At 47.3% G+C, this 57671-nt stretch carries 55 protein-coding genes (2 of these 55 running past the window's edge); 23 read left to right on the top strand and 32 right to left on the bottom strand.

Annotation, left to right across the window (positions count from 1 at the left end):
* From Q7R76_05830 to Q7R76_05805, 6 genes are all read right to left on the bottom strand, one after another.
* A protein-coding gene (locus Q7R76_05830; protein MDO8643067.1) for a hypothetical protein crosses the window boundary here: on the bottom strand, positions 1-3515 show its 5' portion. Its footprint begins 346 nt before the window's first position; the window shows 3515 of its 3861 coding nt (coding positions 1-3515); it begins with the start codon at positions 3513-3515; its stop codon lies off the left edge, out of view.
* A 163-nt stretch (positions 3516-3678) separates the two neighbouring features.
* Positions 3679-4584 (bottom strand): PfkB family carbohydrate kinase, encoded by a 906-nt coding sequence (locus tag Q7R76_05825; GenBank protein MDO8643066.1) that lies wholly within the window; start codon positions 4582-4584, stop codon positions 3679-3681.
* A 25-nt stretch (positions 4585-4609) separates the two neighbouring features.
* The gene (locus Q7R76_05820) at positions 4610-5830 is read right to left on the bottom strand and encodes a serine/threonine-protein kinase (GenBank protein MDO8643065.1); all 1221 of its coding nucleotides are present in this window, start codon (positions 5828-5830) and stop codon (positions 4610-4612) included.
* Between the two features lie 43 nt (positions 5831-5873).
* Positions 5874-6857 carry a phospholipase D-like domain-containing protein gene (locus Q7R76_05815; protein MDO8643064.1) on the bottom strand — a complete coding sequence of 328 codons (984 nt, stop codon included), beginning with the start codon at positions 6855-6857 and terminating at the stop codon, positions 5874-5876.
* Positions 6858-6879: 22 nt separating this feature from the next.
* On the bottom strand, positions 6880-7488 hold the full coding sequence (locus Q7R76_05810) for a hypothetical protein (protein MDO8643063.1): 609 nt from the start codon (positions 7486-7488) through the stop codon (positions 6880-6882).
* A 386-nt stretch (positions 7489-7874) separates the two neighbouring features.
* Entirely contained in the window at positions 7875-9704 is a 1830-nt protein-coding gene (locus Q7R76_05805; GenBank protein ID MDO8643062.1) for a S16 family serine protease, read from the bottom strand.
* A gap of 96 nt (positions 9705-9800) precedes the next feature.
* On the opposite strand from Q7R76_05805, the gene Q7R76_05800 reads away from it, so the two are divergent.
* A complete protein-coding gene (locus tag Q7R76_05800; protein MDO8643061.1) occupies positions 9801-10118 on the top strand; it encodes a hypothetical protein in 318 nt (105 codons plus the stop codon).
* On the opposite strand, the gene Q7R76_05795 is transcribed toward Q7R76_05800, so the two are convergent.
* The gene (locus Q7R76_05795) at positions 10102-10239 is read right to left on the bottom strand and encodes a hypothetical protein (GenBank protein MDO8643060.1); all 138 of its coding nucleotides are present in this window, start codon (positions 10237-10239) and stop codon (positions 10102-10104) included. The genes Q7R76_05800 and Q7R76_05795 overlap by 17 nt on opposite strands.
* A 95-nt stretch (positions 10240-10334) precedes the next feature.
* On the opposite strand from Q7R76_05795, the gene Q7R76_05790 reads away from it, so the two are divergent.
* Positions 10335-10700: a LysM peptidoglycan-binding domain-containing protein gene (locus Q7R76_05790; GenBank protein MDO8643059.1), complete on the top strand. Its 366-nt coding sequence runs from the start codon at positions 10335-10337 to the stop codon at positions 10698-10700.
* Between the two features lie 42 nt (positions 10701-10742).
* Here Q7R76_05790 and infB read toward each other — a convergent pair whose 3' ends face one another.
* Positions 10743-12509 (bottom strand): translation initiation factor IF-2, encoded by a 1767-nt coding sequence (infB, locus tag Q7R76_05785; GenBank protein ID MDO8643058.1) that lies wholly within the window; start codon positions 12507-12509, stop codon positions 10743-10745.
* Positions 12510-12561: 52 nt separating this feature from the next.
* On the opposite strand from infB, the gene Q7R76_05780 reads away from it, so the two are divergent.
* Positions 12562-12966 (top strand): hypothetical protein, encoded by a 405-nt coding sequence (locus Q7R76_05780; GenBank protein MDO8643057.1) that lies wholly within the window; start codon positions 12562-12564, stop codon positions 12964-12966.
* A 6-nt stretch (positions 12967-12972) separates the two neighbouring features.
* Here Q7R76_05780 and Q7R76_05775 read toward each other — a convergent pair whose 3' ends face one another.
* Positions 12973-13575, bottom strand: a complete 603-nt coding sequence (locus tag Q7R76_05775; protein ID MDO8643056.1) for a hypothetical protein — start codon at positions 13573-13575, stop codon at positions 12973-12975.
* A 196-nt stretch (positions 13576-13771) separates the two neighbouring features.
* On the opposite strand from Q7R76_05775, the gene Q7R76_05770 reads away from it, so the two are divergent.
* Entirely contained in the window at positions 13772-15088 is a 1317-nt protein-coding gene (locus tag Q7R76_05770; protein MDO8643055.1) for an AAA family ATPase, read from the top strand.
* A gap of 218 nt (positions 15089-15306) precedes the next feature.
* Here the strand turns inward: Q7R76_05770 and Q7R76_05765 are convergent, their stop codons facing one another.
* From Q7R76_05765 to Q7R76_05750, 4 genes are all read right to left on the bottom strand, one after another.
* Positions 15307-16278: a hypothetical protein gene (locus Q7R76_05765; GenBank protein MDO8643054.1), complete on the bottom strand. Its 972-nt coding sequence runs from the start codon at positions 16276-16278 to the stop codon at positions 15307-15309.
* Between the two features lie 87 nt (positions 16279-16365).
* Entirely contained in the window at positions 16366-17034 is a 669-nt protein-coding gene (locus Q7R76_05760; GenBank protein ID MDO8643053.1) for a hypothetical protein, read from the bottom strand.
* 73 nt (positions 17035-17107) lie between these two features.
* Positions 17108-22027 (bottom strand): hypothetical protein, encoded by a 4920-nt coding sequence (locus Q7R76_05755; GenBank protein ID MDO8643052.1) that lies wholly within the window; start codon positions 22025-22027, stop codon positions 17108-17110.
* Positions 22024-22542: a hypothetical protein gene (locus Q7R76_05750; GenBank protein ID MDO8643051.1), complete on the bottom strand. Its 519-nt coding sequence runs from the start codon at positions 22540-22542 to the stop codon at positions 22024-22026. The genes Q7R76_05755 and Q7R76_05750 overlap by 4 nt, the downstream gene beginning before the upstream one ends.
* A 173-nt stretch (positions 22543-22715) precedes the next feature.
* Here Q7R76_05750 and Q7R76_05745 point away from each other — a divergent pair, with 173 nt between their 5' ends.
* Together Q7R76_05745 and Q7R76_05740 are read left to right on the top strand one after the other, a co-directional pair.
* Positions 22716-24266: an ATP-binding protein gene (locus tag Q7R76_05745; protein MDO8643050.1), complete on the top strand. Its 1551-nt coding sequence runs from the start codon at positions 22716-22718 to the stop codon at positions 24264-24266.
* 4 nt (positions 24267-24270) lie between these two features.
* Positions 24271-25542: an exonuclease SbcCD subunit D gene (locus Q7R76_05740; GenBank protein ID MDO8643049.1), complete on the top strand. Its 1272-nt coding sequence runs from the start codon at positions 24271-24273 to the stop codon at positions 25540-25542.
* A 12-nt stretch (positions 25543-25554) separates the two neighbouring features.
* On the opposite strand, the gene Q7R76_05735 is transcribed toward Q7R76_05740, so the two are convergent.
* Entirely contained in the window at positions 25555-26007 is a 453-nt protein-coding gene (locus tag Q7R76_05735) for a hypothetical protein (protein MDO8643048.1), read from the bottom strand.
* Positions 26004-26537, bottom strand: coding sequence for a nucleotidyltransferase domain-containing protein (locus tag Q7R76_05730; GenBank protein ID MDO8643047.1), 534 nt, complete (start codon positions 26535-26537; stop codon positions 26004-26006). The genes Q7R76_05735 and Q7R76_05730 overlap by 4 nt, the downstream gene beginning before the upstream one ends.
* Positions 26538-26660: 123 nt before the next feature.
* On the opposite strand from Q7R76_05730, the gene Q7R76_05725 reads away from it, so the two are divergent.
* Both Q7R76_05725 and Q7R76_05720 read left to right on the top strand, forming a co-directional pair.
* On the top strand, positions 26661-28292 hold the full coding sequence (locus Q7R76_05725; GenBank protein MDO8643046.1) for a hypothetical protein: 1632 nt from the start codon (positions 26661-26663) through the stop codon (positions 28290-28292).
* A gap of 228 nt (positions 28293-28520) precedes the next feature.
* On the top strand, positions 28521-29534 hold the full coding sequence (locus tag Q7R76_05720) for a transglycosylase SLT domain-containing protein (protein MDO8643045.1): 1014 nt from the start codon (positions 28521-28523) through the stop codon (positions 29532-29534).
* A gap of 21 nt (positions 29535-29555) precedes the next feature.
* Here the strand turns inward: Q7R76_05720 and Q7R76_05715 are convergent, their stop codons facing one another.
* From Q7R76_05715 to Q7R76_05705, 3 genes are read right to left on the bottom strand one after another with little or no spacing between them, the layout of a single operon-like run.
* Entirely contained in the window at positions 29556-30161 is a 606-nt protein-coding gene (locus tag Q7R76_05715) for a hypothetical protein (GenBank protein ID MDO8643044.1), read from the bottom strand.
* Between the two features lie 10 nt (positions 30162-30171).
* Complete coding sequence (locus Q7R76_05710) at positions 30172-30765, bottom strand: hypothetical protein (GenBank protein ID MDO8643043.1); 594 nt, start codon at positions 30763-30765, stop codon at positions 30172-30174.
* 60 nt (positions 30766-30825) lie between these two features.
* Positions 30826-31437, bottom strand: a complete 612-nt coding sequence (locus Q7R76_05705) for a hypothetical protein (GenBank protein ID MDO8643042.1) — start codon at positions 31435-31437, stop codon at positions 30826-30828.
* Between the two features lie 82 nt (positions 31438-31519).
* On the opposite strand from Q7R76_05705, the gene Q7R76_05700 reads away from it, so the two are divergent.
* On the top strand, positions 31520-32101 hold the full coding sequence (locus Q7R76_05700) for a hypothetical protein (GenBank protein ID MDO8643041.1): 582 nt from the start codon (positions 31520-31522) through the stop codon (positions 32099-32101).
* 66 nt (positions 32102-32167) lie between these two features.
* Positions 32168-33940, top strand: a complete 1773-nt coding sequence (gene aspS, locus Q7R76_05695; protein MDO8643040.1) for an aspartate--tRNA ligase — start codon at positions 32168-32170, stop codon at positions 33938-33940.
* A gap of 208 nt (positions 33941-34148) precedes the next feature.
* Here aspS and Q7R76_05690 read toward each other — a convergent pair whose 3' ends face one another.
* Positions 34149-34658 (bottom strand): SET domain-containing protein-lysine N-methyltransferase, encoded by a 510-nt coding sequence (locus Q7R76_05690; protein ID MDO8643039.1) that lies wholly within the window; start codon positions 34656-34658, stop codon positions 34149-34151.
* Between the two features lie 275 nt (positions 34659-34933).
* Here Q7R76_05690 and Q7R76_05685 point away from each other — a divergent pair, with 275 nt between their 5' ends.
* Positions 34934-35062 (top strand): hypothetical protein, encoded by a 129-nt coding sequence (locus Q7R76_05685; GenBank protein MDO8643038.1) that lies wholly within the window; start codon positions 34934-34936, stop codon positions 35060-35062.
* 24 nt (positions 35063-35086) lie between these two features.
* Here the strand turns inward: Q7R76_05685 and Q7R76_05680 are convergent, their stop codons facing one another.
* On the bottom strand, positions 35087-36022 hold the full coding sequence (locus tag Q7R76_05680; protein MDO8643037.1) for an ATP-grasp domain-containing protein: 936 nt from the start codon (positions 36020-36022) through the stop codon (positions 35087-35089).
* A gap of 146 nt (positions 36023-36168) precedes the next feature.
* Here Q7R76_05680 and gatC point away from each other — a divergent pair, with 146 nt between their 5' ends.
* Genes gatC through gatB form a run of 4 tightly spaced genes read left to right on the top strand, consistent with a single transcriptional unit; the run spans position 36169 to position 39934 of the window.
* A complete protein-coding gene (gene gatC, locus Q7R76_05675; GenBank protein MDO8643036.1) occupies positions 36169-36456 on the top strand; it encodes an Asp-tRNA(Asn)/Glu-tRNA(Gln) amidotransferase subunit GatC in 288 nt (95 codons plus the stop codon).
* Between the two features lie 9 nt (positions 36457-36465).
* Positions 36466-37038 carry a peptidylprolyl isomerase gene (locus Q7R76_05670; protein MDO8643035.1) on the top strand — a complete coding sequence of 191 codons (573 nt, stop codon included), beginning with the start codon at positions 36466-36468 and terminating at the stop codon, positions 37036-37038.
* Positions 37035-38477 (top strand): amidase family protein, encoded by a 1443-nt coding sequence (locus Q7R76_05665; protein ID MDO8643034.1) that lies wholly within the window; start codon positions 37035-37037, stop codon positions 38475-38477. The genes Q7R76_05670 and Q7R76_05665 overlap by 4 nt, the downstream gene beginning before the upstream one ends.
* 5 nt (positions 38478-38482) lie before the next feature.
* Positions 38483-39934: an Asp-tRNA(Asn)/Glu-tRNA(Gln) amidotransferase subunit GatB gene (gene gatB / locus Q7R76_05660; GenBank protein ID MDO8643033.1), complete on the top strand. Its 1452-nt coding sequence runs from the start codon at positions 38483-38485 to the stop codon at positions 39932-39934.
* Here gatB and Q7R76_05655 read toward each other — a convergent pair.
* On the bottom strand, positions 39900-40907 hold the full coding sequence (locus tag Q7R76_05655) for a hypothetical protein (GenBank protein MDO8643032.1): 1008 nt from the start codon (positions 40905-40907) through the stop codon (positions 39900-39902). The genes gatB and Q7R76_05655 overlap by 35 nt on opposite strands.
* A 134-nt stretch (positions 40908-41041) precedes the next feature.
* On the opposite strand from Q7R76_05655, the gene lgt reads away from it, so the two are divergent.
* Entirely contained in the window at positions 41042-41788 is a 747-nt protein-coding gene (lgt, locus tag Q7R76_05650; GenBank protein ID MDO8643031.1) for a prolipoprotein diacylglyceryl transferase, read from the top strand.
* A 28-nt stretch (positions 41789-41816) separates the two neighbouring features.
* Here lgt and Q7R76_05645 read toward each other — a convergent pair whose 3' ends face one another.
* Together Q7R76_05645 and Q7R76_05640 are read right to left on the bottom strand one after the other, a co-directional pair.
* Positions 41817-42683: a hypothetical protein gene (locus Q7R76_05645; GenBank protein ID MDO8643030.1), complete on the bottom strand. Its 867-nt coding sequence runs from the start codon at positions 42681-42683 to the stop codon at positions 41817-41819.
* Positions 42684-42774: 91 nt separating this feature from the next.
* Complete coding sequence (locus Q7R76_05640; GenBank protein MDO8643029.1) at positions 42775-43290, bottom strand: hypothetical protein; 516 nt, start codon at positions 43288-43290, stop codon at positions 42775-42777.
* A 142-nt stretch (positions 43291-43432) separates the two neighbouring features.
* Here Q7R76_05640 and Q7R76_05635 point away from each other — a divergent pair, with 142 nt between their 5' ends.
* A complete protein-coding gene (locus Q7R76_05635; protein ID MDO8643028.1) occupies positions 43433-45727 on the top strand; it encodes a type II/IV secretion system ATPase subunit in 2295 nt (764 codons plus the stop codon).
* A gap of 81 nt (positions 45728-45808) precedes the next feature.
* Here the strand turns inward: Q7R76_05635 and Q7R76_05630 are convergent, their stop codons facing one another.
* Positions 45809-46201 (bottom strand): hypothetical protein, encoded by a 393-nt coding sequence (locus tag Q7R76_05630; GenBank protein MDO8643027.1) that lies wholly within the window; start codon positions 46199-46201, stop codon positions 45809-45811.
* Between the two features lie 2 nt (positions 46202-46203).
* Positions 46204-46728, bottom strand: a complete 525-nt coding sequence (locus tag Q7R76_05625; protein ID MDO8643026.1) for a nucleotidyltransferase domain-containing protein — start codon at positions 46726-46728, stop codon at positions 46204-46206.
* A gap of 179 nt (positions 46729-46907) precedes the next feature.
* Between Q7R76_05625 and Q7R76_05620 the strand changes: the two genes are divergently transcribed.
* Positions 46908-47432, top strand: a complete 525-nt coding sequence (locus Q7R76_05620; GenBank protein ID MDO8643025.1) for a hypothetical protein — start codon at positions 46908-46910, stop codon at positions 47430-47432.
* Between the two features lie 10 nt (positions 47433-47442).
* On the opposite strand, the gene Q7R76_05615 is transcribed toward Q7R76_05620, so the two are convergent.
* The gene (locus Q7R76_05615) at positions 47443-47919 is read right to left on the bottom strand and encodes a hypothetical protein (GenBank protein MDO8643024.1); all 477 of its coding nucleotides are present in this window, start codon (positions 47917-47919) and stop codon (positions 47443-47445) included.
* 365 nt (positions 47920-48284) lie between these two features.
* Here Q7R76_05615 and Q7R76_05610 point away from each other — a divergent pair, with 365 nt between their 5' ends.
* Entirely contained in the window at positions 48285-50567 is a 2283-nt protein-coding gene (locus tag Q7R76_05610; GenBank protein MDO8643023.1) for a hypothetical protein, read from the top strand.
* Between the two features lie 18 nt (positions 50568-50585).
* Here the strand turns inward: Q7R76_05610 and Q7R76_05605 are convergent, their stop codons facing one another.
* Positions 50586-50876 (bottom strand): hypothetical protein, encoded by a 291-nt coding sequence (locus tag Q7R76_05605; protein ID MDO8643022.1) that lies wholly within the window; start codon positions 50874-50876, stop codon positions 50586-50588.
* 41 nt (positions 50877-50917) lie between these two features.
* Complete coding sequence (locus tag Q7R76_05600) at positions 50918-51223, bottom strand: hypothetical protein (protein ID MDO8643021.1); 306 nt, start codon at positions 51221-51223, stop codon at positions 50918-50920.
* Positions 51224-51521: 298 nt separating this feature from the next.
* On the opposite strand from Q7R76_05600, the gene Q7R76_05595 reads away from it, so the two are divergent.
* Together Q7R76_05595 and Q7R76_05590 are read left to right on the top strand one after the other, a co-directional pair.
* Positions 51522-52187: an LAGLIDADG family homing endonuclease gene (locus Q7R76_05595; protein ID MDO8643020.1), complete on the top strand. Its 666-nt coding sequence runs from the start codon at positions 51522-51524 to the stop codon at positions 52185-52187.
* Between the two features lie 12 nt (positions 52188-52199).
* Complete coding sequence (locus Q7R76_05590) at positions 52200-52712, top strand: class I SAM-dependent methyltransferase (protein ID MDO8643019.1); 513 nt, start codon at positions 52200-52202, stop codon at positions 52710-52712.
* 4 nt (positions 52713-52716) lie between these two features.
* Here the strand turns inward: Q7R76_05590 and Q7R76_05585 are convergent, their stop codons facing one another.
* A complete protein-coding gene (locus Q7R76_05585; protein MDO8643018.1) occupies positions 52717-53094 on the bottom strand; it encodes an SOSS complex subunit B family protein in 378 nt (125 codons plus the stop codon).
* Between the two features lie 97 nt (positions 53095-53191).
* Here Q7R76_05585 and Q7R76_05580 point away from each other — a divergent pair, with 97 nt between their 5' ends.
* Positions 53192-53677 (top strand): hypothetical protein, encoded by a 486-nt coding sequence (locus Q7R76_05580; protein ID MDO8643017.1) that lies wholly within the window; start codon positions 53192-53194, stop codon positions 53675-53677.
* Here the strand turns inward: Q7R76_05580 and Q7R76_05575 are convergent.
* The 3 genes from Q7R76_05575 to Q7R76_05565 are packed head-to-tail and all read right to left on the bottom strand — an operon-like array spanning position 53674 to position 57423.
* Entirely contained in the window at positions 53674-54594 is a 921-nt protein-coding gene (locus tag Q7R76_05575; GenBank protein MDO8643016.1) for a hypothetical protein, read from the bottom strand. The two genes, Q7R76_05580 and Q7R76_05575, sit on opposite strands and share 4 nt — an antisense overlap.
* 25 nt (positions 54595-54619) lie before the next feature.
* The gene (locus Q7R76_05570) at positions 54620-56161 is read right to left on the bottom strand and encodes a glycine--tRNA ligase (protein MDO8643015.1); all 1542 of its coding nucleotides are present in this window, start codon (positions 56159-56161) and stop codon (positions 54620-54622) included.
* 38 nt (positions 56162-56199) lie between these two features.
* Entirely contained in the window at positions 56200-57423 is a 1224-nt protein-coding gene (locus tag Q7R76_05565) for a replication factor C large subunit (GenBank protein ID MDO8643014.1), read from the bottom strand.
* A gap of 94 nt (positions 57424-57517) precedes the next feature.
* Here Q7R76_05565 and Q7R76_05560 point away from each other — a divergent pair, with 94 nt between their 5' ends.
* Positions 57518-57671, top strand: partial view of a hypothetical protein gene (locus Q7R76_05560; GenBank protein ID MDO8643013.1) — the 5' portion only. 110 nt of this gene lie beyond the right edge of the window; the window shows 154 of its 264 coding nt (coding positions 1-154); its start codon is at positions 57518-57520; the stop codon falls past the right edge of the window.

The following is a 57671-nucleotide window of genomic DNA, read 5'->3' as shown; positions in this document are numbered from 1 at the left end:
TCTTCGCGGTTACCCCGCACGGCAAGCTCCAAGCCAGCAGTGTTCCAGAGATTGAATGAGTATGGTCTTCGCGGATGGTCAGATGCAACACCTCGGTACACAGTAACAAGCCGTTTGAATTCTTCGGTATTTCTCAAACGGGCAACATCATCATTTGTTTTTCCAACAGTGCTGTAATCAATATCAGTAAAGCCGGCAGCGTCATTCAGCGCAATGACCTGATTAAGGTATCCCTGATGCGCGTCTGGATAGCGTGCTGATTTATGTTCATCGTCACGCGAAACAAGATGCTGGGTTCCGTCAGTAACAATAATAATCGGCTGCTCGTCCATCATTCGCTGTCGGTATCCTTTGAAAAGGCGGCTGTTGAGTACTGTGGGAGTGCTGTGGCTTTCAGTCGAGCCGACCTTGACGCCGATAATGGATTCAATGCCCTGCGCTGCGCATTCTTCAACCAAGGGCGCAACCGGCAAATAACCATAGCTCAAATTGGGAACAACCCAAACCGGACGATGCTGTGCACGTGCTTGTTCATTGACACGTCCGATAAAATCAGCAAGCAGCGTTGCTTCATACGCAACACACCCAATTTCAAACTGGTCACGCTCGGAAAATTGCTCGTCAACCGGCTTGCGGTCGAAAATCTGGATGTATTCATCAAAGGTGAAGTGGTTCTTGACGTGGCGCTTGACTTTTTCGTGGTCAACAATTTTTCTGAAACGCGAGTATTCAAGATTTCGGTGAAGTTCGTTGGCAGGGTCGAAGGTTCCTTCGCCAAACGATTCCATGGCTGATTTCCATGCGGTGATTTTTTGCTGTTTATCTTCAGCAGTGTGGAGTTCCTTGACAAGGAAATACGTTGGCTGGAATCCCGCCTGTTTCAGAAGACTGAGGTTTGCCTCGAGGTGGTCAAAGAACGATTCGTTAGCTGAAACCGCGGGTGTCCGGTACGGCCCACACGTGTGATTAAGCTCGCAGAGCAAATCGAGAACACCAAGGTGTGCAGGATCATGAAGATACTCGTGAAGCACATTTTTTTCTAATGGCTCCTGATTACGGGACAGTGTCCAGAAAGAAAGCATTTCAGCGACGCCACGCGCGGTGTCCGCGAGTGTTGACGCATCTCCGTCTCGGGAAACGAGGTTCCGGATATAGGGAACGGCAATTTCAGAAGGAATCGCATGGAGACATACTGCAATACGATGGCACGCATTAGTTGCTTGTGTTTTCACAAGGTCTGCTATTTTTTCATCCTGTAAAATAGTGAGATAGTCACATCCCGCTTTCACATCCCGTAAAAAATAGTCTTCTAAAACAGAATATGATGCAGCAGAAACAAGCGAACGTTGTTCTGTTTTTAGAAAGGCATGTAATGCGGGTTTGTCTTTTACTGCTTCAACAATTTCGGTTGTTTTGTTGATGAAGGATTCGAGACGGGCGAATGCATCGGTGAGCGGTTGGTACGCAAATAGTGTGCGATATTTATTGAGAGCGCGGTTATAACATTCACCAAAGCTGCCATGGAGTTTGTCGTGTATGAAGTCTTGATCAACCAGTTTGAGGTGTGCGAGCGCGCGGTCAACTTCGTGTGAAGGAGTCTCACTTGATTGAACAAGATACGAGTAAACAGTTTGATGCTCATTCCACACTGCTTTCGGATGCAACGCAGTTGCAAGAATTTCATCTACACCAGTGCGGTAGCGGGCGAGTGCAGCAAAATCATCTTTAATATCTGCAGTTGGGTCAGGGTCATATCTTCTGGGAGATTTCCCAATGGAATGTATCAAGCGCTGATTAAATGCATCCGGCTCCCGTTTAAATGCCTGAACAACAACATCATCGAGACCAAAACGATTCGCAAGTGCTCCAAAAAGGGGTTCATTAAAACCGCCCTTGCGCGGCGTTTGTAAAAAAGGAGCATACGACAATGCAAATTGCGCTTCATCTTTTGTGCCATGCGTGAGATAATGAACCGTCATGTCAACAAGGCCACGTTTAATCGCGGCATTACGTGGATTTCTCAAACGAGGATTGTTCGGAATTGTTTCAGTGCGATAATCATCAGTCGCCGTGCGCATCACACGAATAACATCCATGAGTCCGGGAATGTTCATCCCTTCCAGCTCATGCATCTGTTCGTCCCCCAGTGCGGCAACAAACTGATGTTCAGGAGATTCCTGAAGAGCACTACCGTGAATCAATACGCTTTTCCAGAAATCATACACTAAGTATGGAATGTTGTTCGTTGTGGAAAAAACACGCGCAGCTTTCCTTAATTCTTGATGCTCATTCGGTGAGCTGGTGCGCAAGAGAGTATTCCATGCCGTTGCTGAACAGAGCTGATGAAATGCGTTAAGCGTGTCGCCGTGCTGTTGGCGCATAGCTGGATGTTCCTTGAGAACATTCCACGCCTGCAGATCGAGATGCTCAACAGTATACTCGAAACTTCGCCACCCGTCAGAAGCAGGATTAGAAGAGTAGGTATATGGATCAGCGCGTCCTGTAAAACCAGAGAGCGTTTCAATAATTCGGTCGTGTGATTCGGACAGCGCGCGGCGTTCCTGCGTCTGTGTAGGTGATTGGTTGATAGTGTTGACGAGGTCGGTGAAATGATCAGTCTGCCCATGGTAACGGTGTTCCGGACCTCGTGCATAACTGATGACCTGATCAAATATGGCTGGAAGTTTGCGTACTGCCTCATCATCGATCTTTTGTTGAGGATGCCTTAATTTTGATTTTATAATCTGGTGCGCTTTGACCCGAAGTTCGTCAGAATTAAGAAGAGGAAGATCAGAAGTGGACATGGCCCAATGATTTTGCACTCGTTTGATTCCTTCAAAAAGAAGGGAAGTTGAATAGGCAGTGTACAATTCGTCAAGAACCTCTTCAGAAAGTTCAATTTTCGGCGCCGCTGCGCGCCACTGTTCAGCGTACTCATTTTTTATGCGATGCGATAAACTGACTGCAAGTGCGTCCTTAAGATTTCCGTGATACAGCAGATCAATGCCAGGCGCCGCGGATGTTTGCTGGGTACGCCGATATGCAGCAGAAAGTTTTTTTCGCTCTTCAGCAATGCGACGGAGGCGACGATAGTGGAGCAGGCTACCAAGGCCTTCAAAGTGTGTAGAAAGGCGATTTTCTTCACGGTCAAGGTTATGCATTCGCTCGAGCATCTCTTGTTCAAAACGAACGGATTCTGACTGATACTGATTCCGTGCATGATCTGCTTCCTGAAACGCAAGAATGGTGTCGCGTGTTTGGGCAATGTGCGGAGCGAGTTCATCAAGAGAAACATCAGGAACTTTTTTTGATAATTCTCGCGCTTCAGCAAACGTATGATTTAGTGTGCCAAGAGCATCGTCACGCAGGCGTGCATAGTGTTCGCCTTCAGTTATAAGGGCATCAGCAGAAAGCGTTTCAACAGGAACATCAGGCAACGACGCATGCTTTTCACGTTTCTCAAACAGCACGCCCAGCGATGCTACAACATCCTCAAGCGGCGCAAACTGGTTCATGGGGAAGATTATTCCTCATCGTCTTCTTTGAGCGCAGCGTAGAGCTGATCCTCGAGAAATTCTGAAAACGGTAGTTTGTTGGCTTTTGGCTTCATACTCAAGAGATACTGATAGAGGGTTTATAAACCTTTCTATTTTTGTTACTTAAAAGTAGTATTTAAAACTAGAATTCCCTCATCCTTCTCAACAGCGCAACCCGCTCTTCAATCTCATCCATCGTCACGGTTTTGAGCCGTTCCAAGCTGAAATCTTCAGCATTCAATGACGCAACGGCCATGCCATACACCACTGCTTTTCTCAAATTTTTCTCGCTGGTATCGTTGGTTTTCGCAAGGTACGCGGTAAACGCTCCGCCGAAACAATCGCCGCAGCCGGTCGGATCACGCACCACTTCAAGCGGATAGGCCGGCGCGCTGAAGATGTGCAGGCCGTTTTCATTCGTAAACAACAAGGCGCCGTGCTCGCCTTTTTTTATCACGGCTGCTTTCGGCCCCAGCGCGAGAATTTTTTTGCCTGCTTCGATGAGGTTCGGCGTGCCAAACAACATTCTCGCTTCGCCTTCGTTGCAGACGAAGATGTTGACTTTTTTGATGATGTCGAGCAATTTTTCTTTTTTTTGCGCAATCCAGAAGTTCATCGTGTCCATCACGACAAAGGCATTTTTTGTCTGGGCAAGCACTTTTTCCTGAAGGTCAGGGTCAATATTCGCCAAGAAAACAAAGCGCGCATCTTTGTAATGAACAGGAACAACGGGATTAAATGCAGTGATGCAGTTCAGCTCGGTCTTTTTTGTTTTCGCCTCGTTCATGTCGTATTCATAGAAGCCCGACCAGCGAAATGTTTTTCCGTGCATGACAATGCCGGTGGTGTCGATGTTTCTTTTTTTCAGCAGAGCGAGATATTCTTCGGGAAAATCACTGCCAACAATGCTGATAACGCCCGGCTGGGCGAAAAAAGAGGCAGCGTAGGATGCATAGCTGGCAGCGCCGCCCAACACGTTTTCTTTTTTTCCAAAGGGAGTTTCGATGTCGTCCAGCCCAAGCGAGCCGATGATGATGAGGTTGACCATACAATTGAGAATTTGATAGGGTTATTTAAAGATGACGGTCTCTATTTCGTATCCACGCATCCGGTGCGAGGAAAAAAGAGACGATGTCGTCCATGAAACCTCTTTTTAGGGGAACGATTATTGGTTGAGCAACGAGAGGTATTACCGGTTCTTCAACAGCGGCCACCGACACCGATGCCATAGTCTCAACTTCAGGCACCAATTCTTTTTCGGGAGTTTTTTCAGGTTTTTGCTCTTGGTTCCAACTCATGCCCAACAGGCCAACGCTCATGCTTAACAGCAAGCGTTCTGCCATGATATCGGGAAGTGCATTGAGAACGGCATACGCAAGTTCTCGTCCGGTTTGATGCCGTTTGTCGGGGTCTTTTTCCAATAGTTTGAAACAAACAGCATCAAGCCCACTTGGCTGATACTGCCGACGCCCGTAACTGTAATCACACGTTGCTATTGAAGCAAATGGAGCCGGCGGTTCATAGATTTGCCGAGAAATAATTGAGTGTTTATTTCCTCCACGAAATGGCAACTTGCCTGAAATCATCTGATACAGCATGATTCCCAAAGCATACAAATCCGTGCGCCCATCGACGTGTTTGCTTCCGTCGGCTTCTTCAGGCGATACAAATTCTGGCGTACCAAAAACTGTTCCGTGAGCAGTGAGCCTTCTCTCATCAGGTGCAAGAACAGGTAGTTTCCGATAGCTAGTAGTTGCATAGGGGAGATTATCACCTATAAAACCGCAGATGCCAAAGTCATAGATGGTTATTCTCGTAGAAGAAGGACATCCATTTCGCTGGAGCGAAACTTGCTCTGGTTTCATATCCCGATGCACAATTCCGCGGCGATGGACGTAATCAAATGCTAATGCAAGCTGAAGCATTATCATTGCGGTTTCTTCAGTATCGAGTACTCGTTCATCACGAAGCGTGTCAAAGAGGTCTTTTCCTTCAAGATAATCCATGACAAAACCGGGACGCAGTTTATCGGATTTGGGATCCTCAGAAACGGTGATAGCGCCATGGCATTTTACAATGAGAGGATGGTTCAGAGCACTAAGAATTCTTGCTTCTCGCTCAAAACGAAAGAGCGAATGGTCGTAACGGGCAAGATCGTCATGAAGAAGTTTCACGGCAACTAAACCGAGGGTCTCACGGTCTTCTGCTCTGTAGACTGTACTCATGCCGCCTTCGCCAACTCGGTCAATAAACCGGTAGCGTTCAGTCGTGTCTGTTCCTCCCAGTATGGACATAAGCTTCCCCCTCATGCCGAGAAAAATAGTCTGTTTATATAATTTACTGCCCAAGAAGCTCAAATTCCTCAACAAACTTCTCTGCCAATGCGGGGTCGTGAATAATAAGAATATTTTCATCATTTCCTTTGGCACCGCTTGCCGACGGATTCATGCTTCCGGTCACCACGGTTTCATTGTCAATGATAAAGACTTTGTGGTGCATTTTGTATTTGTTGGAATCCCACTGCACAGAAACATTATTTTTTTGCAGCAGGGGAAAGACACTGTTGGTACTGTTCTGCTGTTTTTCCATGACGCCTTTCACCACAACGCCTTCAGAGGATTTTTTGATAAGTGTTTCCGCAATGGTTTTGTGGGTGAACGAAAATGCCATAAAATAGATAGTGTGGTTCGCCTGTTCAAGCGCGTGAACAACGGCGCCGCCACAGTCATCATCCGGGCAAAAACGGTTTTCAATCGTTTTGTTGTTGAGAATAATGAGTGGATGTTTTGTTGCGCTTCCTTTATTCACCACACCGTTCCAGAGCTCTTCGAATTCGCCTTCGTAATTCTGCGCAAGCGTGCGTGATTGGATAATAATCAGATTGTTGTTGTTCCGGAACATATCGTTGTAGGTCGGATTCATGCTGCCGGTGATCACAACACTATGATCGAGGATGCAGAATTTGTTGTGCATATATTTTTTTCCGTTTGCAGGCTTGCTGTTCAATTGTGCAAGAGTTTTGTTGAAGTTGTGCACGTCAACCACCAGCCGATGTTCTTTTGTTTTCAGCAGCTCGACAAATGCAGGAAAATCAACGTCAAAATTTGCACAGTCAACCGTGGTGGAGCCGTTGATGAGGAACAAGAATGTTTCACGGCAAGAATCATGTGGGCAGAAAAGAACAATAGGAGCATGCGCTGTCGTTTCAGCAACCGGCGCTGGCTCGAACACTGCAAAGCCGGTGAAGGATGGCTTGCCATAGGTGAAAAAAATGCCGATAAGGATAATAAAAAGTGCGGCAACGTGCGGAAGGTACTTCATGGAAAAAGGAAAGAACTGGGATTTATATTGTTTTATCTTCTTTCAAAATTAGTTTCAATTGCTCAATGCTTTTCATCAGGCTCGCCCGTGTTTCATGGTGACGCTTTTCAAGTTCATTGAGGATGTCAGCCGGTGTCTGAATGGTGTTAAGCGGCAGAAAATCGCCACCGCTGCCGGGAATGCTCACGAGGCCAGATGGCTTCATAAGGTCATGTTTTGGCGCGGGCTTGAGGTCGTCGGGCAAGGGAATGTTTTTTGCAGCAGTGTATGCTTGAAGTTCGCTTTTGGTCACGGCAAGAAAAAATTTCAAGCCGGGCTTTTCTGGAGCAATGAGGCCGTGTGTCATGAGTTCATCAAGAAAAAATTCAAGCTCATGGTCCATGGTCCATGCCAGCACGCGCTTTGCAGAGGCACCATCGGTTGGGGTGCGCACAAGGGTGAGCGGCAGAGTGAACAGTTTTTTGAGAAAATAGTCAACAAGGTCATTGTCAACATACAGCACATCATTTTTCTTGAGAAGCTCGTGCTGGCCGATGTATTTTTTGATGCGACGCTCAAGCAGATCGCAAAAGCACTGCTCGCAAAAGTCGCTGTAATAGATTGGTAAGGGGCATTTGTGGCAGGTGGCCATACTATGGTGGAGAACATACCCCCTATTTATAGCCTGTGGAACGAGCGTTTTTGGAGAGGGGCATAAAGCATAAAAATGAGTTATAATGTAGTTATAGAGTTTATTAGAGCAGTTTAAATATCCAAACCGAAAGGCTTAAATAGAACATGGACTACTCCAGAGTAGAAATAAGGTGGTGGGCAATAGGGGTGGACGAACGATACTGATCATAATCTATCACCTCTTTTTCCCCGGCAGGGCTTGAGCAATTGGGCCTTGCTAGGGTTTATTATCTTATAATCACCTCTTTTTCCCCTGCCCTGTGCCCTCACGGGTGCAGTGCGGGGGTTTGAACTCTATTAGTCGGAAGACTACTGAAAGGTGGTTTTGTAAAAAAAGAGAGTTATTTATGTTCGTTTCTTCCGTGTTTTCCGGTTGTGCGCTATGGTACGTAGTTGATGGTACACTTCCGCGCACAGAAGGCCAATCAAAATGCCTGCAACAAAAATCAGCACAACCTCGGTACGAATGAGGGTGCGTGAAGAAAGGGTTGGGCGTAAATAATCATCAAGGTTGCTCAACTCCAGCGCATATTCAGTGTAGAGCAGTGCAGACACAGGATTTTCATCGCGCAGGCTTTTCGCGTATTCAACATAGCTGTAGCCGAGCACGGGAAAAATATCTTCTTGCTGCTGCCGCGCAACTGCTTCTTCTGCAGCAGCGATTTTGTTGTCAACAAAGGGCGCAAGTTCAGTTTCTTTCAGTGTTGCAGTGGAAAGAAGGATATTAATCTGCGCCTTGGCAATTGCTGCTTTGAATAAACACAAGGCGTAATTGCCGTGGTGCTGAAAGCCAGTTGCTTTTTCCATTTGCCGCTTAGCCTCGGCAAGCAGATTGGGATACAAGAGGTTTGCGTACTGGTAAAATTCAAGGGTTTCAGACAGTTTTTTGTCGCAGGAGTCGCGCAAGGATTCATTATTCATTTCAAATGTCCTTCCTGAAGCATTGAAAAAAGCCGACCATGCCAGCGCGCTGTAGGTGCGTTCCACGACGAGCCCGAGCTGGCCGGCAACATCGTCATCAGAAAGATCAGGAAGTTGTTTGTTGAGTTCAACCAGTCGATCATTTGCTTCAATCAAACGCTCTTTGACAATCATGTATGCCTGCAAGTCAGTAATTGTTGTAATGGGGTATGCATTCACTTTTGCATTGAGCTTGATGATATCAGCAGCTATTTTTGAGAAGAGGTCTTTCAATTCTTTTTTGGTACCATGCTGCAGCCGGTAGAGTATCCCTTTATACGCAACATTCGCGCCGAAGCAAAAACTTGCAGCGGAATAATATGCGCCTGCATTGTACGCATCCTGACCACGCAGGGTGAGGTTGAATCCGATTTCCTGGGCTTCTGCAATTTGTTTGAGGTTTGTCTGATTCAGTTCATTGAAGCCAATGAGAAGTTTTGCCGTATTTTTCTGGAGGCCGGCACTCCGTTCGCACAGCGAAAGCCCGAGAACCTGCATTGTTTTTTGATATTGTTTATTGATTTTGAGGGGAACGGCGGGCGTTGCTATTTTTTTCCCGGTAAACTGTTCAAACGCCTCGTCAAGACGGCTGACCTCAATGATGATGACGCCTTTGGTATGCCCGTACGCAACAAGGTCGATGGTTGCTGCCGAAGCATCTGTGGCATTTGCAGTCAATTCGTTTTCCGGTACAAAGCGCGAACCCGCAGGAATCAGCACGGTTTGTAGGTGCGCTCCTGCTGCGGCATCGATTTTTTTCTGGATACCGGCAACACTGCCGACGAGATTGCCGGAGCTGATGGTGCCGGTAAACGCGATATCAGTGCGAAGCGGGATTCCTTTCAGCATCGCCGCAGTGAGGAGCGCAACGGAACTGCTCGCGCTCGGCCCGCCAATGATGACTGAACCAGAAGTGATAGTGTAGAAAAAATCATAGTGTGAACAATCAGCTCCGACAAATTTGCACGCTATATTTTTTGCCAGCCGTGTCGACATTTGGGTGTCCAGTTTTGAAGCGGGCTGGGTGTCCAAAAAAACGCGGCCCGTGCCGGGCTGGAGAGTTAAGGTTAGATCAGCAGTGCTCCCCTCCAAGACGCCACCATCTTTTTCCGCGACGGCAAGGAGCGTCATGTGACCGACCTGCGTACGACTGTAGGCGAGCAACGAACCGAGTACAAGCAGCGTCAAAACGATAAGTATCAGGAGCCGTTTCATAATCAGAAAATGCTAACGGATTGGTTATAAATATTTAGAGAGTGTAGAAGAGAATGAACAGGTATGTTTTTATAGTTGATTTGTTTGAAAGAGAGCATGTTTAGAGTGATAGGTACAAAAACGTATTTAGAGGAAATGGAAAAACTCCCGAAGGAGTATCAGGCAGCAGCAGAAAAAATTGCGAAAAAGCTTGCTGAAAATCCGGTTCTTGGAGACCCGTTGGGATATCCGTTTTTGAGAGAGCGACGCATCAGAGAAAAAAGAGTGTATTATCTTGTTTATGACGACTTGAAACTAGTGTTGGTCGTTGCCGTTGGCGGCAAGAAGGATCAACAAGCAACGATTGATCATATTAAGATGCAGTTAGATGAGTATCGGCTTGTTGCAGAAACAATGACTATGCAAGACGCTTAAAACGACCGGCTTTGAGGTCTTCTAAACTGTTGGCAAATTGCCTGATTAAGTCAAAGTCGAGTTTTTCTAATTTTTTGAGTTGTACATACTCTTCTTTTGGGATGGTTATGGTTTCTTGCATGAATAAATGGTGGTGTTGGAGGTATAAATAGTTTCCGATAGTCTTTATAAGCAAGAACCGCAATATTTAAAATAAGATTCTTATTTCTAATAAGTATGTCACGACTTATTCCTGCAGCACTGACCGGACTTGCATTGCTTGTTGCGCCGGTGAGGACAGAGGCGCTGACGACTGATGGAGTGGAGTTTTGGGAGAATTGGACACCTGAAAGTGGAGGATATATTCCGGAATTAACTGTTGAAAAAGGCGACACTCTTTTTGGGTTAGTAGACAACTTGACTGGTAATGGGGTAAATTATAAGATATTTGCACGTTATAATGGGATCCAAGATCCGAATAGAATAGAAGTAGGACGGAAGATAAAACTTCCGGCAAAGTTTATCGGAAGGACAGAAGAAGGAAAAAAAGCATTGTTTGGCTGGAATTTAAATACAGTAGCATACGACAAACAGTTGTATTAATTTCTAAAAACCCCAGACCCCGAACCATAAACCTCAAACCAGTCAGATTCCCCACACCGGATTCTTCTCGCGCATGAGATTCGCAATTTCCTTTGCCGCCTCTGCTTCGTCGGGCTTGAGGTATTTCTTGAGTTCTTTCATTTTTCTGAAGTCGGCTTCTGAAATCGCGCTGTAAAGAATATCTCCTTCTTTTATCTGCCGGCCAACCGTGACATTATCGAGCGAAAAGGCGAGCTGTGCCCCCTTGCGCGCCTCGCTAACATTTTCTTTTTCTTTCTGCATGGCACGGATGCTGGTGAGTGTGACACCATCTTTGAGCATCAAGGGAGTGTTTGATTTTGCTGTGCCAAGCAGAATTTCACCGCCGACAACTGCAGGATTGCTCTGGCGGAACACATAGCCGGGCATGAGCCGGATTTTGCACGGCTTTATGACTGTGTCAAGCTGGCCTTCTTCCATCTGCTGGCTTTTTTCCTTCAGCCATGCGGTGTAATCATCAACCAGCTGGTAAATAACATTGTGGGCAATGATTTTTACTTTTGATGAAAGTGCCTTGATTTCATCGGACGGGCTCAAGTTAAAGCAGAGGATGACGCGTTGCAGCTCGTCAGCATTGCTTTCCGCGTCAATAATGTCTTTTTTGGTGACGTCACCGATGGTTGCCTTGCGCAGGGAAATGGTTTTTCCTTTCAGCAGTGTCATGAGCGCTTCGAGGGAACCGAGGCTGTCTGCCTTGAGGATGATGCCTTCTTCTTCGGTTTCGATGATGACGCTTTCAACTTCTTTTTGGATTTCGCGCGTGACGTGCTCGAGTGTTTCTTTCGTCGCGCTCCAAAGCGGCATGCCGGATACGACGAGGTCGATGTCCGGCGCGACAATCTTGACACCGGTGGCCGCGTGCACTTCTTTCACGGGCATGAATTTCGCTTTCTTGTCGCGCATTTCGGCGAGCGGCGCCGGCTCAAAGAGGCCGCGCACTTTCGTGACCACGGGCTTGCCGAGCGCGCCGATAACAATCGTGTCGCCGGCTTTCAGTGAGCCCTCATAGAGGATGACATCCAATGTTTTTCCCAGCCCTTTTTCTTCTTTGACTTCGAGAATCGTACCTTTTGCTTCTTTGCCGCCGACTTTTAATGACTGCTCCAAGAACCGCTGGGCAAGTCCAGAAATGACCATGAGAAGTTCAGGAATGCCTTCGCCGGTTTTCGCACTGCAGGGCACGATGGCAACGGTTTTAGTGAAATCATCGACGCGGTCGAAACGCTCACCCGGCAACTGGGACTGGTCGAACAATTGCCCAACAAGCTCGTAGAGTTTTGTTTCAAACAATTCTTTGACGGTTTCCTGCTGTGCGGCAAGAGAGGGGAGCAGCATGCCGTTTCCCGAGCGCCAGCCGGAAATGACGTCGATTTTGTTGGCAGCGATGATAAACGGTGTCTTGCACGCTTTCAGAATCTGGATTGCCTCAACGGTTTGCGGCTTGAAGCCCTCGTTGATGTCAACTACGAGCACGGCGATGTCTGACAAGCTGCCGCCGCGCTTGCGCAGGCTCGTGAATGCGGCATGGCCGGGAGTGTCGACGAACAACAGGCCGGGAATCGTGAGGGTCAGATGTAATTTTTCAAGCAGCGGCCCGCAGATTTTCTTCACTGTTGCAATGGGGATAATGGACGCGCCGATGGCTTGGGTGATGCCGCCGGCTTCCTTGGCGGTTATGGCGGTTCCCCTAATCCGGTCAAGGAGGGATGATTTTCCATGATCCACGTGCCCAAGCACAGAACAGACGGGGCTGCGCATTTTGTTTTCCATGATTCGAACATAAAAGAGAATATTTAAAAAACTTGTCATTATTAAGCAGGATATGAAGCTCATCGTGCTTGAACAGGGCTGCCAAATCTGTAACCGAGCGGTAAAAGGGAATTATGAGTATGGATTATTTTGCGCAGCGTGCAACGTCTTGTTCCGGCCGGAACATCTCGGATTGACCAAGGCAAAAATTGAGCGCATGATGAAGAAAAAAGAAATTGACGAGAAATTTTCAGTGCCAACAACGGTGGTGCATGCTGAAACACTGCCGGAAATAAAAAAAGAGCATGAGCCGCAGAAAAAAATTATTACTCATTTTCTCGCCAGCAAACAAGGAGCCATGGTGCACGCCAGCAACTGCTTCTTTGCAAAGAATATCAGAAATGAAAATACGCTCGTTTTTAGTTCGCTGAGAGACGCGCTTGACAAGGGATATAAGAAGTGTGGGTGTGTGAATTAAAATTATTTAAGCAGTCTCCAAATACTGTTCCTTCACGGTGCGGGTGCCTTTGTCGGTCAGCGCAACGAATAGCTGGCGCTTCCCTTTCTGTTTTTTTGGTTTTATCAATTCTTTTTTGATAAGGTTGAGTTGTTCTAATTTGGTGAGCGTGCGCATAACGGAACTTGGTTTTTTTTCAAGGCGAAGTTCCCGCGCAAGTGTCTTGAAAGAAACCGTTGATGCAGCGGACAGCGAGCTGATTTTTGAAAGCGCTGCAAGCATTTTTTTTTCCTGCACCGTAAGATTGTAGCGGATAGCAGGCACTGTTGGTACGGAGCGGGCGTCTCCTTCGTAGATTTCTTTGAGCTGGTCAAACGCTTCAATGAATTCCTTACCTTTGTGCGTGATGCTCAAGACAATGTCTCTGTGAACTGCGTCAGTGGTGATGAGTTCAGCGTTGGCGAGCACCATGAGCGCATTGGTTGGTGCATCTACCAGCAGGAGAAGCCGTTGGATGACTGAAAGGTTGAGCGAGTATTGATTTTTGTTGGTGACCTCGTGGTCGTAGACGATTTTGAGGATATTGATGGCAACTCGATTGAGAAGTACCTGTGCAAATGAAGGTTTCATAGTTTCCACCACCCACTACCCACCACTGATAACCAAACACCTATTTTTATTGTTTGTTGTGATTCCCTACTCTTAAGAGAAAAAAGATTGCTGGATGAGTATCGGAAACAGCGGAAAGGGGGGAAAAAGCGGAATATTTTTAAATCAGGAATACGAAAGAAGAATCTGAGAACGGCATCATCAAGGAGGATTGTGAGTGAGAAGGAAAAAAACAGAGACAACGAAAACAGCCCTGCCAAAACGCAACGCAACGACCGCAAAACCAGCAGTAACGGCAGAGCGAGTACCACAAGCAGAACGGGGTGAGAGCACACCAACAATCGCAGCGCCCATGACGTTTGCATCGGTATTGCGCAACCCACTTTACACAAGACGGGAGGCGCTGTACGACCTGCATCCGCCGAACGGATTCCTGCACCGCACCGAACAAAAAAACGAGCTGGTCATGGAACTGGCACCCATCCTTATGGGTTCAGTTGTGCCCTGTGTATTTGTGTATGGCAACCCGGGCACCGGAAAAACAGGGATGATAACGAATCTGCTGAACGAACTGAAGGAGGAGGCAGAAAAACAAAACATCACGCTCAAAACGGTGTATGTCAACTGCTCGGAAAATCGCACTGAAACGGTGATATTCCTCGAGATACTCAGCCAACTCAACCCAGAACGAGACTACCCGAAAATGGGATGGACTCGCGCAAAGGTTGTTGCTGAATTTACCAAAGAAGCAGAACAGCATGAGCAAATCCTCATCGTGCTCGACGAAGTGGACTATGTGCTGCGCGAAGAAGGGGATGACATCCTCTATCGGCTCAGCAGGTTCCACAACGCCAATGGCAAGCATAAAAATGGAAAGGGAATTGTATCAACTATCATAATTTCCAACGATGTCCGCGTCGGAGACTACATCAAGCCGCGCACCAACTCAACCATCGGCCGCGTGCGCATTGTGTTTCCACCGTACAACAATGTACAGCTCCATGACATCCTTCGCGAACGCGCCACCGCAGCATTCAAGCCTGGTGTCGTAAGCCCTGCGGTGCTGAAAAAAATTGCAGATATTGAAGCATCACGCTCCGGCGACGCGCGAAAAGCAATGGAGCTGCTCGACAGCTGCGCAAAAAGCGCGATTGCAAAAAGCAGAAACCAGCTCACGCTGGACTTGGTGAGCGAGGCAGACGCACACCTTGAAAAAGACCAAACCTTCGAACTCATTTCATCACTCACGAAACAGCAAAAATTAGTGTATCTTTCAATCATCAAGGATCAGAAAAAAAGCATGGCAGGCACTGATGTATATACTCAGTATCAGGAAACCTGCCAGGGATACAATTTAAAGCCGCTCTCCGAGCGGAGAATCCGCTCATTTGTCGTCGATTTGAAAGATTTGGGACTCATCCAGTCAGATGTTGGCTGGGTGCCCGACTTGAGAAAAAAAGCGCGCAAAATTGATGTAACGCTCGACGCCGCCGTACGGACAAAAGCAGTCAAGCTCTTGCGTGATTCCATTTAGACCAATAGGTTCATACAGCCCATCGAAAACCTGCCCAACGGGATTTCGTTTCGCCAAAAGTGGATTGGGCCATCCAAAAAATAAAAACAGAAAAAAGAGGTGTAGTGGTTCTACATCTCTTGATACTCCATCACATCGTTAGTCCATGCAAACCTTTTAGGCTGAACCAATGGGAGGGCATCTCCATCACCTCAGTGACCCTCCTATTGGTTTTTTCTTTATCTTTTTTTATACTGGTCAATGGTGCACTGTACTACAGGAAGCACGAGCCGTTCTCTAAGCAAAACAGTCGAGTAAGAATCTCCTCGGTTAGTCCCGCGCAGGCCAACAAGGTCACCTGCGGTGCGCACGTCAACAAGAGGCGCGTGAAAAACATACGCTGCGACGTGGGCAACCAGCATGCGTGAACTGATAATTGACTTGGTGAGCGCAAGATAGAGAATAGTTTGTGCAGCAACTGACGTACGGCCCTTGTGCGCGCGGCGTTGCCATTCAAAAAGATCTTGTTCAGCGGCGTTCCCTGCAGTCAGACGGCCGAGGGTCCAATGAGAGGTCATGTCAATACTGCGCGCAGCATCATCAATGCTGAGGGGATCATGAAAGTCTTGGTAAGTATCGCTTTCTGCACCGCGAACACGAATTTTTTTATCGGCAACATATCCTGTTTGTTCCCAATACTGGCGGACTGCAGTGACGAGAGAATTCATCGAATCACGCAACGGTACTGGAGTTGGAGATGGCGAAGCTGGCACCAAACGCTCAAGTGCACCTGCAATGCGCTCAAGGGCACCAACGCCTCGAGTTATAACTGATAAGAAATCAGCGTCAAACCGGGAGGGGATAAATGGAGATGAGGGTGCTGTTTCAGTAGGAATGGACTGTTGGCTGGACGGATGGTAGGTCCATCGTGCGACTTCATAATCAGGAAATGAAACAAGAGCACGCTCCAAATGGCCGTCACTGGTTAGTTTGTTGCGTGCACAAAAAGAGCGAGCGTCAACCGCAACAACAAAAGTTTCTCGTCTCGCACCGTCGGCAGATCCGGCGACATAATGGGGAAGCGCACCATGGCGAAGTGCTGTGGAAAGCTCTTTGGCAAGCACCGCATCACCCGTGGCCATGAGCTCATCAAGACTAATAAGGGTAATCGTTTTCACTCGACCGTTCAACAGTGATTCTCCGCGCGCCATACAACGCGGCAGTTTTCAGTGGTTTATATTGATTATGGAAAAGCGGAATATACGCCAAAAGAGGAGAAAAAGAATCGGAAATTGAGATTACATTCCAAGTTGCCGACGAATGGTCTCATCATCCCAGAGCCCCATGCGTGTGATGCGCTGGTACATTTCGCCAGGAGTCAGCCCTCTTTTTTTGAAACGGTCAATGAGGCCGGCAAGAATTGTCGATGCGTGCGTAGATGATTGGTACGAAGATGAACCGGTCTGAACGCGCTGATTTTTTTCGAGCGGATGGAACAATGGCTGCAGAAGAGATGTATTTCTCAGCGCATACAAAATAACGCCCACTATTAGGATGACGAGAAGAACAATGAGGATAACTGATGTTGAAGAGGATGAAGTTGATTGAGCAGTTTGAGTGGATGATGGCTCTTCAAACATATCATCAGCAGGCACAAGTGTTGATATGCTCTCAAAACCTGCAGACGATGAATGAGACAGTTGTTCGTCAACTGGTTTTTGAGGAGGAGCAACTATAGTTACATTTGTTGGTTCAGGCTCGCCCGGACAATCTTCCGGGCAGGTTAACGCGCTTTCAACAAGGTCACAGATGCCGTTCCCACAACGGAATTGTTCATACAACTGACTGCGAAGAGTTGGATCGCGCGCTGTGTTTGCTGATGCGCACGGCACAAGAAGGAGCACAAGAACAAGGGAGGTGATGAAAAAGAGTGACTGATTTTTTTGGATAGTGCCGTGAATCACCATGTGCCCTCTTTGTTTTTTTGTTTTTCTTGTTTTTCCTGAGAATAATCAAGGGAGTTTTTGTTTATAAAGTTTCTCATGGCTGTCGTTTCCGTTGAGCAGTGCCACGCGCTTTCAGCTCCTTTTCCGCAGTCGTCAGGTGAAACGAAATAACTAGGGGAGGATATTTGTTTTTCAGTTGTTCCTTTATTTTTTCTGGCTGAACGCCTTTTTCACGCTGGGCAAGGATGAAATCGAGGAGTGCCCGGTTAAGACGCAGTACAAATCCTGAATTAGTTTTTTTAATCGGTTCCTCACGAGTAGGCGTTCGTTGCTCGACAACCTGTTTTTTCTGTTCAGATTGAACGCCACCAATGCGGCTCTCGAAAACACCGCTAATGATGCGTCGTGCTCGAGTTGCATCGTGGCCTTTTTCTGCCAACTGGCGCACCACGTCGTTCACAAACGTTGCGCGCAGCATCTCGGGCGTGCTGAATCGTGAAGCTGCTGCAAATGATTGCTCAGCAAAACGGGCGATATAGTCGTCTTCTTTTTCTTCGATGGTTTTTTTGACGGCAACGAGAATATCCGCTGATTTCCGGTGAGGAGCTGACGGTTGGATGGGTGATTGTTTGGTAGGCAATGAAGAAAGCGATGAACGTGAGACTATAGTTTGCCGCGGTGATTCTTGACGAGCAGTATCCAGGAGACGTGCGGCAACAATTTCAGTGACCAGCCGCTCAACCAGTCCAATGTTGTAGCCGAGGCGAACAAGTCGTGCAATGGTGTCAGCAACAAAGGTTGTACAAATTGCTGCACTTCGGTTTGATGCCGCCTCTGCGTCAACGAGCTGATTGATGTACCTGCGGAGATATGCTTCTTCTTTCACCGCAAGCTTTTCTTTTAGTAGAGTAATGATACTGCCTGAAGGTATAACTGCGAGCGGTTTTTGTTTCGACGGTTGGAGTGTTGTGCGAAGTAGTTGTTCACGCGATTTCTTTTGTGCCTGCGGTTCGCTCACACGGGCACGGGCAAGCAAAAGAGGCGCTTGTTCCGTGACTATTTTTTCGACGAGGCGCGCGTCGAATCCTTTGCGCACCAACTCGGCCATCGCGTCATGCATAAACGTCTTTTCAAGAGCAGAGAGTGGTTTCTGGCGTGCCGCTGCTGTGAAAATCCGATCGACGGCGACTCGGATATACGCCTCTTCGCGATCAGCAATTTTTGCAACCACTGAGGTCTTCACTGAATGAAGAAGTGGATACCGTTCTGCAATAGTGCGAAGTGGAGCATCGGGGTTCGCTGGCTGGATACGGGGCGGCACCAGCGTGAGGAGGGGCGGCAGAGGTGGCAGCGGAGACACCACACGCGCCACTGGCGCCGCAGCACCAACGGACGTGCTGACCGTTTTTTCTTCTTCCTTCTTTTCTTTGTTGGTTTGTTTCTTGGTTGTTTTTCTTTCTTCATCTTCCGATTCGATGCGTAATAAGATATGGCCAATAAGTTTCTGGTTCCATCCCAGTTTCACTAAGCGGCTGACGACCTTTGCAACCGGCGTGTGCTCGCTGTGACTGAGTTTCAACATCGCGTAAAGCTTCTCGTAGTTCTTGGTAGCGATGCTGAATGCGAGTGCAACAAGGCGCTTATCGTGGCCATGCACGAGCAAGCTCGCAGTGGTTTTTGCCCGCAGTTTTTCGTCGTCAATTCGGTCAAAGCCATTGTACGAGTACGCGTCCATGATGAACCGTTTCAGATAGCCACGCTCTGCTTTCAGCGCCGTGATATGCGCTGCAATTTTCTGTGCCGGCCAGCCGGCAGTGCGCAGCTCAGATATGAGGGAGTGGTAGGTTAATCCATTAACCACCCCAGTTATCAGATGTTCCATAAGCACGGCAGTGTAGTCCGGCAGAGCAATGCAGGAATCAAGGACCAGTTTCTTGTCCGGCATGACATCGGCGCCGAAGGGATTGACAAAGTCAACACCTTCATATTCATGTGCAACAGCAATTGGCAGGTCATGCATGGTCAAGACTCGTCCGGGCATAAGATCGAGCTGGGCAATCAATTTCTTCCGCGTGGCAAACGCAATCAGCGTTGCCATCTCCATGCCGAGATGGAAGCGTGCATTGATTTCGGTTGCCGCATGCATACCGTTCATGGAAAGTTTGACGAGCTTAAGTTGAGAGAACTGCGGCTTGAATTTGAGATAGGCGCTGCGCGTGGTCCAGAGCGTACTGTACTGTGACATGAATTTGCTTCTCACCAAGCGGCGAAGTGTTTCTTCATCAACGAGCGTGTCTCGGAATACCGGGCCAATAATTCCTTGTGTGATTTTTTCAACTTGGCCACCGGCAAACGTCTGAATACCGACGAGGAGCAATGTTCCGGTGAGGAACATGACCAACACTGTTATTGAAGGTGCTGCCCACTGCTTGAAAATAAATGCTGCAGTAACGCGCGATTCAGGCCGTGCTTCGACGCGCACGTTAAATTCTTTGTCCAGATATGAACCGCCTGCATGCCACTTAAGTGCGATGCTGTTTTCAGTGACCTGACCTGGTGTTGGTTGCAGCGTTAGGGTGAAAACAGCTTTCTCTCCTCTGCTCAATGTTTGAGTGTGTAGGGAAGATTGGGAAAGTATTTTTACTTTTGAAGCGTCAACATCAAGCACAATTGAATTAAGTACTTCAGTTCCCGTATTTACCACGGTGAATTCAACAGTTGATATTTGGTCAGGTTTGACCGTGATATCAGTACCAAATTTGTTGTTCACGAATAAGATCTTACCATCTTGTTTTGCCTCAAGGAGGCCGAGGCCTTGGCCAAAAGCCAAGCGTTTTGGAATATACGATTTCATTCGGCCGCCGGTGAATTTTGCAGAAGATGGCGCTGCCTCTGCTCCACGGGCGACACGTTCACTCGGCCGGACACCAGAGAATTCAAAAGAAGGTGGCATTCCTGATGGAGGTGATCCTTCACTAAACGACCGCGGGGAAGTCATTATCAACCCTGCTCGCGCGAAGAAATCGTTATCAATCTCGCGCGGAGTGATTGTATACGTCCCCATACCAATCACCTGAACGACCATGACAGGAATACTGTAGGAAATAAGGCTACAGATTGAAGTGTCGCATGAAACATCATCTTTAAGTACTGCGGGAGGTATTGGATAAGTAGTATTGAACCTAGTCCAGTGAACGCTGGAATTCTGAACACGGAAAAGAGTTGCTGGATCAAGGAATAAAAGTGAGTTGGTCATGTTGATGTCAGTACGGTTGCTGCTGAAATTTTGGGTGTCGGTCGTGGTAAAGTTTGGAAATTGTGCGATACCATGAAATGTCCTGAAGGTGTGATTAATCACTGAAACAGTAAGATTACCTTCATCGATCAACGAATTAAAACTGCCATTAAAGGATGTGTTGATGATCGTACTTCCTGAGGCGTTGGTGGCATTGAGTTGCATAGTATTATTGAAGAGCTCATTGTCGGAGATCGTGCTGTTTCCGGTACGCCGCAACTGAATTCCTATCGTGCTATTGAGGATATAGTTTTTCGTGATACTAAGATTACTCGGAACATTGGGCTCACCATCACCTGAAGTTCCAGTAGAGAGTATCGCAGAAACAGATGCATTCCAGATAGTGTTGCCAGTAATGGTATTATTGGATGGAACACCAACCTGGAAGGTGTTCGTGGCAAGTGCCTGAATACCGGTGCCAACATTGTTGATGGTATTATTGATGATGGTTGAGTTTGTCGTGGCACCATTTAAATTGATGGCAAAAGCGGTTGGTGTTAATATATTTGAAATTCGATTAGATGAAACGTTTGTACGTTGATTGGACCATTTAAGCTGAATAGCGTCATTCGTGATAATGTTGTCAATGGTAGCACCATTAATGGCGCTGTCATTGGTTCTATTGAAGACAATGCCGGTCGTCGCATTGACGACGGTTGTGTGGTTTATCTTAATGTTTGCGGCGTTTGAAAAACGGATACCATGACCAGAGGTGCCAAGGATGTTGGTGACAACACACCCAGTCACATTTATATTACTAAAGCCAGACGATTGAATCACGTAGGTGAAGTTACCTGTGGTGGCTTCCGGCCGGAAAATCACTGTACTATTGCAGTCAAAGTTCACGGTGCTGTTGTCAATCGTAACCGTCGAATTGTACCCACCCGGACAAATGTGGTAGTTCTTCTGGATAGAGTTGTTGCTGCCATTCCTCAACGGCCGCGTGAGGTTATCATTGTCATCACAATCAGTCGGGTGAGTGGAATTAGGAGTGGTTCCCTGTCTCAGGAATCTATCACCATCCTCATCAAGTGGGCTATCACTCACCGTGAAGTTGTCGGACGATGATGCAGCAGTGGTGTTAGAATCATTGGTAGAACCGTTCATCAGTTCTTCAGGCATTACAAATGTTGGCTCTGAAAGAGAACTATTCGCCAATTCTTCAGGCGCCACAAAGGTTGGTTCTGATGGCGTTTCAGTCGTTGGCTGTTGAACAACCGGCTCCACTGAAGTAAACTCAGGAGACGGCACTGGTTGTTGTTCTCCTCCGATAATTTCAATCGTCTCCGAAGTAAGCCCATATATCTCATCGTTGTACGCAAGCACGACATCAACGGTGTAGCTGCCGGCGGGAAGTGTGCGAACGGCATCAAAGGTTTCCAGCGGCACCACCACATCGGCGTCCCAACCGTAGATGGTTGCATTGCCCGAAGTGATTTCATACGGCGGCCCGAGAATGCTAATCAAATTTTTCTCATATTTCTGGCCGTTGAGCGTGAGCTCGACGCTGGCGCCGAGGGGGATTTTTTGCTGGCCAAAGTCAATGCTCATATTCACGGCGCCATACTCGAACACCGCGAAACCCGTAATCGAAGAGGGATGCTCACTAATGTACCCAACCGCGAGGAGCGCAAGCAGAATGCACGCGAGCACAAGATAGTTCGAACTACCACGACTGCGCTGTGGTTTCTCCATCCAGCTTACGTCGGTAATGTTCATGTATCCTCCTTTTTCTGGCGTGCGCGGCTAAGCACCGTGTAAATAATTGGCGCGGAACGGTGCAGCAGCCGGGCAATGGCCATTGGTTTCATGGTTTGAGCGAGATGAAGAATAACAGATTCAAGGAAACTAAATTGGCGGTTCGCGAGAACAGAAAGCGGAATCGTGGGAGATGGCTGGGAAATAATAAACAAGGATTTTTGTTTGTGTACCGCACGAGTATAGCTCGTCCAGACGCTGCGATCGTCGCGCTGGAGAAGAACAGCAATCTCATGGAAGGATTTGTTGCGGTTTTCCTTGAGGAACTTGCACACGGCTTCTGAAGGGCTCAACTTTTTCGCGAAAATTTCAACAGGAACGGACGTTTCTTCGGCATTGTACAACTGGGAGAGTTGGCCATACGACATACCCTGATCCTTCATCAACTTGAGAAAGTGGGAAAAGAGGTCATGGAGGAGCAGGGTGTTTACATCAGAAGCAGTGCTACTCTCCGCTTTTCCTGTATTCCGCGCCAATGGCCTTTTGTTTACTTTATTTGTTTATAAATATTATCATTTTTACTGTTTTTAGTTATTTTTTTCTGTATATGTTCAGGTTTAGTTATACATAAGAAGATAATTTACTGTGTATGTATAATAGGTAGTACTCACCAACAATCTTTTTATTGCGACAAACAAGCAGCACCCGTATGGGAGAACAGAGCGTCAAGGCACAGGTGATTTCCGGCGAAGTCGGCCGAATTGTTGCACGCCAAAAAGCAGGGGAGCAGATTGAGCTCGGTGAACTGATGGTTGCCGAGCATCCGGCGTGGCCGAATGAAAAAATGCTTCTTCAGGCCTACGGCTTATTTTACGGCAGCCAGATAAGCCAGCAAAATCTCGAGCTGATTTCCGGCCTTGAGCTGGAAGAAAACGTGCCCGCAGATATTATGGACGCAAACGTCCGCGCATACACACTCGCACTGCTGAAAAATGTGCTCACGCTTACGAACAATGAGCCGTGCTTGAGCAAAACACTGCCACCATTTCTCGCGAAAATACGCACGCTCACGAAAGACGATGTCTCATTTCTGACCAAGCCAAAAAATGCCTTGTTTATGGGGCGGCTCCGTTCAGGGTCAAAAACGGTTGACGCAGACATTTTTCTGCCCGGCGACAAAGTGTTAAGCCATCATGTGCTCATCGCAGCGACAACAGGAAGAGGAAAAAGCAACCTGACCTCGTGCATGCTCTGGGACAGCATTGACAAGGACTACTGCGGCATTCTCGTGCTGGATCCCCACGACGAATATTATGGCAGAACCGGACCCGGGCTGAAAGACCATGAAAGAAGTGAGCGCGTGGTGTATTACGCCCCGTATCCGCCGCCCGGCGGCAGAACGCTGAAAATAAATCTTGAAACCCTCCGGCCGACACATTTCAACGGTGTTATTGATTGGAGCCAACCGCAACGAGAAGCTATGGACGCCTACTTCAGAAAATACGGCAGGCAGTGGATAGAAGCAATCATTCTCGAAAAGCCGCTTGAGGAAAAAACAAAATATCCAATGTTCTTTGAAGGCACCATCGGTGTCATTAAGCGCAGGATGCTCGGCATGCTCAATCTTGAGTTCCAGCAAAACCAACTGTTCTGCAATGGCGTGTTTGATTTGACTGCAGGCGCAACAACAGTGAAAGATATTGGCGACGCATTGGAACGGGGAGGAAAAGTCATTATTGACACATCATTATTTTCCGGCGCTGTGGAGATACTTATCGGGAGTATTATTGCGCACGAAGTGCTTGATCGGTATCGCCATTACAAAACAAAAGGGATACTTCAGGACAAGCCAGTCATTTCAATAATTCTTGAAGAAGCGCCGCGCGTGCTCGGCAAAGAGATTTTGGAAAAAAGCAGCAATATTTTTTCCACCATCGCCCGCGAAGGACGAAAATTCAACGTCGGGCTTATTGCGATAACCCAGCTTCCATCGTTGATTCCCCGGTCGATACTTGCGAACATGAACACCAAAATTATTTTGGGGCTGGAAATGGCGCCGGAACGGCAGGCGATTATCGAATCCGCAGCGCAGGACTTGAGTGAAGATAATAGAACGATTGCATCACTCGACAAAGGCGAAGCGATTATCACCAGCACGTTCGCACGGTTTGCGATACCGATAAAGATACCACTCTTTTCAGAGATGGTAAAGGAGAAAAAGCAGATGCAACAAAGTTTTGAAGGCGTGCGGTTTGGGTGAGACCATGCTCACCTTCGCCCACCTTGCTGACACGCACATCGGCAGTTGGCGTGATGAAAAAATGCGCCAGTTGAGCGTTGCTGCGTTCACCAAAGCAGTTGATATCTGCGTCCAAGAAAACGTTGATTTTGTGCTCATCTCCGGCGATTTTTTTGATACCAGCATTCCGCCGATTGACAAAATAAAATCCGCCGTCATCCAGCTGAAGAGGCTCAAGGAAAAAAATATTCTTGTGTACATGATTTCCGGCAGCCATGACCATTCACCGAGCGGCAAAACAATGCTTGACGTGCTGGAAGAAGCCGGACTATTTGTGAATGTGGTTAAAGGTACGATTGTCGATAATAAATTACGCCTTGCATTCACTATTGACCAAAAAACAGGGACAAGAATAACAGGTATGCTCGGAAAACGCGGCACGCTTGAAAAAAGTTTTTATGAACAACTCGACCGCGAATTTCTCGAACAAGAAATAAAAGGAAAACAAGGTCACCACATTTTCATGTTCCACAGCGCGCTCAATGAATTCAAACCAGAAAACAATCAGGCGCAGGAATCAATGCCCGTATCCTTGCTGCCGCGTGGATTCAACTATTACGCCGGAGGCCATGTGCATATGGTTTTCCATCGCGATGAAACAGCCAATGGTTATGGAATTATTACCTATCCTGGCCCGACGTTTCCCTGTGACTTCAAAGAGATCGAGGAACTCAAGCGAGGAGGGATGTATATTGTCACGTTTGACGGCACCTCCACACGCGCTGTGTGGAAACAAATTGAAGTTGTTCCGGTAGAAAGCATAACTATTTCGTGCAACCATCAAAGTGCGGAAGCAACCGAAGAGGAACTGCGGAAAAAGATTGCTGCATGCGAACACGCCGGCACCATCAGAAATTGTATTATCACCATTCGTATTGCCGGCACTCTACGGGCAGGAAAACTAAGTGACATCCGGTTCAATGATATCATCGAACACCTGTATCATACCGGTGCTTTTTTCGTCATGAAAAACACCTCGGCAGTCACGTCGCCGGAATTTGAGGAAATAAAAAGAAAGCCAGAACAAACCGTTGAGCAGATTCAGGAATCAGCAATCAATGAGCACCTCGGTCAAATACCTATTGAAGGGTTAGGCAAGGAAGAGGAAAAGGAACTGACCAAAAAACTGCTCGGCATATTTTCCGCAGAGAAAAACGAAGGCGAAACAACGGCTGACTTTGAGAAGCGCATGGTGGAACAGACCGATGCGGTGTGTAAGGAATTCTTTGATGTGTAGCTTTCTAAAATTTCAAGAAGGTCGGTCTGTTTTTTCAAGAGCTACATCTAAGATTTTATTTAGTTCAACAATAAGTTGTTTCGCCTTTTCAATGGCATATTTTGCTGTTTCATAATCCATTTTCCGCCCGTGATAGATCAATGAATTTCGTTTCGAGCGGCAGCCATCAAAGAGCCTGAAAAGATCGTGCCTTTGAAGAATATCCCGCAGATAGTAGCCCAGACAGATATGGTTTCCCACTTTATAGCCGTACAGAAGCACAAGAGCGTGCATCAGTTCGAGCACTGATGAATAATAATTTTCAAAAACATAATTTGCATTGCTCTCTTTAATGCCCGTTTCAGTGAGAAACTGCACTCTTCCAGCGGCAGTATCAATGAGTGATGTTACTTTAGGCCGGTCAGGCGTACCTTGTAATGAGGCATTTGATTCGATACATTCTTCCCACGTGCTTTCGTCGTTCATGTGAATACATCCATAAAGCCGTTTATTCTTATTCCATTGAGTATGTTGTTTGCAAGGTCTTTGTTTTTCAATTCGTGGATATTTTTATAGATGAATAGCTGAATTTTTCGCTGGAGAATTTTTTCGTATTTTTCTATGTTGATTTTCTTTTTTGAAGGAGTCTCAATATAGAGGTCGATGTCACTCTGTTCGGTATCTTCTCCCCGTGCATAGGAGCCAAATACGGCAATCGGTGGATTACTAAGCTCTTCTACGAGAAAATCAAGCAGCCCAGATGTATGCAGTTGGCGAATATTGAATAACTTTTTTTCAAGAAGATAGTTTTTAGAAGTTCTGTCTGCGGAATAGAGAGTAATATTTGCTATTTCTGTACGCTTCAGAATACGCTCTTGTTCTAATTCTTTGGTGTACCGGATAACTGAAGGAAGCGGCAGTTTGAGCTCCCGTTCGATGTGCCGCACACGCAACTTTATGGTGGGGTGGAGGAAAAAGTATTCTTTCACCCTCGTTTTGATATCTTTTGTTTTCATTTGATAACTTAAGATTTCAATTGATATTTAAAGTTTTCGGTTGGATACCAAGTTAAATTAGTTTACCACCACCAAGTAACTATTACCGAAAGGTTTATATAGTATGATTTTTTGGGTGGAAGGATGGATCTCCTTCGTATGGTGGAAGCGGCACGGCATGTGACGAGAACACCGTTTTGGAATGATGTGACGTATTTGGCACAGACTGCAGAGCAGTCTGTTCGTGATTTGCGCTGCAAGTTGTGGGATGTTTCTGCCACCTTTGATGATGTTCTTGGTGATAAAATTAATGGAACTGATGGCAGAGTTATTGAACGGGTTGTCGAACGGTATCTTCAGCTCACCGGAACAGATATAACCGACTTGCGCGCAGGAGTTACGAGTCCGGCAGTTGGATTGAACAAGAGCACCCGCCAAGAGCATATTTCAGGCACCAGAGAAAAACAGGGAAAAGATGGTTGGGAATGGTACTATGCCAGAAAACACATGGCCGACTGGCAAATACTCGCGCTCGACGGTAAAATAGACGAAGCATACACCGGTATGGTTCACTTCCTCGGCAGCAACCCTGATTATAATGACATCCAACGCGCACACTTCAGAAAAAGAATGGCCACTGCTTCTGACGATCCTTTTTTCAAAGTCATCCGTGGCATCTGGCGAGAACTATATGCCGCAATGCCCATTCACGAAGATCCTGAACTCCTTGTCCAACTCGCTGCAACTGCAGCAAGCAAGCGCCGCGGCTGGGACAAAAAACACGGCGAAGCACTCGAAACAGAACTGAAACTTGATGGTGTGGACATTGGCGTATTTGAATATCTCACCGGACGCAATCTTGAAAAAGAAAAAACACGCACAACACAGCCAGCACCAACACCGGTCGTACATCAAACCACACAATCATCTCGACCAGCACGCACACAAACAAGCGTCAATGCAGACGACATCGGCGCCGCTGTTGACGCTGCCGAACGTGGTGAAACAGTACGGCAAACACCTAATCAGGCACGCGGCTACACCCAACCATATGTTTTGCGAAATGTTCAGTGTGTCGGCAGTGACGGCCTCGTGTTTGAACAATACGCGGAGCTTCGTGTTCAGTCGGATGTTGTTCGGCGGCAAAATAACGCTCACCAACAGTTTACACCGTATCAGGCTATTCTGCATTTTAAAACAGAGCGCGACCAGTTCTTGCCCAGCATGGCATTGAGTTGTAACATTCTTGTTGCACTGTATCATGCTGCAGTACGTAGAGAGGAAGATGGAACCTACACAACACTCGACGCGCACGCAAAACAAATCCTCGACCAATACAAAGACCATGGCGCAGGATACGGCTGGCACGCGCAAAACACGGTTGTAGATTGGAAAGGAAAACAAGTTATTCATTATCCTAAAGATGAGGACTTCCCCGAACACGGCGACACTGCACAAATAAATCAAGAATATCAACGAAATTCAAAACCATTCGACAAAAAAGGATTTGAACATTGCACACTGGAAGAAGCATGCAAAAAACCGAACATGCTTGGATTTCTGCAAGACTTCACCGGACTGCAAAACCCCCTAGAGCTCATTCCTATTGCCCAATACTTCGGCAAAACAGCACGCGTCTGGGTTTCGTCAGAAAAAGAAACTCGTGCCGCGTGGCTGGGTTGCAACGACGTCGATGACGACTTCAGCCTGGATGCCGATAGCTATCTGTACGATAGTTGTGCCGCGCGCGGGGTAGCGTCAATCAGCGCGCCGTAAGGCGCGCGGCGCGAAAATTTTTCATTCTCCACCAGAAATAAAATCGCTCGACTGGAAATTGCCCGTTTCGAGTGGAAAAAGGGGGAAAAAAGAGAAAAACGCCCCACCTTATCTCACTGATTTGTTGTATCATACGTTAATTTTCGATAAAAAAAGTTTAAAAGTCGAGACAATGCTGTTCATCCCGCTACAACGAGCATTTTAATCAGCACACGCATTCCAAAGGGGATGGACCGCAGAGATTTCCTCAGCCATGCATGTCGAATAGTCGGCACCACGGCGTTTGGCCTGTCAATGATTGAAACCGTTCTTGTTTCGGATGCAGAAGCAGCGCTGAAAAAACAGTTGCACCAGCCAAAACCTCCAGCGCCAAAGCCTGCTCCCCGATTCCACATTCCCGAAAGCCCGCCGGTTTTTATTACAGCTGATTATCATCCACCGACATCGAGTGAATATCGACAGCGAATTGAGCGAGCAACACTCGACTTTCTGCACGACCGCTACGCTGACAAGCCATTTTGGGGAAGCAGAAAAGTGAACGATGTTGATATTGAAAAACGAATCCATTGGATTCTGCATTGGACAATGAAAGGAGTACAGGAAGCGGCACCTATTTTTCCGGTCGATCCACTGGTACTTATTGCGCAGATGTATGAGGAATCACGGTTCAACGAATTTGCGATTTCTTCTGCTGCCGCTGCAGGCGTTGCGCAGTTCATCAAGCCGTCGGCGAAAGAGTATGGCATGCAGTGCGCAGGAAAGCAAAATAGGGAGGGATGCAAACTTCCTGAACACGCTGATGCCTATGAGCGATTTTTAAAAATCGGCGCAGCCCGAGCACGCGCCCAGCGTGTCATTATGGATATTGAAGATGTGCCAGAAAATTATCTTGACCTCAAGGAGATGTCAGAGCAACAGCAATCAGCATTAAATAATTACCGCCGTTTTCTCGCGGCAAATGTAAAAGGAAGGGATATTTTCGATGAAAAAGACCGCCGATTTTTAGAAGGATTCGACGAACGGTTTGGTTACCGGAAACCAATTCCTGCTATGGCAGTGTACATGGCGGGAAATCTGAAGGAATGCAACGGCTATGTTGCTGCTGCGCTCATTGGCTACAACGCAGGCATGGGATGGGTGCGCGAGAAAAAAGGGAGGATGCCAATGATTAAGGAATCAGTCAGATACGCCGAAGCTATCCAATTTACCTACCGCGCGATTGCACAGCGGGCGAATGTATAAACACACTCTTTTTAAAAATCGTTATCGTGGTTCCATTGACATAACTGCCATGGCGAATACTGCAATGAGCATAATCAGGCCAAAGCCGAGAATTTTTGGGTGGAAAAACGCCGCAGCAAGATTGTTGCTGTACGTTCCTGTTGCGCTTGATGCTGCGCCACTGGTGGTGCCTCCCGCATACACCGTTCCTGTTCCAGTCCCTTGTGCACCTTCAACCGCCGGTCCCGTTGTCAATGGAAGCAACTGCTGGCCATACACACTAGCCATGGCACCGCCGGCGATAATCAAGCAGATGATAACGATAAGCCAACCAATGGTTCTATCCCCACGCAGCACACCGACAATGTCTGCATCAGTTGCGCCAAAAATTTTGTAGATAAGCAGCATAAACACAATGAAAATGAACAGAAAGGTGTACCACGGCATCATCGTCATGATAAGGTTATTGACATTCGGCACGAGGAGCACAAGCAAGCCGAGAATGACTGCAATAAGAATATGAATTCCTTTGTTGTCGCCGAAGAGCTTGGTCATGCTCAACACGCCAAAGACAACAGCCATGACAAACAACAGAGAGAGAATTGGCGCAAGCGTACTTAACAGTCCGGCGTCAAGGAGGGTAACCATGGCTTAGTTCTTAGCGGGATTTTGTGAAATGCTTTCCAATCTGTTCCAACCATTTTTCGCCCTGCACTTTGTCTTCCTTCGTGATAAAGTACACAATCATGCCGAAGACAAGAACGACAACGACCAGTGCCTGTGTGTCAGGATTGTTGAGGAATGAGAGTTTGTCGTTGATACTCCACAAATTCGCCGCAGCGCCGAAAATATAGCCGACCACAATGAATGCAACAAGAACAATCAGGCCGCTCGTGCTGCTGCCGGTCAGTGTTACATGATGGCCGGTGAGCCCAATAAGGAGCAATGCCATAAGGATCAAGACAATAACCAGCGACACATTTGGCAGAGCCGAATTAATAATGTTCACCACGTCCCATTGGCCGGGGTAATCGCCCGTAACATGCGGGATAATGACTGAAAACGCCATGACCAATGAGATGATAACTTCGATATTCTTTCGGTTCTCGCCGAACATCTTGCTCCGGTGCGCAATCGCAAAAACAATAGTGAAAATCAGAATAAAAGGGAGAAGCACATCGCTGATGCCTAATTGTTCCAGTGCGAGCACGCCACGCTCAAAGAATGTTCCGCCGCTCGGTCCATACAGCATAGGTATCAACTCTTTTTCTATTGACGATTTTTAGGGGAGTGCCCTATATAAAATTTTCGATTAATGATGATGGCTGCTGCTCGAGCTTCCGCTTCCTCCCCCTGAACCTGTTGTGGGAGGCGGCCCTTGCGACGCAGTGACCCAGATAATAAAGCCAACAATAAAGATGATGAAAATAACCGATGCCGTGAAGTTGGACTGCCAGTTCACCAGCAGATAATCATACACATACTGCACAATGCCACGGTTGTCGATTTTGATAGACTGGAGGAATATCAGCGCAACGCCGACGAACATGATGATCATGAACAAGCTGCGCCACTTGCCCTCAAGGCTCATAGGCTCGCCTTCCTTGTAGAACGAACCAATAAGGAGAAGGAAACAAATCGACAGCAAGAGGAGGAGCACGACGTTGGCAACCGATTCGTTAATCGCTGCGACCAAGCGGGTCGAGGCAACCACCAAAAACGCGGCAACAAACGCAACCATTGAGTTGAGATTTTTTTTCGGATATTCCCTATCCCCTACTTTTTCCGTGCCGAAGAGCTTTGTTTTTTCCAGCACCGCAAATACAATCGTAAACACGAGCAGAAACGGCAGGATGACATCATAGATGCCCAACTCGCCAAAGAACTTGATAATGCCTCGAAACGTGGACTCCTGTGCTACCATTTGTTCATTTCTATGAATCTGCTTATTTAAATATTGCGTTTCATGCAAACGTTTTTATACTTCCCCCTCCTTTTTTATCGTCATGGTCAACCCATCAGAATTTGCGCGGCTGCACAAGGAACTAGAGCAGTTCGAGGAGCAGCGCGATACCCTCATCAAGAAAAGCAGGGACATTATTTCACTATCTAAACAAATCATCTATGCAGTCCACCGGAACGAACTTACCACTGCGGAAAAACTGGTCAGGGACATCAAGGCAGGTGTCAAAAACCTCGTCGCGCTCACCAAAAAGCACGGCGCGCTGTACTACTCCGGCAGCCTGCGCATTGCCGAGCAGGAATTTGTTGAGGCGGTTGCGTACTATTCATTCATAGTTGACGGCTCCTTGCCGACAGCAAAAGAGCTCGGTGTTGATACTGAAAACTACCTGCTCGGCATTTGCGACCTTTTCGGTGAGCTTATGCGCCGAGCGACCAACAGCGCCATCAAGGAAAACTACAAGGAAGTTGTTGCAATCCGCACGTTTCTTTCCGATGTGTACGATGAGCTGATGAAATTCGAATTCCGCAATTCGGAACTCCGCAAGAAATTCGACGGCCTCAAATACGAACTCAAGAAGGTCGAGCATTTAATTCTGGAACTCAAGCTGAAGGATAAGATATAGACAGATATAACCCCCGATATAAACAAAGAAACAATCTTTATAAATCCCAACGAAACTCTCAAGCATATGAAACGCACCCACACGTGCAATGAGCTCACGACAAAAGATATTGGCAAAAAAGCATGCCTCCAAGGATGGGTGCACAGTCGGCGGGATCACGGCGGCGTTATTTTTCTCGACCTGCGCGACCGCTACGGGCTGACACAGGCAGTGTTTGAGCCCGGATGCAAGCCCTTCTCCGACGCAGAGCACCTTCGCCGAGAAGACTGTATTGAAGTGCACGGTGCTGTTCGCGCGCGGCCCAAAGGAATGTCAAACGCCAACCTATTCACCGGCGAAGTTGAAGTTGATGTAAAAGAACTGAAAGTGCACAACAAGTCCGCGGTTGCGCCGTTTGAAGTCGATGACCGTGTTGTTGCCAGTGATGATCTCCGTCTGAAATACCGTTACCTTGACCTGCGCCGGCCGACAATGCAGCACAACCTACTCATCCGCCACCGCGCAGCGCAGGCAGCGCGAAAATTCCTGTCGAGCCAGAATTTTATGGAAGTGGAAACTCCCCTGTTGGTTCGATCGACGCCGGAAGGCGCGCGTGATTACATTGTCCCTTCGAGGGTCAACCCGGGAACATTCTACGCACTGCCGCAGTCACCCCAGCTCTACAAACAAATTCTTATGGTGTCTGGATGCGACCGGTACTTCCAGCTCGCGCGCGCATTGCGCGACGAAGACCTTCGAGCAGACCGCCAACCCGAGCACACACAGATTGATATTGAAATGAGTTTCCCGGAAATTGAAGACCTCTTCACGGTTGGCGAGGGCGTCATTAGCGCAATCTACAAAGAATGCATCAACACTGAACTCAAACGGCCGTTTCCAAAAATCACTCACACGCATGCAATGGAAACCTATGGCACAGATAAGCCCGACCTGCGTTATGAATTGTTTCTCATCGATGTCAGCGCCATCGTGAAAACATCAGACTTCAAAGTCTTCTCTGATGTGGTTGGCAAGGGAGGCGTTGTCAAGTGCATCTGCGCGCCCGCGGACATTGCGCGGAACGAGCTCGATAATTACATCAGCTTTTGCCAGCAGCACGGCGCCAAAGGTATGGCATGGGCGCGCGTCACCGAGCTGGGGCTTGAGAGCAGCATTGCAAAATTTTTGAGCCCGCAAATACAGAAAGAGCTCATCGCGAAAACCAACGCAAAAAAAGGCACAACGCTCCTCTTCATCGCCGACACCCTCAAGACAACCAATCAGGTACTCGACAAGCTTCGCCAGAAGCTTGCCCATGACCTCGGCCTGTTGAAAGGAAAGGAAAAAGAATTCAAATTCTGTTGGGTTGTTGATTTCCCGCTGTTTGACTGGAACGAGGAAGAAGATAAATGGGAGCCCGCGCACCACCCGTTCTGCATGCCGTATGAAGACGACCTGAAATATCTCGAAACTGATCCGGGAAAAGTCAAGTGCACCCAATACGACCTCGTGCTGAACGGCACCGAGCTTGCTTCCGGCAGCATCCGCATCCACACGCCGGACATTCAGGAACGCGTGATGAAAGTGATTGGATTAAGCAAGAAAGACCTCGAAAACAAATTCGGATTCCTTCTCGAAAGCTTCAAATACGGCGCGCCTCCCCATGGTGGTATGGGCATCGGCTTTGACCGGGTTGTCGCAAGCATGCTCAACCTTATTGACATCCGCGAAGTCATTGCCTTCCCAAAAAACAAGGCAGCGCAGTGCCCCATGGACGGCAGCCCATCTGATGTTGATGCAAAACAGCTCAAGGAACTGCACATCAAGTTAGATATTGTGAAGAAAGAAGCGAAACAATAAAATGAGCTGTAACGTTAGCGACACCTACTAACATATGCGATTAAAAGAAGTTCGCCGTAGGCAAATTTGAGGAAATCTCGCAGGAATTTCCCTGTTAATCGCGGTTATCAGCCCCAAGGCGTTCGCCGAGAGCCCGCAGGGCGAGGTGCGACTTAAAAGAGCAAGTAGCGATGGCACAAATTTAAGGGTGGGGGAAGGCACGCGAGATTTATTTGAACTGTTTTAGCATAAAGTCGGGCATACACTTGTTTTTAATATACTCCCTCTGAATTCTCTTGGGAAGTGTTTTAAATTGGTCGATTATTCCCCTGCAATTCTTAGAACCACAATGACATTTACAAGTCCATAAAATTCTTCCAGCTTTTTCTATTTTTTCTTTATTATCATTCATTGTGGTGGAATAATCGTAATTAATTTCTTCCCCAATCTTTATATCTTTCAAAGCAACAAGTTCGGTTTTGCCCCTAATAAAAGAATTTGGATTACAAGAATGATTAAATGTTCTTGACATTTCATCTAAATCCAAATATTCATCATCTTCAACTCCTAAAGGGTCAGACGGCTTTTCTACACCTTTATTACATCTTTTTATGACCTCATCTAAAGTGCATAATTCTCCAGTAAAAAAACAAATAGTTTGACCCCTTGCAATTTTTTTAATGGCAAAAACGCCATTACCAGCAATTTTCGATTTTTTTATTTCAAGTAAATCATTCATACTAAACTATGTTTAAGAATTGTTTATTAAATTATTGTTTGTGTGCCTTCGGGTGGGAGTTGGATATAATTCATCGCTATTGCTGATAACGTATGGGGTTTACAGAAGTGGCAATACTTCCAAAATAGGAACCCGAAGTTCTTAAATGTGTTGGTGCCCGATTAGATTTTGCCACCCGCATCGGTATCGCTAACTTTACGGCCCACAATAAAACAACATTTTTATATACTTCCAACTTCTCAAAATCAAGTACCATTTCAAAAGGAGGATGGATTATGGCAGAAACAAATATTTTCGGCATGGCGGTAAAGGAAGGAAAGAAAGCAGGAAAAAAAATCAAAAAGAAGGATGCAGGGAAAAAATTGATGAAGGCAACGCGTGGTGGAGACGTTATGTTGATGTAATCTTGTTTTTTATTTTTCTTTTATCTATTTTGGCTGGTTTTGTGCATGTTCTATGATTCTTTCTAGCATCTCCGGGTATGCTATGCCCGCACCATAACAGGCAATTGAAAAATCAGAATAGAGTGAGATATCACAGTTCGGGTTGACATCAATGACAAACAGGTTATTCTGCGCGTCCATTCGTATGTTGACTGATGCGTAGCCGCGGCAACCGAGCGCACGCCCGGCGGTGATTGCAGTATCCTTGACCGCCTTTTCAAGCGATGGCGGCAGGTGGTGGTCAAATCGCTCGAAAAGCCCGTAATATCGGGGATCTTTTCTGTTCCATTTTACCTCGTGTGAAAGTATTCTCGGTAGGCCTTTGAAAAACCGTTCGGAAAACACAACCTCAAAGAATGCGGGTACGCCGAGTGTACCTGTTTTCGACATCCAGAGCAAGGGAACAAAAAACTCTCTGCCTTCGATAAAACGCTCCACCAGCACGGTCTTTTTTATCTTCAGCATCTCACGAACCATCAGGCGCAGTGCTGCGGAGTCATGCACCACATTCTCAGTGATAAGGTAATTGCTTGCGTGTTCATCAGCAGGCTTTATGATGCAGGGATATGCCACTTCAGGAAGATCCGTAAGAGAATTGACTGCGGCAAACCCAGGAATCGGCACCGTTTCTTTTCTGAGAATTTCGGCAACGAGTTGCTTATCCCCACAAATGCTGGCTGTTTCTGCGCTATTTCCCGTAACCACAAGTCCCCTGTGCTCAAGGCGTGCAATAATTGTTGGTTCACGCCTGTTTTGGCACCGGTTAAACACCAGCTCAAAATTTTTAAGAACAGAAAGATCTTTTTCCAGCTGGTCGTACATAACATACTGGGGTGTATGGCCGAGTGCACACAACCCATAATAGACATCCTTGATTGATTCCGGCCTTCTCTTTCCGCAGTATAATAGTGCTATCTTCATTGCCCAGGCGTGTAGGTATGGCTTTTTATTTTTTATGGTACTATCCCCGTTTTCACTGTATACTGTTTCTTTTTAGCAATACATCTGTGCTGATTTGCTGCGCTTCACAACAAACTTTATAAAAATGCCCTTGCTTCTTCTTTTTCATGGTCACTATAGACGAATCCGTTATTCGCCGCGTCGCAGAAATTGCGCGCCTGAACCTCTCTCCGGCAGAAGTGAAAAAATTCGTGCCGGAATTCAATGAGATTCTCGCCGCGTTTTCAAAACTGGACATGCTCGATGTTGGTGATACTGAAGTCTCCCTCCATGCGGTTGAGCTTCGGAATCGAATGCGTGATGACGTGCCAAAACCCTGCCTTACCAACGAAGAAGCGCTCGCTCAAACTATACATAAAAAAGACGGCTCCTTTAAAGGGCCGCGGATTTTATAGGTGATCACTATGATAAAACTATTCTTTATACTTTTGGTTTTGGCGGCTCTTCTTTCGGCGTGCGCCTCAAAACAGGACAAAAAAGCCGACCCTGTTGCAGTCATGAAAACATCGAAAGGCACGATTTCTATAACTCTTTTTGAGCAGCAGGCACCACTAACAACAGCGAATTTCATCAAACTTGCACAGCAGGGATTCTACGACAAAACGATTTTCCATCGCGTGATTCCTGATTTTATGATTCAAGGTGGTGACCCAACAGGCACTGGCACAGGAGGCCCTGGCTATATGATTCCTGACGAGTTTGGCACGGGTCTTACGCACGATCGCCCGGGTATTTTATCGATGGCAAATGCTGGCCCGAACACCGGCGGCAGCCAGTTTTTCATAACCCTTGCACCCACACCATGGCTTGACGGTCGGCACAGCATTTTTGGCGAAGTCACTGGGGGGATGGATGTTGTTGGAAAAATTGTTTCAGCGCCGCGCAATGCGCAGGATCGACCGCAGGAAGATATTCAGATCGAATCAATAACTATTCACCGACCATACCAAGGTCCAAAGCTTGGAGCAGATCAATGACGTCCATTGTTCAACAGGTTGCATTATTCCAGCAGGGGGCGAGCATCGAAGAGCACACCCGCGCTGTGCTTGCCGAAACACGGGAAATTAACGAGCATTACCACTATTTCACGGCTCTCTGCGAAAAAGAAGCATTGGCGCGTGCGCAGTTTCTTGAACGTTTGTCTGCAAAAGAAAAAGCATCACTTTCGCTGCTCGGCGTGCCGCTCACGGTCAAGGATGCTCTGTGTGTCAAAGGTATTGAGTCAACTGCCGGCAGCAGAATTCTCAAAGGATATCGCCCACCATTCAATGCAACGGCAGTTCAGAAATGTATTGATGCCGGCGCCGTTGTCATCGGAAAAACCAGCCAGGACGAATTTGGCTTCGGCGGATTTTCAGTCAATGTCGGGCTCGGCTATCAGGTTCCAAAAAATCCGTTTGACCCCGATGTCAGCACCGGCGGCAGCAGCGGCGGCTGTGCCGGCTTCACCCAGAAAACAACCTTTCCCCATCTTTCCCTTGCCGAGTCAACCGGCGGCAGTATCGTCGAGCCGGCATCATTTTGCGGCGTGGCCGGCTTGTGTCCGACGTACGGCCGCGTGTCACGTTACGGCCTGATTGATTACGCAAACACCCTCGACAAAATTGGGCCCATGGCAAAAACAATTGATGAAGCAGCACTTCTCATGGACGTGATTGCCGGGCCGGATGAAAAAGACGGCACGACACTCCGTGAGCCGTGCACGGTTCAAAACGCAGCCGGCAAAGGAGTTAAAGGCCTGCGCATTGGCGTCGTGAAAGAAGCATTTGGAGAGGCAACCGACAGCGTCGTTGCTGAAACCGTGTGGCGCAGTATTCATGTGCTCGAAGCAGCCGGCGCACGGTACGAGGAATGTTCCTTGCCGCTGACCGGAGCGTACGGCGTACCAACCTATTATATTCTCGCGACCTGCGAAGCATCCACCAACCTCGCAAAATTGTGCGGCCTGCGTTATGGCATGCAGGAAGAACTTTCCGGCACCTTCAATGATTATTTTACTGCAGTGCGCTCCAACAATTTCGGCGCAGAAGCAAAACGGCGCATCATGCTCGGCACGTTCGCGCGCATGGTCGGATTTCGCGACGCGTTTTACATCAAAGCATTGAAGGCGCGCCAGCTGATAACTAACGAATACCTTTCACTCTTCAAAAAATACGATGTGCTCATCACTCCCACTGCTCCGGTTCTTCCCCCCTCCTTTGCCCACCTGAAAAAATTGACTCCGCTCCAGCATTATATGCTTGACATACTCACCGTCGGCCCGAATCTTGCAGGGCTTCCGCACCTCAATGTGCCCGTCGGGATGCACAATGGGCTGCCGGTCGGTGCCTTACTCATGGGCACGCACTGCGCTGAGTCAACGCTTGTCCAAGCCGGTGCGTGCCTTGAAAAAAATAGCAAAAACGAAAAAAAATGAGTGCCATGAAACCCTCCACCCCCTCGTTCACGACTGACGTTGTCATTGGATTGGAAATCCACGTCCAACTCGACACCAAAACAAAATTATTTTGTAGCTGTCCGACAAAACCAGTCGCCACAAAACAGAACGCCGAAGATGTTCCGAACACTCGGTGCTGCCCGACTTGTCTCGGCTTTCCCGGCAGCAAGCCGGTGGCGAACAAAAAAGCGATTGACTATGCGCTGAAACTGTGCCTTGCGCTTGGCTGTTCAATCTCAGAAACCCTCGTCTTCTCTCGCAAAAGTTATTTCTACCCCGACCTTTCAAAAAATTACCAAATCACACAATATGAACTGCCGCTGGGAACCAGCGGTGCAGTCATGCTCTCAACCGGAAAAAAAATTGGCCTCACCCGCGTCCACCTCGAGGAAGACCCTGCATCGCTTGTGCATCCAGACTCAATTGAGCGCTCTGCCTTTGTGCTCATCGACTACAACCGTAGCGGTATTCCGCTGTGTGAAATCGTTACCAACCCCGAACTGGCCAGTCCTGAAGAGGCGCGTGATTTCATGAAACAACTCAACGCCATTTTTGAGTACCTTGATATTTTCAATGCTGACACCTGCGTTGTCAAGGCTGACGCCAATATCTCCATCAAGGAAAGTGGCTACATCCGCAGTGAAGTCAAAAACATTACCGGCTTCAAGGAAATTGAGCGCGCACTTTTTTATGAGGTCCAGCGCCAGAACGCGGCAGTTGCAGCCGGAGAAAAACTGGTACAGGACACCCGCGGCTGGGACGCTGCCAAAGGAATTACTATTCGCCTGCGCAAGAAGGAAACTGAAGAGGACTACGGCTACATTCTCGATACTGATATTCCTGTTATTGACGTGACTCCTGAATGGATTGCGCAGATAAAAAAACAAGTTCCTGAACTTCCCGCAGAAAAAGTGCACAAATTTGTCACCACCCACAAGATTCCCGAAGAAGATGCGCTGGTGCTTGCGCAGGAAAAGCTTCTTGCGGAAATGTTCGAAAAGGTCGCTGAAAAAATTGATCCGATACTTGCCGCGAAATGGCTGCGACGAGAATTGCTGCGTGTGATGAACATGACCAAACAAACCTTTAAGGATTTGCTCATTGATGAACACCACCTGATTGAGCTCCTTGAGCTTGTTTCTACAAAACAGATAACTGATCGCACAGCGCAAAAAATGCTTGAAGAGCTTATCGTCAAGCCATTTTCACCCAAGGCTTATGTGAAAGAACACGGGCTTGGTGCCGTGTCTGATGCCGGAATTATTGAGCAGTACTGCAAAGAAGCGATTGCCGAAAACCCCGGCGTTCTTGCTGATTACAAATCGGGCAATGAAAAAGCATTTCACTTTCTGGTTGGTGTGGTGATGAAGAAAAGCAAGGGGAAGGCAGTGCCCAACGAAGTTAATTCGATACTGAAGAGTCTGATAAGCCACTAACCCCACTACCGTCTTCAACGATTTGCCGCGCGTGTGGGCATTCTGCAACTGTTGTATCTTCGTTTCGACGTGATAAAACAGTAGTATCCCTGGTTCCAATTGCGTAATACGCAATACGCGCTGATTCTTCATACTCCCTTGGGTGCAGGAGCACATCCAAAAGTTCATGTGCCAATCGAGGTACCTTCTTCGCAACCTGGTGAAGAGTGTGTTCAGTCCATGCATCTATTTTTCTTTGCCGTTCTATGGGCATACGTTCTTCAAGCACCCGGTCGAATGCATACCGTTCATCAGTCGAGGCAGCGACTTGCAGGAGTGTGAGCCCAAGGCCGTACCGGTCCCGGACAGGAAACGCGTCGTTATCAATCCGGAAATAGGGGACTGTTCCCCAGCTCGTTCCCTGTGCACTATCCATCTGGTGCTCTCGGATGTCTGTCGATAATGACCAATCAATAAATTTTGTTTCGAGATTGGGTGTCAGCACAATAATATTTCCCGGCTTCACGTCGCGGTGCATGATGCCGCGTTGGTTAATGTTTAAAATAGTGCTATACATTGAGAGGGCAACACATTCTATTTCTTCTGGGTTCAGCCGGTGAATACTATCAGAATCAGTATACACTTTGAGAGGAGTTCCTTCAACAAACTCGAGTTCAAACAGGCCTGGAATATTCTGATAAAATTCATTGCTAAACACTTTCTGAACCCCGGGAAGGTCAGAAACTTCCTGTTGGTTTCGCAAGCCGCGCAGTACCACACTCTGAAGCCGGCTGTTCAGTGGTTCGTGAGTTTCTGGGTGAACAACATATTTGAGATAACGGCCTGAAATAGGCGATTGAAGAATAAGGCACTTGCGGTCAGAATAAATAACGTCTAATCCATATTCCAACACCATCTCTTCTAATGCGGGTGGAATTTTCCCTCTGAACGGGGAAATACTAGTACCTGGTATAATTAGTTCTCTTTCAGCCATAAGCAAAACCTATGTTTTATTTTTTTATGTATCTCAGCGACCTTTCTCTTCTGCTGGTGCTATTTAAACCTTGCTATTTAAAGAGAGTCCCTGAACACGAAAACTTTATAACCCTTGTTTTATGATGACTCGATATGTTTGAGCACACGATTAATCCGATTGCTGTGAAATGGGGTATTATCACGGTGCACTGGTATGGCATCCTCATGGCTGCGGCGTTTCTCTGCGGCTATTTCATTCTCCAAAAACTGGTTACCGAGCGAAAGCTTCGCGTTAATGTTGATTCCTACGTTATGTACATGATTATCGGCATCCTTGGCGGCGCCCGGCTCGGTGAAATTATTTTTTATGAGCCATTATATTATCTCGCCAACCCACTAAAAATCTTTGCCGTTTGGGAAGGCGGTCTCGCGAGTCACGGCGCCATGCTTGGCGGCATTCTTGCGCATTGGCTTTTTTGCAGAAAAAACAAGATTCACTTTTACGAGCTCGCTGATGTTGCGGTCATTCCCATCGCCCTCGGCGCAGCGTTTGTGCGGCTGGGAAATTTTGTCAACGCAGAAATTGTCGGTCGAATAACCAGCGTGCAATGGGCAATCAAATTTCCTGGCGCTGAAGGGTTCAGGCACCCCTCACAATTGTATGAGGCGGTTAAAAACTTTTTTTTGTTTGGCCTACTATGGAACATGCGAAACATGAAACTCCCACGCGGCTTTTTGTTCTGGTCATTTTTGTTTATGTATGGAATTCTCCGGTTTTTCGTAGAATTTTTCAAGGACTTTGAGCTGTTCTCATTTGGACTGACACTCGGGCAGTTGTTGAGCATACCATTTATTGTTGTGTCAGGATGGATGATGCGGAGATTGTGGAAGAAAAAATGATACTGCTGATAAAAAAATTTGAAACAGGTTATTTTTTCATCCGTTCAGTTATCTTCGACAGCTCGTGCACGTTCTCAACAAAGCCCGGCAGTATTTTTTGGAACACTTTTTCCAGCGCTTTGATTTCAACCGTGACCGTGGAAATGCCTTTGTCGTAATCGCCGAGTTTTCCCAGCACGCCTTCGTGGAGCTTGTCAAAGCTGCCGCGGAGGTCGCCGAGCTGCTGCTCAACTTTGACCACGCGTGTTTCCATGGAGTCTTTCCATTCAATGATGCGGTTGATGCTATCGACGAACTCGTTCCATTTCTCCTCGATAATGCTTTCGGCAATCTCATGCATGCGCTCATCGCGCTCTGATAGTTCTTCAGAAAGGTCTGACGATGAAGAGGAAGAACCGCCGGAGCTCGAACTGGGCGAGTTGGACATAAATGAGGGCCGCGAAGCAGACGCAGATGACGACTGCTGCATTCCCTGGCCTGCGCCGAAACCAGATGGTGATGAGGGGGATTGAGAATTGGTTGAAGGACTCTGCATGCCTGACATACCGCCGGCAGGGCCAGCGAATCCGGGCTGGTTTGACTGGGCAGGATAAATCCCCACCTTGATGTCTGCCTGATTCAGCGCATTGTTGATGGTGTCAAGAGAATAGCCAAATCGCTGGAGATTTTGAATAATTTGGTTGTTGCTCATGCCCTGATTGCGCATATTGACGATGTGCTGAACGGGAATGTCTGTTGGTTGAGTTTGTTGATTAGGCATGCTGCGACCTCCTTGTTCGCTCTTTCCACTCTTGTCACTCATTTCTTCCAGCGCATCAAATGCGCCGGCAGGCGGTGCTGGGCCGTCGGCATCAGCCGGATAGGTTGGCCGTTTGAGGATGTTGAAGAGTGCCATGTCATCACCGTGGTTGTTCTTGTTTTTATAGTTAGTTATTTTGGTTGGTTTTTTGTTCGTTATTGTTGATTGTGTTGGTTGGGTTAGTTGGTTAATCGTTAATTAGTTTCATAGGTTCATTGCTCTCACGCAGCCCGGTTGTTTTCCCAAGCATGTCCGCCCGAAGCTGCTCAAATGCCTTGTCAAATTCGTTCCGTGTCACAAAGTGCAGCGGCTCCCATAGTTCTATATAGGTGGTTAAGGTGCGCACCTCGTCTGATTTTGCGCAGTCCTGCAGTTCCTTGACAATCAGCCTCACCTTGTCGCGCAGGTCCATGAATTCTCGGCGGTAATCCGTGAGTTCCGAGCCGACGGCGCGCACTTCTTTGGTGATTTCCTTGGAAAGCTTTAGTAAGCTGTTTTCCGTGAGCTGCATCTTCTTGCGTACGTTCGCGTACCGTTCCTCAAGCACCATGATGCGCCGGCTGAGGTTGGAAACATCTTGAGAAAGTTCAGATAGGCCTTCCTTGGCTACGGCAACCGGCTCTTTTTTCTCAAACATCGGCCGTTGACCCGTCAATGCCATCGGCGAAACTGACGGAGGTGGTTGGGGAGGAGCAGGAGTCATGATACCTCTTTGTTCTTATTTCTCGGTTCTTATTTCTCTGCTGAAAATATTTATAAACTGGATACGCTTGAATACTCGTAACAGTCTTGTAACCGTCTTTTGTATATAAAGTTTATTTAAAATGTGGTAAAAACGTGCGCCCATGGTAAAAGAGGTCTGGAAATACGACATTCTCCGCGAAGGAGACGAAGCAATTATTCGCTTTGACTGCCAGCACATGCTCCGCACGCCGTCCATCGAGGACGACCCGCTGTATATGAATAAGACAATCGAAGTGCTTGCTGAAGCAGGCAAGGCGACAAAAATTGTGTTCTTCCAGAAGCGCGACTTTGAGTATGATTATGAGCAGACGCAGATGCTCATGGAAATCGCGCGGCTGTTCACCACGCTCTCTAAGCAAAAAGAATTCTTCAGCCTCACGGCGCTCAGCCTTGACGGCAAGTGCAAACGCAACATTGAGCTCAGGTATAATATTATCCACGGCACAATTTTCCGGCTGATAAAGGAAGATCCGGTCGGCTGTTATGTTGAGCTCAAGCGCATGATTCGCACCGAGCGCATTAACCTCGACAAAACCGCGGAGAGCATGGAAGCAGAAGGGCTAAAAAAGTATGTCACGCTCCTGACGTATATTCAGACCAAGCTCGAGCACACCCAGCTCATCACGCTCGCGCTTCCGCACCTCCACGGATTTCGCCTGGGGGTGCGGGACGTGTACCGCGAAATTTTACGGCCCGTCATCAAGCCGGACTTCATGTTCACCAAGCTCATGTCGCAATACCCTGTAGGCGGCGAGGAGATTGACAATTACAAAGTGGGTGGGGACGAAGACGTTGAAATTACCGTGTTCCAGTTTCCTGACAGCGTCAAATATTTGTACCATGTGCTGCCGCCGGAATTCAAGCTGGGTGAAGAGGAGTACGACCTGCTTGACATGGCGCGAACCGTCATGGCAGAGCACAAGCCAACGCGCGAAGAATTTGTCAATCCTCGGCGCATGCGCGAAGTATTTTCGCACGTTGGGCATGACCTCATTGAAGAGCTCATTGACTACAAGAACTTGAAGCTCTCGCCAAAAATGGTCGACCTGCTGACCAATATTCTTGTGCGATACACCGTCGGATTCGGCCTTGTCGAAGTATTGTTGATGGATGAGAAAATCCAAGACATCACCATCAACAGCCCGTATGGGCGAATTCCGATTTTTATTGTGCATGCTGATTATGCGGACTGTGACACCAATATTGTGCCGACAAGAAATGAGGGAGAAAGCTGGGCATCGAAGCTTCGCATGATTTCTGGCAGGCCGCTCGACGAGGCAAACCCGATTCTTGACACGGAACTGCATCTCAACTTTGCCACGGCAAGAATTTCAGCCATCACCCGCCCGCTGAATCCGACTGGGCTTGCGTACTCGTTCCGCCGCCATAGAAACAAGCCATGGACACTGCCGCTCTTCATCAAGCAAAAAATGATTAACCCCCTCGGCGCTGGCATCCTAAGTTTTATCGTTGACGGCACGCGCACCATGTTGATTGCCGGCACGCGCAGCAGCGGCAAATCCAGTTTTCTTGCAGCACTCATGGTTGAAATCATGCGGCGGTACCGCGTCATTACCATTGAAGACACGCTGGAACTGCCGGTTGACGGGCTGCGGGAACTGGGATTTAATATTCAGTCACTGAAAGTTGCATCCGCACTGGTCAAGGGAACATCAGAAGTGAGCGCTGAAGATGGTATCCGCAGCACCCTGCGCCTCGGAGACTCGTCGCTTATTGTAGGAGAAGTGCGCAGCAAGGAAGCGGTTGCACTCTATGAAGCAATGCGAGTCGGCGCAGCCGCAAACGTGGTTGCCGGCACTATCCACGGCGACAGCCCCTATGGTGTATTTGACCGTGTGGTCAATGACATCGGCGTACCGAAAACATCGTTCAAAGCCACTGACATTATTATTGTTGCCAATCCCATCAGAAGCGCTGACGGCATTCACCGCGTGCGCCGTGTGACGCAGATTACTGAAGTGCGCAAGCACTGGGAAGAAGACCCGCTACTCGAAAATGGATTTGTTGACCTGATGAAATATGAGAGCAAGACTGACACGCTTCATACCACCGACGACCTCATCAACGGCGAGAGCGATGTGCTGAAAACCATCGCCGCAAACATTCCTGACTTCGTCGGCAACTGGGATTCCTTGTGGGAAAACATAGAGCTGCGAGCCAAGTGCAAGCAAACGCAGGTGAGCTGGGCAGACAAGCTCAACAATGGTGATTTGCTTGAGGCGCCATTCACGATTCAATGCAATGACATGCTCCACCTCTTCACTGAAAAAGTCAAGAAAGAAACCGGCCACATGGAAGCCAAGCGCATTTTTATTGAATGGGAAACGTGGCTGAAAAAAGAAATGAAAAAGTTGAGCATGGGCGGGAAGGAGTGATGAATGTTTGTAAAGAGGGTTGTACATTTTTAAAATAAGAGTTTTCAAATGGCCTGAGCGTTGATGTGCGGCGCAGTAGTTTCACCTCTTGTTGTAGGTGTTTTTTAATGTGGCTATTATTGCCTTAAAGGCAGATTCATTTCTGGTAAGGTAGGATGGTTCGACTGCAAAGCCTTCGTACGCAATCCGATTTCTAAGAATGCGAAGATCATCAAGTAAAGAAAGATCATGGCTGGTGTATTCAGGATACTTTTTTTGCAAATACTCAATGAGGCCTTTATGGCTCAGCGTTTTATATCCGTCAAGTAAAAGAAGCGCAGTCAACAATTCTTTTACAATTTCATAATAATCAACAAGGATGAGTGAAGCCATTTTCGTTTTGTCCTGCATGCTGATACGTTCTTCAAGCAACAAAATCATCTTCAGAATGTTTTTTGCTTTTTCAGCGTCTGGTGTTATTTTTATCAGGTCCATAGTCAAAATACCTTCAAATATCCCTTCAAAATGATGCCATTGCACATATTATTTTTTAATTCAGGGCTAAGGCGGGAAAACCGTTCTTCAAAAAATAAAGAGATAGTTCGGTGCAGTATTTTTTCATAGCGGGTAAGATCAACTTTTTTTGGGGGCGCTTGGACAAAGAGGTCTATGTCGCTGGTTTCGGTGTCTTCGCCTTTTGCCACTGAACCAAACAGAACGATAGTATCAGGCATGCAGGCATCATAGAGAGCATCGATAAGCCCGCTTTCGAATAACCGCATGAAGATAGCTGCTTTTTTATGCGTTTTAAAACGCTCAGTATCCCGTTGGGCACGATAGGTTGGATAGAGCCCTGTTTTTTCTTTGATAATAAACCCGTCTTTCATCAAGGCTTTTAAGTGGTTCAGTACTGATGGCTGGGCCAAGTTTGTTCGCCGTGATAGTTCCCGCAGATGAAACTGTTTCATTGGAAAATCAAAAAATTCCTGCAAAATCCGATATTTGCTATAATTTTGTATCATGTGCAACATTATTATAGCAACTGATATATAAATGTTGCGACTTGGGGGGGCAGTGTCAGTTCAAAACGGCGCGCCGTACGGCGCACTGCGCAAAAAAGAAATGAAGAAGATGAACGTGGGTGGGAAGGAGTGAGCAGAAGATATAAAACTTTATAATCCATTCATCACCTCCAAATTTTATGGGAGACATATACCAAGCGTCACAAGAGCTAAAGCCAAGAATTGAATCAGCAAGAACGATTATGGATGCGCTGCGTGACTATTCCGTGAATGGAGCAGGTGAGTGTTCTTTAGAATCATTAGGGTCAGGTTTGTCCAATACTCATTTTAGATTGGGAGAGCTAGAATCCGGCCTGTGGCTGGCAACACGAGAAAATTTTATTCTTGAAGACTGTTCAATGCAGCGTGTTGTTGCTGAAATGTATGCCCGACACCTAGAATATGCACATAAAGAAGGGAAGAGAACTTCACGAGTTTGTTTAGCAGTAAAAGTGCCAAGCGTTGACATCGACGAGATTCCAGACAGATATTTCTTGATTGTAGAAGATTTCACCCACGGTGGAACAGCCCGATTTATACCCGGGCAGAGGGGAGAAGAATATGGCATGCTCAATGGAGAAAGAGTATATTACGACTTCCCGGATGACATACAGCCGGTTGAGTTCAGATTTACTGATGATAGAAGTGTTCTACATATGAGATAGTGCATGTTGTTTATCGGTACACACGCAGCGTCTCGAGACGATCGGTTAATTCTGCTCGCTCTGTTTTCCGTGCGGGTCGGCCGGAACGGGTAACTGCAAAAAGATATGCTTTGTCTGTTTGGGGATGGTACAACACATCTGCTTTGAAAAGCCGCCCGTCAGGAAGAGTAAGCTCGGTATGGGTCAAATGCCGAGTAGTGACGGTTTCCAATGCCCCCGGAGAAATCTCGATTTCCATCTCATCAGTCATATCATACAAGGTATGCGTATCCTCTGCACCTCGGCGAAAAGAAACGTTACGAAATCCAATTAACGCATCACCATAAAAAAACACACCGAGCGGTAAAATTGTTTTTGTTGGCTTGACCAAGTGCCGATTTTCAACAAAATCATTGACAGAAACAGGCGTATACAACTCCGGAATAAATCGATTTACCCATGACAACGCCGGCAAAAATAGGTCAAGTTCTTCATTGAGGTGTAACATACATTAAAAATCGGGCACCTCTTAAAAAACCTTCCGGTTCTAAACAACATTTATAAATCTTAAACACAGAATATCCTTCAAAGGAGGGGTCCTCATGAAACCAGTTGAGTATATCGGGTGGGCCATCGTTATCGTTGCAGGCATCTTGCTTATATTACGAATATTGGGAGTATTGTAAGTATGAAAAATCAGGTAAAAGGGGCTTTGTATATTATCAGTTTATTTTGGACTGTGTGGTTAATCAAAAAATCGTATGGGACAAGCTGTTTTGAATTATTTGACACGTACATTACGGTGATTACGTTATTGAGTTCGATGATTGTGAATGATATGATTGATTAAAATAATCTAAAAAAAGAGGGACCATGGGGCTGTTTGACAAGAAGCCGATTGCAGAAGAGCAGCAGATAGACGAGCGCGCCAAGCTGCGCGGCGAAATTTCCGGCGTGCTTGAGCGCACAAAACAGAAGCTTGCCGAGGAAGCAGCTGCCCCACCAACGGTCGAGGAGGAAGTTGAGCAAAAGCAGATAATGAGCCGGGAGTACAGCGAGTTCAAAAAAGAATACCTACCCAAACAATTTACGTTCTATGAAAAGATGTGTAATACCGCGGAAAAGATAGTCAAGATAAGCCCGCCCAAGGAAAAGCTTGCCGAGCTCCAAAAAAATATTGAAATATGCCACCTCAATGCAACGCCAACTGGGGTGTACACGTTTGCGTTTCTTGGACCAACTGCCATCGCGCTGGTTGGTGCACTCCTTGGATTTCTGCTGCTCGACTCGCCGTTTTTTATTTTCTTCTTTTTCATCTGTGGTTACCTTATGGTCAAGCCGCTGCAAACGCTCCCAACATTCTTCGCCAACAGCTGGCGGATGAAGGCAAGCAACCAGATGGTGCTCTGCATTTTTTATATTGTGACGTACATGCGCCATACCTCAAATCTCGAGCGGGCAATTGGCTTTGCCACCGAACACCTCACGCCGCCGCTGTCGCTGGACTTGCGAAAAATATTGTGGGATGTTGAAACGCAAAAATATGAGTCAGTCAAAGAAGCGCTGGATGCGTATTTGGAAACGTGGAAAGATTCAGCGCAGGAGTTTATCGAATCAATGCACCTCATTGAGGCATCGCTGTATGAGGGCGACGAAACAAAACGGGTGGGAACGCTCGACCGCGCTCTCTCAACCATGCTTGAAGGCACGTATGAAAAAATGTTGCACTACGCGCAGGAACTCAAGTCCCCTATTACCATGCTCCATATGATGGGTGTTATTCTGCCGATTCTGGGACTGGTGATTCTTCCGCTGGTCGTCAGCTTCATGTCCCAAGTGAAATGGTACCACCTCGTTGCGCTGTACAACATTGCGCTGCCGCTCGGTGTGTATTATATGAGCAGAAAAATTCTCTCAACGCGGCCCACGGGCTACGGTGATACGGACATTTCTGACAATCCTGAAGTCAAGAAATTCAAGAAAATGATTTTCCACTTCGGCAAAAAAGAAGTGTCTATTGAGCCGATGTATGTCGCGGTGATTTTTGCAGTGTTCTTCCTGCTCCTCGGCCTTTCCCCCCTCCTTATCCACGCAGCAGTATATAACCCCGTTGAAAAAAATAACCACTGGGATTTTGTCATTACCAACGACTGGAACCTTGCATCCACGACGAAGATGGAGGACAAAAACGCGAAAATTGCGCTGCTTGATTATCGCCTGTCCCAGCCAAAGCCAGACAGCCCTGGTGGAGAGATCATTGGGCCCTATGGCCTCGGCGCAACGCTGTTGAGCATGTTTATTATTGTAGGAATTGGCATTAGTATGGGATTGTATTTCAAACTGCGCTCGAAAAATGTGATTCAAATCCGTGAAAAGTCCCGCCAGCTTGAGCAGGAATTTGCTTCGGCGCTGTTCCAGCTTGGCAACCGCATCGGCGACGGCATACCGGTGGAGATTGCATTTGCAAAAGTGGCAGAGACCATGCAAGGCACGGTGTCGGGTGAGTTCTTTGCCGCGGTGTCAAACAATATTTCGCAGAAAGGCATGGGCGTTGAAGACGCGATTTTCCACCCGCAGTACGGCGCACTGGTTGCCTATCCGTCTGATGTAATTGAATCGTCCATGAAAGTCCTCACCGAAAGCGCAAAGAAAGGACCGAAAATTGCAGCCTCTGCGCTGATTAACGTGTCGAATTACATGAAAGAAATTCACAAAGTCAACGAACGCTTGAAGGATTTGCTGTCTGACATTGTCTCATCCATGCGCTCGCAGATTAGCTTCATGGCGCCGGTGATTTCCGGCATTGTCATTGGCATTACGTCGATGATTACGACGATTCTTGGAAAGTTGGGCGCGCAGATGCGCACACTGGCGGAGACCGGTGGCGGTGGAGCTGGTGGATTGCTTTCGCTGTTTGGCGACAGCGTGCCGACGTATTACTTCCAGTTCATGGTCGGATTGTACGTTGTACAGATTGTATATATTTTGACGATAATGACGAATGGGGTGGAGAATGGGGCTGATGAATTAAACGAACGCTACATGCTCGGCAGTAATTTGGTCACGAGTACGCTGACGTATATTGTCATTGCAACGGTTGTGACTGTGCTCTTCAACATTCTCGCGGTCACTATACTGAAAGGAATTGCGCAGTGAGGAAGAAAATGATTCTGATTACTTAATATAGAAATAAGAGGAGTTATAACGAGTTTCCCAACGAAAAAGGTCAGCACATGATGAACCCGTCTCGGGTGCATAGATTTTTGTTGGATCTACTGGCTGAACAGACGCAGCCGAAGCACTCATTTGTCCGCGACAATAGGCAACATCCTGCCTTTTCATTTGGGTGTAAGCCGCAGAAGCCATTATTGCCACAAGTGCTGCGGGGACTATAATAGCGCCTACAAAGAACCCTGTTAAAGAAGTTTCACTATCAAGTCGTTCGGTTAGTGGTTGGTCAGTCATTGACAGTAGAGAACAAACACCAATATAAAATTGTATCGGATTTATCGAATGCCATATTTAGCGGCAGCGTAGTTATTTAAAAAGCGCACAACGGGAGATGGTGTATCCCAGTTAAAAAGTTCATTACAGGACAGATTGGTCAAAGGCCCCGCTACAGTTACAGGGTCGAAAGTGTTGCCAGAAACAGATGAGCTGTATGTTTTTTGGCGACACCAACGTACATCATCCAATTTATCCAGATACCTGCCCAGATACAAACCTCCGCCGATAAATGTTGCACAGACTAATAGTGGCACTGATAGGGGAGTCGCATCATGCACTCGATCGAGTAATGATTTTTTAACCATGTGCACAGGAAACTCCGGAGGTATATATTTTTATCGGAAGAGAAAAATAAAGAAGGACTCTTGCGAGTCCCCCATGGGAACAGTGGGATTTGAACCCACGACAACCACGTCTTCAGCGTGGTGCTCTCCCAGGCTGAGCTATGTTAATGGCAAAAAAACAATTGTTTTCTCATTCCCATAATAACTCAGCTTGAACCAGAGGGCTTATGGACGATTTATATAGTTTTTGGTCTTTTCCACTGGACACTGGACAAACACCCGCGTCAGGTATTTAAACAGGAACAATACATGCCCCCTTATGAAGAAGAGGATATTAGCAGGGATTGTTGGAGATCTTATGGGAGATGGGCATCTTCAAGGCCATCCAAAATGGAGGATGGATTATACCTCAAAAGATACTACGGAACTTGAGCGATTTAATAACGAAATAAACGTGCTCTTTGGTTACAAAGGCAAAATCAGGGAAAATAAAACAAACCTATACGGGGTTTCATTTAATTTAGGGATTAATAACAGAGAGATTGCACGGTACATGTATAGTCTAGGTGTTCCTGCAGGGAATAAAGTGTTACAACGTTTTGTTATACCCGCATGGATTCGAAACGATAAAGAATGTTTTCGCCGTTTTGCCGAACGGTTGTTTACCTGTGAAGGGTGTGTCGATTGTTTTTCAAAAGCAATAGAAATAAAAATGTCTAAAGAGGTATCTCTCGTTAAAGATGGAATTAATTTTTTTAAGGATATAAAAAAGTTGCTCGAGTCTTATTTTGGTATAAAAACAACAAAACCGTTTTTAGAAGGAAGAAAAAATAAGCGCAAAGATGGAAAAGTGACGGTCGGCGTAAGAATGAAGATACGAAGAAAAGAAAGCATACGATTATTTCAAAAAGAGATTGGTTTTGAAAATGAAGAAAAAAAGAGAAAGTTAGAGTTGATAGTGAAAGGTTTAAATAGGAGCGGCTGATGAACGAGACACATGAACCTGTATACCGATTCGGCTACTGCGGAGTGTATGGTCCGCGCACTGAAAACTATACTCACTGATGCCGGAAAAATTGAAGGGCTAAAAGAAAAAATCATTCTCGATGGCAACTGCGGCACGGGTTCCATTACCGAGTTTTTGCGGGTTGAGTTCCCTGATAGTAGAGTGATAGCAGTTGATTGCGACCGTGCAATTCTCACGCCGGCACCCGGAGTGGTATGTGCAAACCTAAAGCGCTTGCCTTTCCAGAACGACACGCTCGGCATGGTTTTTACTGCGCTCTTGTATGACTACACCCTTCCGAACTGTGCGGGAACATTTCAACTGAACCGTGTACCGTACACTACTGATCTTTTTTCAGCAGTGAATGAAATACGGCGATGCCTTATGCCGGGCGGCATGTACGTGCCGTTTCGTGACCAACCATTACGTGACTATGTGCGAAGTGAAGCAGAATACAAAAGAACGTGGAGGGCAGTAGGCAATTATATTTTTGAGAAGGCTTAGAATCTTAAACTGTCTCTTCTTCAAACAAATCGTCTTCTTCACTCTTCGCAGCTTTTGGTGCCGGCTCTGATTCTGCAGGCGCTGCACCTGCGCCCTTGCTCACGACTTCCAGTGTGCCAAACTTGCCGGTGGAGAGCTGTTTCTCGCCCTGCCATTCGCTGACATAGCCGTTCGTAATTTTGATTTTGTCGCCGACATTGACTTGGTCAACCTGTTCGTTCCAGAGGCTTAATTTTATTTCACCAGAAGCGTCTTTTGCCGTTGCGTTGCATACTCTGCCTTCCTTGCCAAATTTCGCGAAGGTGCGCACGTCACCTTTTTCAGTAATGTCGACGGTAAGGTCAACTTTTCCCTGTCCTGCTTTGAGGTCTGCGATTGGCATATCCCTTTGGGCGAACGTGTTGGTATATAAAGTTTACGCTGATGGTTTTGTTCCAGCATAATAATTCTTATAAAGGAGTGGATGTTGTGAGAAGTGTATGACAGAACCAATTATCCTCCTCCCACGCCTTGTAGCCACGGTCAACCGCGTTGTGCAAGGAACGTGGTCACCGAGCAATGACGACCAAGCAGCGTTGAAAACGCCCCAGCGTTCAGTGCAGTTTCATGAAGCGAATAATGATTTTCATGTGTACAGCACGGTACAGGTACACGACGTGCCGGGAGACGGTGCGTATGTAGACCATATTCGTTTGGAATCAACAACACGCGCTGCAGATAGACGATTAGATGCAGTATGGTACAGGATTGTGGAAAAAATGGTTGGCGAAGTGCAGGAAGAGCATGGAGTGAAATTGATCGCGCTGGATACCGGCGTGTTCGCGTACCACCCACTTGAAACCGATTTTGCCCATGACGGACGATTGGAAGCAGTGGTGCGCACGGTGTATAACACTGGAAGGACGTTGAGAAGAATGATTGATACCGAAGCGCAAAGAATTTTTGACAGGCATTATCTCCGTTAATTCTTCTTCTGCATCCGCACGCTTTCAAACACCGGTGTGATAAATTCTTCATCCCACCCTGCGTCGAGCAGTTTTTGGTGGATTTCGTCTTCAGTGTGCCCGGTCTTCATGCCTTTGAGAATGTACTCTTCAATTTGGCCGGCGTGGTAGGTTGCTTCTTTTTTCTCAATCTGCGCCTCTTTGTGCCGGAAGTGAATCAGCAAAAGAACCATGCCAAAGAGTACAACGAAAAACACACCAGCAGCTGCGTAAAACTGCCACGTGCCAAAGCCGGGAATTCGGTAGAGGCCTTTTTTCTCAATGCAGCAGTCCATTCCCATCTGCGCAAGGTCGCTGTTGCTCAAGCACTGGCTGATTGCAGGGCAGTAGCGCACTTGGAACACCCGATTGCATACCGCGTCGCCGCCGAGTTTTACAAACTCGGAGGGGAGATAATAAAAGTCATTTCCTTGCCCATTATTTTTGAATTTGTCGCACGTCGGATTCGTGATGTGGTCTTTGAAAGAAGCGTAATCAACGTACTGTATGACAAAGTCTTCACTGCCTTGATTGTTCGGATCATTGTTGCAGTAGGTGCTGTATTTTGACTCGGTCACTTCAACAACGCCGCCATCCTTGAAGAGGTCAAATGATTTAACATTGTTGTTGCCGAAGTCAATGAGCAGGCAGATTTCAGCGCCGTCGCCAACATCTTTCGTCAGCGGAAAGCTGTTGGCAAATGCCTTGACTTGGGCGAGCAAGTCTTCAGGCACAGGCGTTCCCGTCGTCAGGGTTTGCTCAACATCAGCAACCTGAAATCCGGTAATACCGTTGGCATTACTTGGCGTGCCCTCAAGCAGGAGCAAGGCGGCAAAGAAAAAAAGCACGAGAAGAGTGTAGCCTGCTGCACGTATCGCCTCTTTTTTAATTCTTCCCATATGCCCTCTTGAGCAGTAGAGCTTATTAAATGTTGTTAAATGTTGTTCTTCCGCTGATAAGGTCGTCGATAACACGGATAAGGTCGGTAACTGGAATGCGTTTTTGCGCCGTGGTGTCGCGGTCACGAATCGTAACTGCATGATCCTGCAGTGTTTCAAAGTCAACCGTGACGCAGTACGGCGTGCCGATTTCGTCGTTGCGGGCATACCTTCTTCCGATGCTGCCTGATTTGTCATAGGTGCACACAAAATAATCTTTCAGCTTGGCGAAAAGTTCTCGCGCATTGTCGTGGAGCTTGTTGACCAATGGAAGAACTGAAACGTGCACCGGCGCGAGTTTGGGATGCAGTTTCAGCACAACATTTCCCCGCTCGGCATCATAATTGTATGCATCAAACAGGAACACCAAAAACGTGCGCTCAACGCCGAACGACGGCTCGGCAACAACGTGGGGGACAACTTTTTTTTGTGTTTCTTCGTCAAACAGTGAGAGGTCAACTTTTGAATGGAGCATATGCTGTTTCAGGTCGAAGTCGCCGCGGTTGGCAATGCCCTGCAATTCTTTCCAGCCGAACGGAAAATTATATTCAAGGTCCCACGTATCGACGGCATAATGGCTCTTTTCAGTCTGGAGATGCTGGCGAATGCGGAAGTTATTTTGGTTGGCACCGAGCTTGATGAACCAATTGAACGATGTTGCGAGCCAGTAGGCATGCCATTGGCTTTTGATAACGCCTTTGTCAAGGGCTTCTTTGATGGTCAGGTCAACGGCTTTTTGTTTTTTGTCCTGTGATTCTGCTGAAAAGATAAGAAGCGATGTTTCAAGGACTTCGCCAATAAACGGGCACTGCACGCGCTCAGGATGGATAAAATATTCTATTTCCATCTGCTCAAATTCCCTGCATCGGAACAGAAAATCCCGCGGCGAAATTTCGTTGCGAAACGACCGCCCGATTTGGGCAATGCCAAACGGAAGCTTCATGCGGCCGTGTTCAGTAACGAGCCGGAAATTCGTGAACATGAGCTGGGCTGTTTCCGGGCGAAGATATGCTTTTGAGGTTGCGGTTTCAACCGGCCCGACATTCGTGGAGAACATGAGATTAAATTGTTTTCCCGCTGCAAACGCGCCGCCGCAGGAGCATTTGATTTTATTTTCAATGACGAGTTTGGTGATGTCTTCTTTAGAAAGGCCGTCTGCCTGAATTTTCAGCCGGTCTTCAATAAGGTGGTCACCGCGGATGCGGGCGTGGCATTTTTCACACTCGACCATGATGTCTTCAAAACAATCAACGTGGCCGGATGCCTTCCACACTGCTGGATTGGTGATGATGCTGCCGTCAATCCCGACAACATCTTCGCGGGACTGGACAAAGTGCTTCCACCATTCCTGCTTGATGTTTTTTTTCAGCTCTGAGCCGAGATGGCCGAAATCAAAGAAGCCGGCAAGCCCGCCGTAAATCTCTCCAGATAAATAGACAAAGCCCTTGGCTTTGCAGAACGTGGCCATCTCTTCGATGGAGAGCAGTTTTGGTGTTTTTGATTCTTTTTCTTTTGAGGGTTCTGCCATAAACCACAGAGGATAACAGGGGTTTATATAATTTGTTGCTATTTCCCCTTCAGCCACGCAACCTCATCGTCGTCCAATTCGTATTCGGTAGCAATCTGCGCAGTCATCGGGGTACTGCGAGGTGTTGTATTTCTAAACATCCCCTGCAAGTAAGGGATAACATTGTTCACCACGTTTTTTGACGACGTGTGCAGCGCAGGAGCAAGTTTTTCAGCAATGCTTTTTCGCTTGGTGTATTTCATGTTTGCTTGCCAGATCATCAGGCCGCGCATGGTTTGCTTGTAGGTGATGAAGGCATGATTTTTTTCATCCTTTGACACGGCAACGCCGCCGGTCATGTACGCAGACACATACACGAGAAACCGCCAGTATTGCCAGCGCCGAATCCGCCGTCGCATAATGTCTGCTTTTGAAAGGTAATCGTATGCCCGCGCAAGGTCAGCTGGCCGGTTATATTCGTGCGGCAGGTTTTCTTGAATCCACGACAGGATTTGATCGGGCTCTTCATCAACCAAATCAAATGCGTGGAGGGCAATGTCGAGCTGTTTGGTCTTGAATACTTTGAGGAGCGCATTCGGAATTGATTCGAGCTGTTCGCGCGCATCCAAGCCAGCAACTTCAGCGGCGGTGAGCGTGTGTGTTCCGCCGGTGAGCGTGTATAAATCATTGAGCGCCGCGCGTGCATCGCCGCCGGCGTGCCGCGCCAGCGTCCGCAGGGCAACGGGGTCTGCAGTGATTTTTTCCGCGGCGCAAATCGTGGTCAACAGCGATGAAATCGATGCGTAATCCAAGAGCGCGCACGCCACCAGCGTGCTGGCTTTGCGAAGCGGTTTGAGATTGTCTGCAAACGGATCGATGGCGGTGCAAATAACAGGAAAAGAAGAGGTTTCAAGAAGTGAAAGGAGCGCGGCAACGCCGCCGCGGTCGCCGCTGCCAGAAATGCCATCAATGTCGTCAAGAAGAATAATTTTGCCGCGGAAGAACAGCGACTGCTGTTTCAGCGCGCCCCCGAGTACACTGCTGATGCCCTCTTTGTTGCGCACGTCGCTGGCGTTCAGCTCAACGAGCTCAAGGTTTTCTCCATGCGCAACAACATGTGCGATAGAAGTTTTGCCGCACCCTGCAGGGCCATGGAGAATCAGGCAGCGGTGTTTTTGTTGTTTGAAATTCTTGATAAACAACTGCACCTGCGCAATGGCGTGGTCCTGCCCCACGATGTCGCTGTTTTTTTTCGGCGCATATTTTTGGGTGAAAAGAGCCATGAAGATCGGCAACGGGAACGGGTTAATAATGATTATGGTGGCGAACAGCAGAAAATTTAAAAACCCCAAAAGGAAAGCAAAACTGAGGTGTTGTATGAAAGCGCAAGTTCCAAATTCAACCATCGCCGTGCTCTTGGTACTGGCGATTATGGTTTCAGCCATTGGCACGTGGACCGTGCTGCAAAAAGTCAAAGACATGAATGTGAATGCAGAAGTTGGCGCCGGAAGTGTGACCGGACTCGCGGCAA

The sequence above is a fragment of the Candidatus Woesearchaeota archaeon genome, assembly GCA_030651375.1.
Taxonomy (GTDB): Archaea; Nanobdellota; Nanobdellia; order Woesearchaeales; family UBA12501; genus JAUSFM01.
The sequence above is the reverse complement of the archived record's forward strand: the minus strand, read 5'-3'. Positions and strand labels throughout refer to the sequence as shown.

Coding starts and splice junctions, on each gene's coding strand:
- Q7R76_05825 (MDO8643066.1), bottom strand. CDS start 4,584: ATGGTCAACCTCATCATCATCGGCTCGCTTGGGCTGGACGACATCGAA.
- Q7R76_05820 (MDO8643065.1), bottom strand. CDS start 5,830: ATGTCCATACTGGGAGGAACAGACACGACTGAACGCTACCGGTTTATT.
- Q7R76_05815 (MDO8643064.1), bottom strand. CDS start 6,857: ATGAAGTACCTTCCGCACGTTGCCGCACTTTTTATTATCCTTATCGGC.
- Q7R76_05810 (MDO8643063.1), bottom strand. CDS start 7,488: ATGGCCACCTGCCACAAATGCCCCTTACCAATCTATTACAGCGACTTT.
- Q7R76_05805 (MDO8643062.1), bottom strand. CDS start 9,704: ATGAAACGGCTCCTGATACTTATCGTTTTGACGCTGCTTGTACTCGGT.
- Q7R76_05800 (MDO8643061.1), top strand. CDS start 9,801: ATGTTTAGAGTGATAGGTACAAAAACGTATTTAGAGGAAATGGAAAAA.
- Q7R76_05795 (MDO8643060.1), bottom strand. CDS start 10,239: ATGCAAGAAACCATAACCATCCCAAAAGAAGAGTATGTACAACTCAAA.
- Q7R76_05790 (MDO8643059.1), top strand. CDS start 10,335: ATGTCACGACTTATTCCTGCAGCACTGACCGGACTTGCATTGCTTGTT.
- infB (MDO8643058.1), bottom strand. CDS start 12,509: ATGGAAAACAAAATGCGCAGCCCCGTCTGTTCTGTGCTTGGGCACGTG.
- Q7R76_05780 (MDO8643057.1), top strand. CDS start 12,562: ATGAAGCTCATCGTGCTTGAACAGGGCTGCCAAATCTGTAACCGAGCG.
- Q7R76_05775 (MDO8643056.1), bottom strand. CDS start 13,575: ATGAAACCTTCATTTGCACAGGTACTTCTCAATCGAGTTGCCATCAAT.
- Q7R76_05765 (MDO8643054.1), bottom strand. CDS start 16,278: ATGGCGCGCGGAGAATCACTGTTGAACGGTCGAGTGAAAACGATTACC.
- Q7R76_05760 (MDO8643053.1), bottom strand. CDS start 17,034: ATGGTGATTCACGGCACTATCCAAAAAAATCAGTCACTCTTTTTCATC.
- Q7R76_05755 (MDO8643052.1), bottom strand. CDS start 22,027: ATGAACATTACCGACGTAAGCTGGATGGAGAAACCACAGCGCAGTCGT.
- Q7R76_05745 (MDO8643050.1), top strand. CDS start 22,716: ATGGGAGAACAGAGCGTCAAGGCACAGGTGATTTCCGGCGAAGTCGGC.
- Q7R76_05740 (MDO8643049.1), top strand. CDS start 24,271: ATGCTCACCTTCGCCCACCTTGCTGACACGCACATCGGCAGTTGGCGT.
- Q7R76_05735 (MDO8643048.1), bottom strand. CDS start 26,007: ATGAACGACGAAAGCACGTGGGAAGAATGTATCGAATCAAATGCCTCA.
- Q7R76_05730 (MDO8643047.1), bottom strand. CDS start 26,537: ATGAAAACAAAAGATATCAAAACGAGGGTGAAAGAATACTTTTTCCTC.
- Q7R76_05725 (MDO8643046.1), top strand. CDS start 26,661: ATGGATCTCCTTCGTATGGTGGAAGCGGCACGGCATGTGACGAGAACA.
- Q7R76_05720 (MDO8643045.1), top strand. CDS start 28,521: ATGGACCGCAGAGATTTCCTCAGCCATGCATGTCGAATAGTCGGCACC.
- Q7R76_05715 (MDO8643044.1), bottom strand. CDS start 30,161: ATGGTTACCCTCCTTGACGCCGGACTGTTAAGTACGCTTGCGCCAATT.
- Q7R76_05710 (MDO8643043.1), bottom strand. CDS start 30,765: ATGCTGTATGGACCGAGCGGCGGAACATTCTTTGAGCGTGGCGTGCTC.
- Q7R76_05705 (MDO8643042.1), bottom strand. CDS start 31,437: ATGGTAGCACAGGAGTCCACGTTTCGAGGCATTATCAAGTTCTTTGGC.
- Q7R76_05700 (MDO8643041.1), top strand. CDS start 31,520: ATGGTCAACCCATCAGAATTTGCGCGGCTGCACAAGGAACTAGAGCAG.
- aspS (MDO8643040.1), top strand. CDS start 32,168: ATGAAACGCACCCACACGTGCAATGAGCTCACGACAAAAGATATTGGC.
- Q7R76_05690 (MDO8643039.1), bottom strand. CDS start 34,658: ATGAATGATTTACTTGAAATAAAAAAATCGAAAATTGCTGGTAATGGC.
- Q7R76_05685 (MDO8643038.1), top strand. CDS start 34,934: ATGGCAGAAACAAATATTTTCGGCATGGCGGTAAAGGAAGGAAAGAAA.
- Q7R76_05680 (MDO8643037.1), bottom strand. CDS start 36,022: ATGAAGATAGCACTATTATACTGCGGAAAGAGAAGGCCGGAATCAATC.
- gatC (MDO8643036.1), top strand. CDS start 36,169: ATGGTCACTATAGACGAATCCGTTATTCGCCGCGTCGCAGAAATTGCG.
- Q7R76_05670 (MDO8643035.1), top strand. CDS start 36,466: ATGATAAAACTATTCTTTATACTTTTGGTTTTGGCGGCTCTTCTTTCG.
- Q7R76_05665 (MDO8643034.1), top strand. CDS start 37,035: ATGACGTCCATTGTTCAACAGGTTGCATTATTCCAGCAGGGGGCGAGC.
- gatB (MDO8643033.1), top strand. CDS start 38,483: ATGAAACCCTCCACCCCCTCGTTCACGACTGACGTTGTCATTGGATTG.
- Q7R76_05655 (MDO8643032.1), bottom strand. CDS start 40,907: ATGGCTGAAAGAGAACTAATTATACCAGGTACTAGTATTTCCCCGTTC.
- lgt (MDO8643031.1), top strand. CDS start 41,042: ATGTTTGAGCACACGATTAATCCGATTGCTGTGAAATGGGGTATTATC.
- Q7R76_05645 (MDO8643030.1), bottom strand. CDS start 42,683: ATGGCACTCTTCAACATCCTCAAACGGCCAACCTATCCGGCTGATGCC.
- Q7R76_05640 (MDO8643029.1), bottom strand. CDS start 43,290: ATGACTCCTGCTCCTCCCCAACCACCTCCGTCAGTTTCGCCGATGGCA.
- Q7R76_05635 (MDO8643028.1), top strand. CDS start 43,433: ATGGTAAAAGAGGTCTGGAAATACGACATTCTCCGCGAAGGAGACGAA.
- Q7R76_05630 (MDO8643027.1), bottom strand. CDS start 46,201: ATGGACCTGATAAAAATAACACCAGACGCTGAAAAAGCAAAAAACATT.
- Q7R76_05625 (MDO8643026.1), bottom strand. CDS start 46,728: ATGATACAAAATTATAGCAAATATCGGATTTTGCAGGAATTTTTTGAT.
- Q7R76_05620 (MDO8643025.1), top strand. CDS start 46,908: ATGGGAGACATATACCAAGCGTCACAAGAGCTAAAGCCAAGAATTGAA.
- Q7R76_05615 (MDO8643024.1), bottom strand. CDS start 47,919: ATGTTACACCTCAATGAAGAACTTGACCTATTTTTGCCGGCGTTGTCA.
- Q7R76_05610 (MDO8643023.1), top strand. CDS start 48,285: ATGGGGCTGTTTGACAAGAAGCCGATTGCAGAAGAGCAGCAGATAGAC.
- Q7R76_05605 (MDO8643022.1), bottom strand. CDS start 50,876: ATGACTGACCAACCACTAACCGAACGACTTGATAGTGAAACTTCTTTA.
- Q7R76_05600 (MDO8643021.1), bottom strand. CDS start 51,223: ATGGTTAAAAAATCATTACTCGATCGAGTGCATGATGCGACTCCCCTA.
- Q7R76_05595 (MDO8643020.1), top strand. CDS start 51,522: ATGAAGAAGAGGATATTAGCAGGGATTGTTGGAGATCTTATGGGAGAT.
- Q7R76_05590 (MDO8643019.1), top strand. CDS start 52,200: ATGAACCTGTATACCGATTCGGCTACTGCGGAGTGTATGGTCCGCGCA.
- Q7R76_05585 (MDO8643018.1), bottom strand. CDS start 53,094: ATGCCAATCGCAGACCTCAAAGCAGGACAGGGAAAAGTTGACCTTACC.
- Q7R76_05580 (MDO8643017.1), top strand. CDS start 53,192: ATGACAGAACCAATTATCCTCCTCCCACGCCTTGTAGCCACGGTCAAC.
- Q7R76_05575 (MDO8643016.1), bottom strand. CDS start 54,594: ATGGGAAGAATTAAAAAAGAGGCGATACGTGCAGCAGGCTACACTCTT.
- Q7R76_05570 (MDO8643015.1), bottom strand. CDS start 56,161: ATGGCAGAACCCTCAAAAGAAAAAGAATCAAAAACACCAAAACTGCTC.
- Q7R76_05565 (MDO8643014.1), bottom strand. CDS start 57,423: ATGGCTCTTTTCACCCAAAAATATGCGCCGAAAAAAAACAGCGACATC.